The 56497-nt window shown below is 65.7% G+C and carries 51 protein-coding genes and 4 pseudogenes (1 of these 55 only partly in view); 30 read left to right on the top strand and 25 right to left on the bottom strand.

Annotation, left to right across the window (positions count from 1 at the left end):
• The first annotated feature begins 99 nt into the window (after window positions 1-99).
• The 3 genes from AAFL97_RS08720 (at window position 100) to AAFL97_RS08710 (ending at window position 3166) form a co-directional block, all read left to right on the top strand.
• Window positions 100-525 (top strand): c-type cytochrome, encoded by a 426-nt coding sequence (locus AAFL97_RS08720; protein WP_341644573.1) that lies wholly within the window; start codon window positions 100-102, stop codon window positions 523-525.
• Between the two features lie 34 nt (window positions 526-559).
• Complete coding sequence (locus tag AAFL97_RS08715) at window positions 560-1939, top strand: cbb3-type cytochrome c oxidase subunit I (RefSeq protein WP_341644572.1); 1380 nt, start codon at window positions 560-562, stop codon at window positions 1937-1939.
• A 174-nt stretch (window positions 1940-2113) separates the two neighbouring features.
• A complete protein-coding gene (locus AAFL97_RS08710; protein WP_341644571.1) occupies window positions 2114-3166 on the top strand; it encodes an NAD(P)-dependent alcohol dehydrogenase in 1053 nt (350 codons plus the stop codon).
• 237 nt (window positions 3167-3403) lie between these two features.
• Here the strand turns inward: AAFL97_RS08710 and AAFL97_RS08705 are convergent, their stop codons facing one another.
• From AAFL97_RS08705 to AAFL97_RS08695, 3 genes are read right to left on the bottom strand one after another with little or no spacing between them, the layout of a single operon-like run.
• A complete protein-coding gene (locus tag AAFL97_RS08705) occupies window positions 3404-4957 on the bottom strand; it encodes a PepSY-associated TM helix domain-containing protein (protein ID WP_341644570.1) in 1554 nt (517 codons plus the stop codon).
• Between the two features lie 3 nt (window positions 4958-4960).
• Window positions 4961-5278, bottom strand: a complete 318-nt coding sequence (locus AAFL97_RS08700; RefSeq protein ID WP_341644569.1) for a hypothetical protein — start codon at window positions 5276-5278, stop codon at window positions 4961-4963.
• Window positions 5275-5553 (bottom strand): hypothetical protein, encoded by a 279-nt coding sequence (locus AAFL97_RS08695; protein ID WP_341644568.1) that lies wholly within the window; start codon window positions 5551-5553, stop codon window positions 5275-5277. Before AAFL97_RS08695 ends, AAFL97_RS08700 begins: the two co-directional genes overlap by 4 nt.
• Window positions 5554-5800: 247 nt before the next feature.
• Here AAFL97_RS08695 and AAFL97_RS08690 point away from each other — a divergent pair, with 247 nt between their 5' ends.
• From AAFL97_RS08690 to AAFL97_RS08660, 7 genes and pseudogenes are all read left to right on the top strand, one after another.
• On the top strand, window positions 5801-6880 hold the full coding sequence (locus AAFL97_RS08690) for a type I glyceraldehyde-3-phosphate dehydrogenase (protein WP_341644567.1): 1080 nt from the start codon (window positions 5801-5803) through the stop codon (window positions 6878-6880).
• A 45-nt stretch (window positions 6881-6925) separates the two neighbouring features.
• A complete protein-coding gene (locus AAFL97_RS08685) occupies window positions 6926-7528 on the top strand; it encodes a cytochrome c oxidase subunit 3 family protein (protein WP_341644566.1) in 603 nt (200 codons plus the stop codon).
• A gap of 10 nt (window positions 7529-7538) precedes the next feature.
• Complete coding sequence (locus AAFL97_RS08680) at window positions 7539-7817, top strand: cytochrome C oxidase subunit IV family protein (protein WP_341644565.1); 279 nt, start codon at window positions 7539-7541, stop codon at window positions 7815-7817.
• Complete coding sequence (locus AAFL97_RS08675; protein WP_415246268.1) at window positions 7817-8629, top strand: CbbQ/NirQ/NorQ/GpvN family protein; 813 nt, start codon at window positions 7817-7819, stop codon at window positions 8627-8629. The genes AAFL97_RS08680 and AAFL97_RS08675 overlap by 1 nt, the downstream gene beginning before the upstream one ends.
• Before the next feature lie 11 nt (window positions 8630-8640).
• A complete protein-coding gene (locus tag AAFL97_RS08670; protein ID WP_341644564.1) occupies window positions 8641-9057 on the top strand; it encodes a hypothetical protein in 417 nt (138 codons plus the stop codon).
• A gap of 3 nt (window positions 9058-9060) precedes the next feature.
• A complete protein-coding gene (locus AAFL97_RS08665) occupies window positions 9061-10998 on the top strand; it encodes a nitric oxide reductase activation protein NorD (RefSeq protein WP_341644563.1) in 1938 nt (645 codons plus the stop codon).
• An 8-nt stretch (window positions 10999-11006) separates the two neighbouring features.
• Window positions 11007-11759: pseudogene (locus tag AAFL97_RS08660) on the top strand (Crp/Fnr family transcriptional regulator); the annotation flags it as partial.
• Window positions 11760-11903: 144 nt separating this feature from the next.
• Here AAFL97_RS08660 and AAFL97_RS08655 read toward each other — a convergent pair.
• The 10 genes and pseudogenes from AAFL97_RS08655 to AAFL97_RS08610 all read right to left on the bottom strand — a co-directional run bounded on the left by AAFL97_RS08655 (window position 11904) and on the right by AAFL97_RS08610 (window position 22496).
• Window positions 11904-12827, bottom strand: a complete 924-nt coding sequence (locus AAFL97_RS08655) for an NnrS family protein (protein ID WP_341647121.1) — start codon at window positions 12825-12827, stop codon at window positions 11904-11906.
• Window positions 12828-12912: 85 nt separating this feature from the next.
• A pseudogene (locus AAFL97_RS08650) lies at window positions 12913-13092 on the bottom strand (NnrS family protein); the annotation flags it as partial.
• A 33-nt stretch (window positions 13093-13125) separates the two neighbouring features.
• Entirely contained in the window at window positions 13126-14706 is a 1581-nt protein-coding gene (locus AAFL97_RS08645) for a cytochrome D1 domain-containing protein (RefSeq protein ID WP_341644562.1), read from the bottom strand.
• 77 nt (window positions 14707-14783) lie between these two features.
• Window positions 14784-15985 (bottom strand): annotated as a pseudogene (gene nirJ, locus AAFL97_RS08640) (heme d1 biosynthesis radical SAM protein NirJ).
• 107 nt (window positions 15986-16092) lie between these two features.
• Window positions 16093-17178, bottom strand: coding sequence for a tartrate dehydrogenase (locus AAFL97_RS08635; RefSeq protein WP_341644561.1), 1086 nt, complete (start codon window positions 17176-17178; stop codon window positions 16093-16095).
• Window positions 17179-17200: 22 nt separating this feature from the next.
• On the bottom strand, window positions 17201-18193 hold the full coding sequence (locus AAFL97_RS08630; RefSeq protein ID WP_341644560.1) for an asparaginase: 993 nt from the start codon (window positions 18191-18193) through the stop codon (window positions 17201-17203).
• An 8-nt stretch (window positions 18194-18201) separates the two neighbouring features.
• Complete coding sequence (locus AAFL97_RS08625; RefSeq protein WP_341644559.1) at window positions 18202-19476, bottom strand: TRAP transporter large permease; 1275 nt, start codon at window positions 19474-19476, stop codon at window positions 18202-18204.
• 13 nt (window positions 19477-19489) lie between these two features.
• Entirely contained in the window at window positions 19490-20002 is a 513-nt protein-coding gene (locus AAFL97_RS08620; protein WP_341644558.1) for a TRAP transporter small permease, read from the bottom strand.
• 26 nt (window positions 20003-20028) lie between these two features.
• Window positions 20029-21030 carry a DctP family TRAP transporter solute-binding subunit gene (locus AAFL97_RS08615; RefSeq protein ID WP_341644557.1) on the bottom strand — a complete coding sequence of 334 codons (1002 nt, stop codon included), beginning with the start codon at window positions 21028-21030 and terminating at the stop codon, window positions 20029-20031.
• Between the two features lie 71 nt (window positions 21031-21101).
• Window positions 21102-22496, bottom strand: a complete 1395-nt coding sequence (locus AAFL97_RS08610; protein ID WP_341644556.1) for an amidase — start codon at window positions 22494-22496, stop codon at window positions 21102-21104.
• An 88-nt stretch (window positions 22497-22584) separates the two neighbouring features.
• Between AAFL97_RS08610 and AAFL97_RS08605 the strand changes: the two genes are divergently transcribed.
• The 3 genes from AAFL97_RS08605 (at window position 22585) to dtd (ending at window position 25412) form a co-directional block, all read left to right on the top strand.
• Window positions 22585-23523, top strand: a complete 939-nt coding sequence (locus AAFL97_RS08605) for a LysR substrate-binding domain-containing protein (RefSeq protein WP_341644555.1) — start codon at window positions 22585-22587, stop codon at window positions 23521-23523.
• Window positions 23524-23598: 75 nt separating this feature from the next.
• Window positions 23599-24885 carry an O-acetylhomoserine aminocarboxypropyltransferase/cysteine synthase family protein gene (locus tag AAFL97_RS08600; protein WP_341644554.1) on the top strand — a complete coding sequence of 429 codons (1287 nt, stop codon included), beginning with the start codon at window positions 23599-23601 and terminating at the stop codon, window positions 24883-24885.
• Between the two features lie 77 nt (window positions 24886-24962).
• Window positions 24963-25412, top strand: a complete 450-nt coding sequence (dtd, locus tag AAFL97_RS08595) for a D-aminoacyl-tRNA deacylase (protein WP_341644553.1) — start codon at window positions 24963-24965, stop codon at window positions 25410-25412.
• Between the two features lie 72 nt (window positions 25413-25484).
• Here dtd and AAFL97_RS08590 read toward each other — a convergent pair whose 3' ends face one another.
• The 3 genes from AAFL97_RS08590 to AAFL97_RS08580 all read right to left on the bottom strand — a co-directional run bounded on the left by AAFL97_RS08590 (window position 25485) and on the right by AAFL97_RS08580 (window position 27153).
• Window positions 25485-26039 (bottom strand): helix-turn-helix domain-containing protein, encoded by a 555-nt coding sequence (locus AAFL97_RS08590; protein WP_341644552.1) that lies wholly within the window; start codon window positions 26037-26039, stop codon window positions 25485-25487.
• 143 nt (window positions 26040-26182) lie between these two features.
• Window positions 26183-26821: a LysR substrate-binding domain-containing protein gene (locus AAFL97_RS08585; RefSeq protein WP_341644551.1), complete on the bottom strand. Its 639-nt coding sequence runs from the start codon at window positions 26819-26821 to the stop codon at window positions 26183-26185.
• An 11-nt stretch (window positions 26822-26832) separates the two neighbouring features.
• Window positions 26833-27153, bottom strand: coding sequence for a LysR family transcriptional regulator (locus tag AAFL97_RS08580; RefSeq protein ID WP_341644550.1), 321 nt, complete (start codon window positions 27151-27153; stop codon window positions 26833-26835).
• A 13-nt stretch (window positions 27154-27166) separates the two neighbouring features.
• On the opposite strand from AAFL97_RS08580, the gene AAFL97_RS08575 reads away from it, so the two are divergent.
• From AAFL97_RS08575 to AAFL97_RS08545, 7 genes and pseudogenes are all read left to right on the top strand, one after another.
• Window positions 27167-27340 (top strand): hypothetical protein, encoded by a 174-nt coding sequence (locus AAFL97_RS08575; protein WP_341644549.1) that lies wholly within the window; start codon window positions 27167-27169, stop codon window positions 27338-27340.
• 801 nt (window positions 27341-28141) lie between these two features.
• On the top strand, window positions 28142-29275 hold the full coding sequence (locus AAFL97_RS08570) for an iron-containing alcohol dehydrogenase (protein ID WP_341644548.1): 1134 nt from the start codon (window positions 28142-28144) through the stop codon (window positions 29273-29275).
• A gap of 34 nt (window positions 29276-29309) precedes the next feature.
• Window positions 29310-30896, top strand: a complete 1587-nt coding sequence (locus AAFL97_RS08565; RefSeq protein ID WP_341644547.1) for an aldehyde dehydrogenase (NADP(+)) — start codon at window positions 29310-29312, stop codon at window positions 30894-30896.
• A gap of 51 nt (window positions 30897-30947) precedes the next feature.
• Window positions 30948-31439, top strand: a pseudogene (locus AAFL97_RS08560) (Bug family tripartite tricarboxylate transporter substrate binding protein); the annotation flags it as partial.
• A gap of 97 nt (window positions 31440-31536) precedes the next feature.
• Window positions 31537-31935 (top strand): tripartite tricarboxylate transporter substrate-binding protein, encoded by a 399-nt coding sequence (locus AAFL97_RS08555; protein ID WP_341644546.1) that lies wholly within the window; start codon window positions 31537-31539, stop codon window positions 31933-31935.
• Window positions 31936-31947: 12 nt separating this feature from the next.
• A complete protein-coding gene (locus AAFL97_RS08550; RefSeq protein WP_341644545.1) occupies window positions 31948-32433 on the top strand; it encodes a tripartite tricarboxylate transporter TctB family protein in 486 nt (161 codons plus the stop codon).
• A 5-nt stretch (window positions 32434-32438) separates the two neighbouring features.
• On the top strand, window positions 32439-33965 hold the full coding sequence (locus tag AAFL97_RS08545) for a tripartite tricarboxylate transporter permease (RefSeq protein WP_341644544.1): 1527 nt from the start codon (window positions 32439-32441) through the stop codon (window positions 33963-33965).
• A gap of 193 nt (window positions 33966-34158) precedes the next feature.
• Here the strand turns inward: AAFL97_RS08545 and AAFL97_RS08540 are convergent, their stop codons facing one another.
• The 7 genes from AAFL97_RS08540 to AAFL97_RS08510 form a co-directional block, all read right to left on the bottom strand.
• Window positions 34159-34620 carry an SH3 domain-containing protein gene (locus tag AAFL97_RS08540; RefSeq protein WP_341644543.1) on the bottom strand — a complete coding sequence of 154 codons (462 nt, stop codon included), beginning with the start codon at window positions 34618-34620 and terminating at the stop codon, window positions 34159-34161.
• A 437-nt stretch (window positions 34621-35057) separates the two neighbouring features.
• Window positions 35058-38102, bottom strand: a complete 3045-nt coding sequence (ydiJ, locus tag AAFL97_RS08535) for a D-2-hydroxyglutarate dehydrogenase YdiJ (RefSeq protein ID WP_341644542.1) — start codon at window positions 38100-38102, stop codon at window positions 35058-35060.
• 118 nt (window positions 38103-38220) lie between these two features.
• A complete protein-coding gene (locus AAFL97_RS08530) occupies window positions 38221-39492 on the bottom strand; it encodes a TRAP transporter large permease (RefSeq protein WP_341644541.1) in 1272 nt (423 codons plus the stop codon).
• A gap of 2 nt (window positions 39493-39494) precedes the next feature.
• A complete protein-coding gene (locus AAFL97_RS08525) occupies window positions 39495-40160 on the bottom strand; it encodes a TRAP transporter small permease (RefSeq protein WP_341644540.1) in 666 nt (221 codons plus the stop codon).
• Window positions 40099-41034, bottom strand: coding sequence for a TRAP transporter substrate-binding protein (locus tag AAFL97_RS08520; protein ID WP_341644539.1), 936 nt, complete (start codon window positions 41032-41034; stop codon window positions 40099-40101). The genes AAFL97_RS08525 and AAFL97_RS08520 overlap by 62 nt, the downstream gene beginning before the upstream one ends.
• Window positions 41035-41076: 42 nt before the next feature.
• The gene (locus AAFL97_RS08515; protein ID WP_341644538.1) at window positions 41077-41772 is read right to left on the bottom strand and encodes an amidohydrolase family protein; all 696 of its coding nucleotides are present in this window, start codon (window positions 41770-41772) and stop codon (window positions 41077-41079) included.
• A 222-nt stretch (window positions 41773-41994) separates the two neighbouring features.
• Entirely contained in the window at window positions 41995-42762 is a 768-nt protein-coding gene (locus AAFL97_RS08510; protein ID WP_341644537.1) for a FadR/GntR family transcriptional regulator, read from the bottom strand.
• Between the two features lie 307 nt (window positions 42763-43069).
• Here AAFL97_RS08510 and AAFL97_RS08505 point away from each other — a divergent pair, with 307 nt between their 5' ends.
• Complete coding sequence (locus tag AAFL97_RS08505; RefSeq protein ID WP_341644536.1) at window positions 43070-43453, top strand: DUF423 domain-containing protein; 384 nt, start codon at window positions 43070-43072, stop codon at window positions 43451-43453.
• 22 nt (window positions 43454-43475) lie between these two features.
• Here AAFL97_RS08505 and AAFL97_RS08500 read toward each other — a convergent pair whose 3' ends face one another.
• A complete protein-coding gene (locus AAFL97_RS08500) occupies window positions 43476-44195 on the bottom strand; it encodes a sterol desaturase family protein (RefSeq protein WP_341644535.1) in 720 nt (239 codons plus the stop codon).
• 200 nt (window positions 44196-44395) lie between these two features.
• On the opposite strand from AAFL97_RS08500, the gene AAFL97_RS08495 reads away from it, so the two are divergent.
• The 8 genes from AAFL97_RS08495 (at window position 44396) to AAFL97_RS08460 (ending at window position 51433) form a co-directional block, all read left to right on the top strand.
• Window positions 44396-44875, top strand: a complete 480-nt coding sequence (locus AAFL97_RS08495) for an SUF system Fe-S cluster assembly regulator (RefSeq protein ID WP_341644534.1) — start codon at window positions 44396-44398, stop codon at window positions 44873-44875.
• Window positions 44876-44893: 18 nt separating this feature from the next.
• Window positions 44894-46402 (top strand): Fe-S cluster assembly protein SufB, encoded by a 1509-nt coding sequence (gene sufB, locus AAFL97_RS08490; protein WP_341644533.1) that lies wholly within the window; start codon window positions 44894-44896, stop codon window positions 46400-46402.
• Window positions 46403-46422: 20 nt separating this feature from the next.
• Window positions 46423-47202: a Fe-S cluster assembly ATPase SufC gene (gene sufC, locus AAFL97_RS08485; RefSeq protein ID WP_341644532.1), complete on the top strand. Its 780-nt coding sequence runs from the start codon at window positions 46423-46425 to the stop codon at window positions 47200-47202.
• A gap of 3 nt (window positions 47203-47205) precedes the next feature.
• Window positions 47206-48528, top strand: coding sequence for a Fe-S cluster assembly protein SufD (sufD, locus tag AAFL97_RS08480; protein ID WP_341644531.1), 1323 nt, complete (start codon window positions 47206-47208; stop codon window positions 48526-48528).
• On the top strand, window positions 48525-49766 hold the full coding sequence (locus tag AAFL97_RS08475) for a cysteine desulfurase (RefSeq protein ID WP_341644530.1): 1242 nt from the start codon (window positions 48525-48527) through the stop codon (window positions 49764-49766). Before sufD ends, AAFL97_RS08475 begins: the two co-directional genes overlap by 4 nt.
• A 10-nt stretch (window positions 49767-49776) precedes the next feature.
• Window positions 49777-50229, top strand: coding sequence for a Fe-S cluster assembly sulfur transfer protein SufU (gene sufU / locus AAFL97_RS08470; protein WP_341644529.1), 453 nt, complete (start codon window positions 49777-49779; stop codon window positions 50227-50229).
• 11 nt (window positions 50230-50240) lie between these two features.
• Window positions 50241-50810, top strand: coding sequence for a putative Fe-S cluster assembly protein SufT (sufT, locus tag AAFL97_RS08465; protein ID WP_341644528.1), 570 nt, complete (start codon window positions 50241-50243; stop codon window positions 50808-50810).
• A gap of 110 nt (window positions 50811-50920) precedes the next feature.
• Window positions 50921-51433 (top strand): DUF3617 domain-containing protein, encoded by a 513-nt coding sequence (locus AAFL97_RS08460; protein WP_341644527.1) that lies wholly within the window; start codon window positions 50921-50923, stop codon window positions 51431-51433.
• Between the two features lie 22 nt (window positions 51434-51455).
• Here AAFL97_RS08460 and AAFL97_RS08455 read toward each other — a convergent pair whose 3' ends face one another.
• Window positions 51456-55241 carry a DUF748 domain-containing protein gene (locus AAFL97_RS08455; protein WP_341644526.1) on the bottom strand — a complete coding sequence of 1262 codons (3786 nt, stop codon included), beginning with the start codon at window positions 55239-55241 and terminating at the stop codon, window positions 51456-51458.
• A 118-nt stretch (window positions 55242-55359) separates the two neighbouring features.
• On the opposite strand from AAFL97_RS08455, the gene AAFL97_RS08450 reads away from it, so the two are divergent.
• Window positions 55360-56497, top strand: the 5' portion of a protein-coding gene (locus AAFL97_RS08450; protein WP_341644525.1) for an NAD(P)/FAD-dependent oxidoreductase. 101 nt of this gene lie beyond the right edge of the window; only the first 1138 of its 1239 coding nucleotides appear in the window; the start codon lies at window positions 55360-55362; its stop codon lies off the right edge, out of view.

Here is a 56497-nt window from a genome sequence, read left to right as displayed (position 1 = left end):
CTCCCTACCATTCGCTCACCATCGGCTCAGCCGTGGAACGTAGTCCCCCTTACCACTGACACCAATTCTGAAAACGAGACCAATGATGAGGAGTTCGCGATGAGCGGCATTTTCACAAAATCGATGGCGCGGAACATCTTCTATGGGGGGACGGTTTTCTTCTTCCTCCTGTTCCTGGCGCTGACCTTCGACACCGAGCGCGAGCTGCCATCGCGTGACAATTCCCACAACATCACCCCGGCGGTTGCCGCCGGCAAGCACATCTGGGAAACGCGAAACTGTATCGGATGCCACTCCCTGCTGGGCGAAGGCGCCTATTTCGCGCCTGAACTCGGCAACGTCTATGTCCGCCGTGGTCCGGATTTCATCAAGGCCTGGATGCAGGCAATGCCGACGATGGCGCCCGGCCGTCGTCAGATGCCCAATTTCAATCTGACCGACGAGGAGCTGGATCAACTCGTCGAGTTCCTGAAATACACCTCCGAGATCAACACCGCCAACTGGCCGCCGAACATCGAAGGTTGAGCCACAGAACCGCTGACGCAATAGGGGATCATCCATGCAATACAAATCACAAGCGGTCGCCATGCCCTACTTCATCGCGGCGATCGGTCTGTTCGTGGGGCAAATCATTTTCGGCCTGATCATGGGCATGCAGTACGTCGTCGGCGATTTCCTGTTCCCGGAAATCCCGTTCAACGTGGCCCGCATGGTCCATACCAACCTGCTGATCGTGTGGCTGCTGTTCGGCTTCATGGGCGCGGCCTACTACATGATTCCGGAAGAAGCGGAAACCGAGCTCTACAGCCCGAAACTGGCGCTGGCGATGTTCTGGATCTTCCTTGTCGCCGGGGCGGCCACCATCCTCGGCTATCTGCTGGTGCCCTACGCCACGCTGGCCGAGATGACGGGTAACGACATCCTGGCCACGATGGGGCGCGAGTTCCTCGAGCAGCCCTTGGTGACGAAGATCGGCATCGTCATCGTCGCCCTCGCCTTCCTGTTCAACATCACCATGACCTCGCTCAAGGGCCGCAAGACCGCCATCAGCATGGTGCTGCTGCTCGGCCTGTGGGGTCTGGCGATCTTCTTCCTGTTCTCCTTCTACAACCCGGTGAACCTCGTCCGTGACAAGTTCTACTGGTGGTGGGTGGTGCACCTTTGGGTGGAAGGCGTGTGGGAACTGATCCTCGGCGCGCTGCTGGCCTTCGTGCTGATCAAGGTCACCGGGGTCGACCGCGAAGTCATCGAGAAGTGGCTGTACGTGATCATCACGCTGGCCCTGGTCACCGGCATCATCGGTACCGGCCACCACTACTACTGGATCGGTGCGCCGGAATACTGGCAGTGGTGGGGTTCCATCTTCTCCGCGCTGGAGCCGCTGCCCTTCTTCGCCATGACCGTCTTCGCCTTCAACATGGTCAACCGCCGTCGCCGCGAGCACCCGAACCGCGCTGCCGTGCTGTGGGCCCTGGGCACCGGCGTGATGGCCTTTCTCGGCGCAGGCGTGTGGGGCTTCCTGCACACCCTGGCTCCGGTCAACTACTACACGCACGGTTCGCAGATCACTGCCGCCCACGGCCACATGGCCTTCTACGGTGCCTACGTGATGGTCGTGCTCACCATCATCAGCTACGCGATGCCGATCCTGCGCGGCCGTGCCGCCAACTCGAACAAGTCGCAGGTGCTGGAGATGTGGGCCTTCTGGCTGATGACGATCGCGATGGTCTTCATCACCCTGTTCCTGACCGCCGCCGGCATCCTGCAAGTGTGGCTGCAGCGCGTGTCCGATACGCCGATGTCCTTCATGGCCGCCCAGGACCAGGTCACCCTGTTCTACTGGATGCGTGAATGGGCGGGCGTGATGTTCTTCATCGGCCTGCTGGTGTACGTGATCAGCTTCTTCGTCAAGGGTGAGACCCAGCCGGCAAAGGCATGACGATGACCGGTGTCTCTCCGCAGTAACTCCTGGGCGACCAGGGAAGGGGTTGGGGCGGCTTTGGCCGCCCCTTTTTCGTCCACGATCCGGCGCCGCGGAGGCCCGGCCCTTGCCTGTCGCGCCACAGCCTGTAGGATCCCTGCTTTCCGAGCAATACAGCACAGGAGCCCGCACATGCAGACCCATGGCTATGCCGCCTACAGCAAGGACACGCCGCTGGCGCCCTACCGGTTCGAACGCCGTGCGCTGCGACCGAACGACGTCGCGATGGAGATCCTCTACTGTGGCGTGTGCCATTCCGACCTGCACACCGCGCGCAACGACTGGGGCAAGAGCTATTACCCGATCGTGCCCGGGCACGAGATCGTCGGCCGCGTCACCCGGGTCGGCGCCGAGGTCACCCGCTACAAGGCCGGCGACCACGTCGCCGTCGGCTGCCTGGTCGACAGCTGCATGGAATGCGATCTATGCCAGCGGGGCGAGGAACAGCTCTGCCGCAAGGGCTGCACCGGCACCTACGGCGGACACGACCGCATCACCCGGGAGCCGACGCAGGGCGGCTATTCCAAGCATCTGGTGGTGCGCGAAGAATTCTGCCTACGCGTGCCCGAAGGGCTGGATCTGGCCCGCGCGGCACCCTTGCTGTGCGCCGGCATCACCACCTGGTCGCCGCTGCGCACCTGGCAGGTCGGCCCCGGCAGCCGGGTGGCCGTGATCGGCCTGGGCGGCCTCGGCCACATGGCCGTCAAGCTGGCGGTCGGGCTCGGCGCAGACGTCACGGTGCTGAGCCGCAGCAAGGACAAGGAAGCCGACGCGCTGGCATTGGGCGCGCACCGCCTGCTGGTGTCGGCGGATACCGCAGCGATGCGCGCGGCCTCCAGCAGCTTCGACCTGATCATCGACACCGTGCCGGTCCGGCACAGCCTCAAGCCCTATCTGCCGCTGCTGGAAGTGGACGGCACGCTGGTGCTGGTCGGCCAGATCGGCCCGCTCGACGAACTCAGCACGGTGCCGCTGCTGTTCGGCCGCCGCCGCATCGCCGGCTCGCCGATCGGCGGCATCCGCGAAACCCAGGAACTGCTCGATTTCTGCGCCGAGAGGAACATCCTGCCCGACTGCGAGATGATCCGCATGGAGCAGATCAACGAGGCGTTCGAGCGCATGGAGAAGGCCGACGTGCGCTACCGCTTCGTGATCGACATGGCCACGCTGGCCACCGGCGACTGAGGTTCAGACCACCCGCCCCTGTGCGGGCCACCTGGCGCCGGCAGCCGCATTGCTCTGCCCCGCCGGGGGCCGGGATCACAGCCTGGAACCCCTGTCACGTCCAGCCCGCGGAGCAGGCCGCAGAGCGGCGGCGAAGCGCGGCAGTGGCCGTCCGCCTCGGGCCGTCACTTCGAGGCCGCCACCCCCCGAGGTGGAGCATCCGGCTCGACGGCAGCTTCTTGCTTCGCGGACCAGACGCTATCGGCATGGCCTTCCCGCATCCGCTTGCGGGTGTGATGTGCCAGCAGCAGGAACACCGGCACGGCTGCCAGGGCGGTGGCATCGACGGCAAAGCCCGTACCGGGATGGTTCCAGGTACCGCCGACTCCCCCAGATGCCCGCCAGGCTGCCGAGCGGAATCAGCAAAGTCGCCAGTGCTGCCAGCCGCAGCAATTCGTCGGCGCTGCGGGCAGCCCCCCGTACGAAAGCCCAGGCCACGGCGGCGAGGAAAACTGCGTAATAGATGCCCTCATGCCATGCAGCGATGCCATCAACCCGACCTGGCAGCCATTTGGTCGCCGCCAGCGTCGCCGAAATACCGATCACGCAGCCAAGGGACACGCCGACGGTAAGGCAGCCCAGCACCCGGGCCGAACGCTTTTGCCCGGGAACGACGCCGTCGCGCTGCTTCCTGCGGCGTGATTCGATCCACAGCAGGTTTCCGGTGTAGAACAGCATGGCACCGGCCAGCCCCATCGCCACGTAGAGCCAGCGCATCGCGTTGCCGCCGTAGCTGCCGAAATGCAGCATGAAGAAGGTATTGACGGTCGCATCCCATGGCTCCATGTGCCCGGGCAGATCATGCGGGTCCACTTCGCCGGTATAGGGATTCAGGTGCGTGCTCGCATAGGTTCGCCCACGGGTGCCGTAGCGGATGTCCAGGCCGGTGACGCTCGCCTCCAGCTGGCCATGGTCCTCCCGGAAGATGAAGCTGTAGACCTCGAAGCCCGGCAGTTGCGCCTCGACTCTGCGCAGCAGTTCGTCCGCCGGCAGCGGGTATTCGTGGGGGCCGGGCAAGGGCGCAGGCGCGTGCTGCCCCCAGGGCAGGCCATGGGGATACACCACTTTCTCCTGCACCGCATAAAAAGGCGTATGGAAGGCGAACACCACGCTGGTCAGCGCCATGACGAGGTGGAAGGGCAGGCTGACGATACCCAGCGCATTATGGACGTCCATCCACATGCGCTTGATGTTCTTGCCCAGGCGCAGGGCGAAGAAATCCTTGACCAGCGTCGGCAGCACGATGATCAGCCCGGAGACAAGCGCCACGGCATACAGCAATGCCACCGCGCCCATGATCGGGCGCGCCACCGCATCGGCAAACGGCAAACCGACCAGTTGATGGAGCGTGTCGACCAGTTGCGCCACCGGCGCCCTGGCCAGCTTCTCGACCTGCAGGCTGCCGTCGGCAGCGAAGCTCGCCCCATACTCGGTAAAGTCCCGACGGGTCTTGCCAGGTTCGCGCCATACCACTCTTGCAGGCATTTCGGCAGTCGGCTGGACAACGACGGCATGGACCTTCGCCGCCTGCGGATGCCTGGCGAGGACGGCCTCCCGCAATTCGTCCGCGCGCTCGATCGGTGGCGGCGGCGCCAGCGCCGATGGCGGTGTCGCCCAGCGTTCGAGCGGCTTCTCGAACATCGTGATGGCGCCGGCGTAGAAGGCGATGAACAGCATCAGCCCGCTGACGATGCCGACCCAGATGTGCACGATCCCTAGCATCACCTTGATGACGTCGTTGCGGATTTTCATTGCTCAACCCATGCCCAGCCGCAGCGCGCCCAGCAGGCCGAAAGCAGCCAGGTTCGCCGCACCCAGCCACAGCCATGCACGCAGGCTGTCGCGAAACAGGAATACGAAGGACAGCACACCCGCCCAGATCGGCGCGATCAGCCACATGTTGAATTGCGTCTTGCCGCCCCCGCCCTCGATGCCTCCCGGGCCGAGCCAGGCAAACAGGCCGGAAAGCGCCACCGCCAGGCCGAAACCGAGCAGCACGCCGGCGCAGCTCTTGCCGAACCAGTGGCGGCTGTCGAGCCGCCGCACATTCCCCGTTACCGCCTTCCCGCTCACGACGGCCTCCGCTGCCGTGCCCGCCATGCGCCAACGAACGGCGCCACCGTCCATACCAGCATCGCCAGCACCATCCAGCTCGCCACCGCGGCCATCGCCCCCATCATCGACAGCAGCAGCGCCAGGGACAGCAACAGGCAACCACTGCCGAGCCAGGCGAGAGCGCGGGGAGAAGACCGGCGCACCGACCACGACTGCTGCGGCGATGCCAGGTAGAGCAGCCATGCCCCCGCCACACCGGACAGCGCCGCAAGCAGGACCATCCATTCATTCATCGTACTGATCTCATTCAAGAAATGGCTGCGGCGGTGCCGGCAGTCACGCTCGGGCTCCCGCCGGCATCACTGCCGTAGCAAACAGCAGGTTTGATAAAAATGGTTCTCATTATAAGAACAGATTGGAGCGCTCGAACGACCTGCCTGGAAGCCCTGTTCCCCCGATCCGAATCTGCGCAAATTCCGGCATGAGGCCATCACCCATTAGAATTCCGCTTCTCCCAGGATCCACCCACCGGAAACCATCGTGTCACACTCCCAGCCCCACGCTTCACCTCGCCCGCAGCGCATCGCCATCAACGGCTACGGCCGCATCGGGCGCTGTTACCTGCGTGCGCTGCACGAGGCCGGGCTGGCGCAGCAGTTCCGGGTGGTGGCGATCAACGAGCCGGCGGACCTGGCGAGCATCGCCTACCTGACCCGCTTCGATTCCACCCACGGCCGCTTTCCCGGCCGCGTCGAGACGCGCGACGGCCAGTTGCTGATCGACGGCCAGGCCATCGCGGTCTCGCATGCGAGCACGCCCGAAGCGGTCGACTGGACGGCCCGGGGCATCGACCTGGTGGTCGAATGCTCAGGACAATACGGCAGCCGCGCCGAGCTCGAACGCTTCCTGCATGCGGGCTGCCCGCGCCTGCTGCTGTCGCAGCCGGGCAACAGCGCCGAGGACGTCGACGCCACCGTCGTGCACGGCATCAACGACGACAGCCTGCGAGCCGATGCCCGGCTGGTGTCGAACGCGTCATGCACCACCAATGCTGCGGTGCCGGTACTGGCACTGCTGCATCGCGAATGCGGCCTCGAGAACGTGCTGCTGACCACGCTGCATTCGGCGATGAACGACCAGCCGCTGATCGACGGCTACCACCACGCCGACCTGCGCCGCACGCGTTCGGCGATGCAGTCCATCATCCCGGTGTCGACCGGCCTGGCGCGCGGCGTCGAGCGCCTGCTGCCCGAACTCGCCGGCAAAGTGCAGGCCAAGGCCATCCGCGTGCCGACGCACAACGTCTCGGCCATCGACATGGTGCTGCAGCTCGCCGGCGACACCGACGCAACGCAGATCAACCACCTGCTGCGCGCGGCCGCCGAAGGCGCGTGGCACGGACTGCTGGCCTGGTCGGACGACCCCCACGCCTCGATCGACTTCAACCACGACCCGCATTCGGCGATCGTCGACGGCGGCCAGACCCGCATGATCGGGCCGCGGCTGCTCAACCTGGTGGTATGGTTCGACAATGAATGGGGCTTTGCCAACCGCATGGCGGACGTGACGCGGTATTGGCTGGGCAGCGCGGCCGAACTCCGCGCGGAAAGGCTCAGTTAACCACGATCAAGTTAATTCCATGCCCCGCTGCCTAGACTTCGGCGCATGGAACAGGACACTCTACCCGCTGCTGCAACGCCGTCGGACGCCACCGAACCCCGGCTCGCGGGCGATCTGGCGATCTGGTTCTTCATCCTCGCCGAGTTGCTGGCCTTCGGCGTGTTCTTCGCCGCCTACGCCTTCACCCGTGCCAACAACATCGAACTGTTCGACGCCGAGCAGGCCGCGCTGAACCGCAACGCCGGCGCGCTCAACACCGTGCTGCTGCTCACCGCCAGCTATTTCGTCGTGCGCGCGGTGCAGGCCGCCGAGCACAGCCTGTCGCAGCCCTGCGCACGCTGGCTGCTGGCCGCGATCGCCTGCGGCGCCGGCTTCCTGGTGGTCAAGATGTTCGAGTACGCAGCTGCCTTCGAGCACAACATCAGCCTGTCGAGCAGCCCCTTCCACATGTTCTACCTGTCGCTGACCTTCTTCCACTTCATGCACGTGATCCTCGGCATGGTGATCCTGGTCGCGATGTGGAACGGCGCGCGCCAGGGCCGCTACCGGCCGGGCGAGATGAACGGCATCGAGACCGGCGCCGCCTACTGGCACATGGTGGATCTGGTGTGGCTGATCCTGTTCCCGCTGGTCTATGTCATCCACTGAGGAGGTGAACATGAGCTCCGACGTACATGGCACGCCGCGGCGCGCCACCCTGCTGTGGGCGACGCTGATCGTCGCCACTCTGCTGACCTGGGGCATGGGCGCGCTGGGCGCCACCGGCACCGGCGCGATCGCCGTGCTGGCTGCGATCTCGTTCTGGAAAGGCGCGGTGATCATCCTCGACTTCATGGCCCTGCGCCATGCGCCGGCATTGTGGCGCATGCTGGCGCTGGGCTGGATGGTCCTCGTCTGGGCGCTCATCGCCATCGCATACATCAAAGGAATGCCGTAATGAACATGGACAACCGCGCCGAGACGCAACAGCTCGACATCCCCTACTACCAGGCTGCCGGCGACGAAGTCGCGGTGTTCGAGCACGCCTGGAAGAACCGCCTGCCGCTGCTGATCAAGGGCCCCACCGGCTGCGGCAAGACCCGCTTCGTCGCCCACATGGCCGCCCGCCTGGGGCTGCCGCTGCATACCGTGGCCTGCCACGACGACCTCACCGCCGCCGACCTCGTCGGCCGCCACCTGATCGGCGACGGCAAGACCGTATGGTGCGACGGCCCGCTGACCCGCGCGGTGCGCGAAGGCGGCATCTGCTACCTGGACGAAGTGGTCGAGGCACGCAAGGACACCACGGTGGTGCTGCACCCGCTGGCCGACGACCGCCGCATCCTGCCGATCGACCGCACCGGCGAACTACTCGAGGCGCCGCCCAGCTTCATGCTGGTGGTGTCCTACAACCCCGGCTACCAGAACCTGCTGAAGGGCATGAAACCCTCGACCCGCCAGCGCTTCGTCAGCCTGCGCTTCGACTTCCCGCGCGCCGAGCAGGAAGAAGCGATCCTGATCGGTGAGACCGCCTGCCCGCCCGACCTCGCCCGCCGCCTGGTGGCGATCGCCGGCGCGCTGCGTGCGCTGAAGGACCGCGACCTCGAGGAAGCCGCCAGCACCCGCCTGCTGATCTATGCCGCACTGCTGATCAAGGACGGCATGGACCCGGTCGCCGCCTGCCGCGTCGGCATCGTCGAGAGCCTGACCGACGACCGCGAAGTCGCCGAGGCGCTGATGGAAGTCGTGTCGGCCACTTTCGGCCGCTGACCCGAACGGCCATGTCGACCGAACGCCCCGATCCGCTTCGCCACGCCGTACCCGGCCCGCATCTCGCCATCGCCGCCGAGGCGCTGTTCCTGATCAACCTGATGCTGGCGCCGGGCCTGGCCTTCCTCGCATTGATGTTCCTGTGGGCCAAGTACCACAAGCATCCCGATCCGCTGGTGCGCAACCACCTGCGCCAGACCGGCTGGACCTGCATCTGGGGCGGCACGCTGCTGGTGAGCCTGAGCGTCGCCATCTTCGTCCTCGGCGGCTTCGACAACCCCTGGTCGTGGGTGATCGGCGTGCTCTACTTCACCTTCGTCCATTCCGGGCTGATCCTGCTCGGCGTGCTCGGCCTGTCGCGCGCGGTCAATGGCAAGCCCTGGCGCTACCCGATCTTCGGGCCGCGCGAAGCGGATCTGGAGCGCTGAACCATGGAAGAAACCGTCGGCAAGCTCTGGCACCGCTTCATCACCCGCGCCGCGGGCGGGCATTTTCCGCAGGCCGCGGTCAGGCTGAAGGAAATCGAACGCATGACCGGCGTGTTCTTCCGCGCCCTCGGCGGCGACCCCGGCCTGCGCGTCGCCGCCGCCACCGCCGACGTGCACGGCGCGCGCCGCAGCCTGCTGTCGCGCATTGCCGGCAGCGACGAACGCACGGCCCGTGCGCGCATGGACGCCGTCACGCTGCGCCTGCCGATGGAGCTCGACGCCCTGCCCGAGCGCAGCCTGAACCGCGACCTCTACCTGTGGCTGGCCGCGCTTGCCGCTGCCAGCGGCGCGCCGGCCGGGGCCGAGGACGAAGCCGCACTGGCCGAGGCCCAGACCCGGCTTGCACCACTGCCCGAAGGCGCCAGCGCCGACGCGGCGACGCTCGAACTGCGCCTGAACCAACTCGCCACGCTGCGCGCGCTGCTGCGCTGGCCCGGTCTGCAGCCGCGCTACGAGCGCCTGGTCGCCGCAGTCATCCAGCAGCGCATCGAGCCCGCCCGCCTGCCGCCGGTCGAAGCCGAACGCGAGAACCTGATCCGCCAGGCACTGCAACAGCCCGGCAGCGTCGCCGCCCTGCCGCCCTTGCCACCCAAAGGCATGCCGAACCAGCCGGTGCTGCTGTGGCTGGGCGATCTGATGCCGGGCGAGGCCGCCACCGCCCGCGGCGGACGCGGCGCCGAAGCCAGCGCCAACGCGCAGAACAAGCGCGACGAGCGCGAAACCGAACGCCAGGCCCATCGCGTCGAACGCGTCGACCAGCCGCAGGAAAAGCACGGCCTGCTGATGATCTTCCGCGCCGAGAGCCTGCTGTCGGTGGCCGAATTCCTCAAGGTCAAGCGCAGCACCGACGACGACCCCGACGACAACGCCGCCGACGCCGCCGCCAACCTCGAACAGCTCGCGCTGTCGCGCGACGAGGAGCGCGTCGCCTCCAAGGTGCGCTTCGACCTCGACCTGCCTTCCGCCGCCGAGGACGACGTCGTGCTCGGCGACGGCATCCCGCTGCCGGAATGGGACTACCGCAAGGGCCTGCTGCGCGAGGACCACGTCCGCCTGCAGGAATTCACCGCCTCGCCACACGACCCGCGCGCCGCGCCGACGCCGCTGCCGCCCCACCTGCACCGCACTGCGCACCACCTGCACCGCCAGTTTGCCGCGCTGCAGCCCGGCCGGCGCTGGCTCAAGGGCCGCATCGACGGCAGCGAGCTCGACCTCGACGCGGTGGTGCGCGCCGCCACCGACCGCGCCATCGGCCAGCATCCGTCCGACCAGCTCTACCTGTCGCTGGAAAAGCGCGAACGCGACCTCGCCTGCCTGGCGCTGGCCGACCTGTCGCTGTCCACCGATGCCTGGATTTCGTCGGAGGCGCGCGTCATCGACGTCATCCGCGATTCGCTGCTGCTGTTCGGCGAAGCGCTGTCGGCCACCGGCGACCGCTTCGCGCTGTGCGGCTTCTCCTCGGTCAAGCGCAGCAACGTCCGCTTCCACCACCTGAAGACTTTCTCGCAGCGCTTCGACGACGCCGCGCGCGGCCGCATCATGGCGATCAAGCCGGGCTACTACACCCGCCTGGGCGCGGCGATCCGCCACGCCACCAGCGTGCTCGAAAAGCAGGCTGCTGCGCGGCGCGTGCTGCTGATCCTGTCCGACGGCAAGCCCAACGACCTCGATCTCTACGACGGCCGCTACGGCATCGAGGACACTCGCGTCGCCGTCATCGAGGCGCGCGGCCGCGGCATCGTGCCCTTCTGCGTCACCATCGACCGCGAGGGCGCCAGCTACCTGCCGCACCTGTTCGGCCCCGGCGGCTACGCAGTGATCCGCCAGCCCGACGAATTGCCCGCCCGGCTGCCGCTGTTCTACGCCCAACTGACCCGTTGATCGACGCCATGAACCATTTCGACACCCCATGCCAGGAAGCCATGCGCGAAGCCGACCCGGCCGCCGGGGCCGTTCCGCTGGCACCCGAAGTCGAGCGCCTGTGCCGCCTGCTTCGCCACGCCTCGCTGTTCCAGGGCCTGGGCTGCAGCGAGATCGCCCGCTTCGCCCGCGGCGTGCGCGAAATCAAGGCGACCAAGGGCGAGATCCTGTTCCATCGCGGCGATACCTGCACCGGCTTCCACCTGATCCTGTCCGGCCAGATCAAGCTTGCCTTCACTTCGTCCGAAGGCAACGAGAAAGTGGTCGACATCCTGCGCCCCGGGCAGAGCTTCGGCGAAGCGGTGATGTTCATGGACAAACCCTACGTCGTGATGGCGCAGGCGCTGACCGACAGCGCCCTGCTGCACATCGGCAAGCAGGTGTTGTTCGAGGAGATGGGCAACGACCCGGATTTCTGCCACAAGATCATCGCCGGCCTCTCCCAGCGCCTGCATCGCCTGATGGGCGACGTCGAAAGCTACTCGCTGCGCTCCGGCCGCGAGCGCATCATCGGCTACCTGCTGCGCGAGGAGGAACTGAGCGGCGAATGCAACGAAAGCGGCCGCGTCTCGATCCGCCTGCCCACCAGCAAGGGCACCATCGCCTCGCGGCTCAACCTGACGCAGGAACACTTCTCCCGCATCCTGCACGAACTGACCAGTTCCGGCCTGATCGAGGTCGAAGGCCGCACCATCCACATCCCGGACATCGAGCGGCTGCGCAGCGCCTGGATTGAAGAAAAATCCGGCCCAGCTTCCAGCCAGAAAGCAAGGCCCGGGGCACACAGCAAAAAACCAGCCGATGCGGCTGGTTTTTTTGCTGTATCGAAGACTGAACTACGTCACTGGCCTCCTGCGGCACTCCCCCTACCCCGCCTTGCCATCCACCCTCGCCTTCAGCAGGAAAGGCGTGTAGCGCCACAGGTAGAGCGCGAAGCCGATCGCCCACAGCGTGGCGGCGGCGTGGATGCCACCAGTGGCGGCAACGGGAACGGCGGCCACGGTCAGCACGCGGGCCAGCGCCGCCAGTTGCACCACCACGTAGGCGGCGGTCTCGATCGGGCCGGCCACCAGCATGCGGCCGGTGTGGCCGAGCGCGGTGCGGGTGATCATGCCGATGATCAGTCCGCCGGTGGCGCCGATCGCCAGTGCGTGGATGCCGGCGGTGCGCGGCAGCAGGCCGAGCTGGGCCAGGCCGATCAGGGCCAGGCCGATCGGAATCCACAGGTAGGACAGGTGCAGGATCCACAGCAGCGGCACCTTGCGCGTCGCCCACGGATTCCAGCCGCCGACACGCAGCAGTTGCAGCACCCCGGCGGCGAAGGACAGCACGGCAGCCCAGGCACCCGCCCCGACCGCCCACAGCAGCAGCGCGATACCGGTGGAGACCGCCGCCGCCCAGTCGAGGCGCACGTCGCGCCACTGCTTGATGCCGCGGATCACGTTGAAGGTAAACATCGGGATCACGCGTCCGCCGATGATGGTCTCCAGTACCACGATCAGGCCCAGCGCGAGATGCATCGCCGCCAGCGGATCGGCGCCGATGACGCCCAGCACCGCGAGATGGAACACAAGGTTGGCCAGCGACAGCAGGCCCGGCAGCACACCGACGAAGTAGTTGCGCTTGCTCTTGGCGCGCGTCAGCACGCGCAGCAGCAGCGCAGCGGCCACCGGCAGGAAAGCGAGATCGATCACCGCCACCCATACGCCACTGCCGAAGGCCATCGCCAGCCGGCCGGCCAGCCATAGCGCGGCGAGTGCGGCGAGCTGGCCGCCGGCCGGCGTGTCCAGTCCGGTCCAGTTGCGCGCGGCGGTGGAACAGGAAACCGATGATGACCGCCGCGGCGAAGCCGAAGATCATCTCGTGCGCGTGCCACCACATGCCGGGAATCGGCGTCTGCAGCGCACCCGAGAAGACGACCACCCAGATCGGCACGGCAATCGCGGCGAAGGCCGCGGCCAGCAGGTAGAAGGGACGGAAGCCGAGCGCCCACAGCGAGAAGGTGTCGGGCGGGATGCGTTTGGTGCTCGGTTCTTCGAGGGGGATCAGGGCCATGGTCTTACTCTTCGTCAGGGATTGCGGGGGCACTCAATGGCTGGTGCCCTCTTCGCGTGTGATCTTGTTCCACACATTGTATTTGCCCACCGGCTTTCTCATCGGCAGGCGCTTCACTTCCTCGAGGGTCTGGGCGTCATAGACGATGACCGCGCCCTCGTCTTCCCACAGGCTGGCCAGCGCGTAGCGGCCGTCGCGGGTGAATTCGATGTGTGCCAGGGTCTTTCCCGGCTCGCCGGTGATTTCCTTGACCACTTCCAGCGTCTGCTTGTCGATGACCTGCAGGATGTGCTTGGCCTGCTGGCTCATCATCGAATCGACGAAAGCATAACGGCTGTTGGCGTGGCTGCGCAGGAAGAAGCCGGGGCCGCGGGTGGGGATACGCTTGATGACCTCCCAGCTCTTCATGTCGATCACCGTCACTTCGCCAGCCTTCAGGTTGGTGCTCGCCATCACCGTGCGCGGCTTGCCGTCGGCACCTGTCCACTCCCAGGTGATGCCCGAACCCAGGTGCGGCATGCCGTCCAGCGGCAGGTCGGCGATCTTGCGGCGGATGTCGAGGTTGACCACCTGGCCGACGCCTTCGCGCGAGGCGCCCATCAGTTCGGCGTAGTCCTGGGTGAAGAAGAAGTCGTCCAGCACTTCCTGCAGGATGGTGCGGCGCGGGTTCAGGTAGCCGGGGATGAAGCTGCCCTCCTTCTGCGCGTAGTCGTGGATGAAGCCGGTGGGGATGTCTTCGACCGCCTTGGTGTAGCTGATCTCCCACACTTCCGGCACGTCCTTCAGCGCGGCGATGAAGGACTGGCGCGGCGTGGCGTCATACACCGCCGACACGCGCGAGCTGTGCTTGCCGTCGCGGTCGGTGGCGGCGATGGTCTTGACCAGGTTCAGGTCGCCGTCGAGCAGTACCAGGGTATTGGGCAGGTAGTTGGCCACCGCGACGTGCTGGCCGTCCGGCGATGCGGCGACGTTGCGGGTGTTGATGCCCGCCCTCACCTCGGCCACCACCTTCAGGTTCCACAGGTCGTACTTGGTGATCCAGCCGTCGCGCGAGCCGAAGAACACGTAGCGCCCGTCGGCGGCGAACTTCGGGCCGCCGTGCAGCGCGAAGCGCGACTGGAAGCGGTGGATGGGTTCGAGCTTGTCGCCGTCGAGCACGCTGACGTGGTGGTCGCCGCCTTCGACGACGAGGAAGACGTTCATCGGATCGGCATCGAACACCGGCGTGTCGGACAGCGTGGCCGGATCGACATGCCGGATGTAGGACGCGCGGATGTCTTCGTCGGTCCACCGCGGCGGCGGCGCGACCGGGCTGTAGATCCAGTCGACCAGCGCGGCGATCTCGTCCTTGTTCAACTGCTCGGCGAAGCCCAGCATCTGCGTCGCGGTGCGCCCCTCGGCGACGATCTTCAGCGCCTCGGGCTTGCGCAGGCGGGACAGGTTGTCCGGCAGCAGCGCCGGCCCCATGCCGCCGAGGCGGTCAGGCGCATGGCAGGCGGCGCAGTGCTGGGCGTACAGCGCGGAAACGTCGGGACGGGCCGTGTCGGCTGCGTTGCCGCTGCCGGCCGCCAGCATCGCGGCACCGAACAGGATCACGCCCAGCGACGTCTTCATCGCCGGACTGCCCCAGGACGAAAACACTCCGTCAAAGGACAGCGCCGCAACATTGCTGCGAGCGCAGGAATTCTTTCTCATGCCGGCACCTTCGCGATACGCGTCCAGGGTGTGGTGACGACGCGCTCGCCGCCGCCGGCGAAGCCGATCTCGTCGTCGTCCAGATAACAGCCCGGATCTTCCGCCCACGGATTGCCGGTGATCTGCGAGGCGCGCGCACGCGCGAGCTGCCGTTGCAGATGTCCAGGTAGCGGCAGCCGCCGCAGCGGCCTTCGAGCAGACGCGGGTGCTGCTTCAGCCCGGCCAGCAGTGGATTGTCCGGATCGTTCCAGATCTCGCCGAAGGCGCGCTTGCGCACGTCGCCCAGCGGCACGTGCCACCACATCGTGTCCGGATGCACGATGCCGAGGTTGTCGATGTTGGCCACGTTCACGCCGCTGGCGTTGCCGCCCCACTGGCGCAGCTTGGCCTCGATGTGGGCGGCGCGCTCGGGGAAGCGGCGCTGCACCCACTGCAGCAGGAAAGGCCCGTCGGCATCGTTGTTGCCGGTGACGAAGTCCTTCTCGATGCCGCGCCGGTGCAGGTCCAGGCAGGTCTCGAACAGCAGCTCCATCGCCTCGCGCGTGGTACGGTGGCGGGCATCGCCGGCACGGTTCTTGTTGCCGCGGCCGGCGTAGTTGAGGTGGGAAAAATAGAACTTGTCGATGCCCTCGTCCTCGACCAGCTTCAGCAGCGCACGCAAGTCGTGGGCATTGCCTTCGGTCATGGTGTAGCGCACACCGACCTTGATGCCGCGCTCCAGGCACAGCCGGATGCCGGCCATCGAGGCCTCGAAAGCGCCCTGCTTGCGGCGGAAATGGTCGTGCGTGGCACCGATGCCGTCCAGGCTGACGCCGACGTAGTCGAAGCCGATGTCGTCGATCGCATCGATGTTCGAAGCGTCGATCAGCGTGCCGTTGGACGACAGCGCGGTGTAGAAGCCCATGCCCTTGGCGCGGCGGGCGATGTCGAAGATGTCCGGCCGCAGCAGCGGCTCGCCGCCCGACAGGATCAGCACCGGCACCCGCGCGACCTTCAGGTCGTCCATGACCTTGAACACTTCGGCCGTGTTCAGCTCGCCGGGAAAGTCCTTGTCCGCCGAGATCGAGTAACAGTGCTCACAGGTCAGGTTGCAGCGCCGGATCAGGTTCCAGATGACCACCGGGCCGGGCGGATTGCGGCGCGGGCCGACCGGCGTGGGTTGATCGAGTTCGCGGATGAAGTTGGCGATGCGGAACATGAGGGCTCTCCTGTGTGGAGCCCATTAGAGCCGAGCGCCCGGCGGGGGAAAATGATGCGGGTCAAGGGATGGCCGGAAACGGGCTGCCGCCGCATCCGGCCTCGCGCTCAGGCGCGCCCGAGCAGATCCGCGACCGCCTTGCCCATCACGGTCGTATCCGCATCGCCGCCCAGGTCCGGCGTGCGCGGGCCGTGCTCCAGCACCTGCTCGATCGCACGCAGCAGTTCCTGCGCCGCTGCCGCGCAGGCGGGCTGGCGCTCGCCGAGGAATTCGAGCATCAGCGCCGCCGACCAGATCATGCCCACCGGGTTGGCGATGTTGCGGCCGTAGATGTCCGGCGCGGAACCATGCACCGGCTCGAACAGCGAGGGGAAACGGCGCTCCGGGTTCAGGTTGGCCGACGGTGCGATGCCGATGGTGCCGGTGCAGGCCGGCCCGAGGTCCGACAGGATGTCGCCGAACAGGTTGGACGCCACCACCACGTCGAAGCGCTCCGGCGACAGCACGAAGCGCGCCGACAGGATGTCGATGTGGTACTTGTCCCAGCGCACCTCGGGATGGCCGGCGGCAACCGCTTCGAGGCGCTCGTCCCAGTACGGCATGCTGATCGCGATGCCGTTGGACTTGGTCGCCGAGGTCAGGTGCTTGCGCTCGCGCCGGGCGGCGAGCTGGAATGCGTATTCGAGCACGCGATCGACGCCGTGGCGCGAGAAGACCGATTCCTGGATGACGATCTCGCGCTCGGTGCCGCCGTAGATGCGGCCGCCGAGGTCGGTGTATTCGCCTTCGGTGTTCTCGCGCACGACCAGGAAGTCGATGTCGCCCGGCTTCTTGCCGGCCAGCGGGCACGGCACGCCGGGCATCAGCCGCACCGGGCGGAGATTGATGTACTGGTCGAACTCGCGGCGGAACTTCAGCAGCGAACCCCACAGCGAAATGTGGTCCGGCACGACCTCGGGCCAGCCGACGGCGCCGAACAGGATCGCGTCGAAGCCCTTCAGGCGCTCGAACCAGTCCGGCGGCAGCATGTCGCCATGCTGCTGGTAGTACTCGGCGCAAGCCCAGTCGAAATGCTCGAACACCAGTTCGAGGCCGTGCCGCTGCTGCAGCGCCTCCAGCGCGCGCATCGCTTCGGGCATGACTTCCTTGCCGATTCCATCCCCCGGAATCACGGCGATCTTGAGTGCGGACATTTTTTGTTCCTTGTCGAGAGAGTCAGCAGCGCTCCCGCTGCCAGATGAATGCTTGCCGCAAGGCCTCGGGCTCACGCATGCCCGCCGCCAGGGCGACCGCCAGCCGGATGCGGGCCTTGCGTGCCGACAGGTGGGCCACGGCGATCGCGCCCGCCTGTTCGAGTTCGTGCAGCGAACCCGCGAACTGGTAGCTCTGGTGAGTAGCGCCGTGAAGCGTGCTGCTGCACACCAGCACCACCAGCCCGTCGGCGATGGCTTCGCGCAGCACCGGCATCCAGTCCGGCGGCACGTGGCCGCGGCCCACGCCATCGACCACCAGGCCGGCCGGAGCGCTGGCGAGCACGGCCGCCAGCATCTCACGCGAGGCGCCGCCATAGGCCGGCACGATATCCACCCTGGGCAGCGCCGCTTCGTGGCTCAGGCGCGGCTGGCGCGCCGGATGTTGCAGCAGCGCGACGCGGCCGTTGTCGATGAAGCCCAGGCAGCCCAGGCCGGGCGCATCGAAGCCGTCGAGCCGGAAACTGCTCACCTTGCGCACGAAGCCGGCGCCGTAGAGCGATTCGTTGAAGGCGACGAGCACTCCCAGGCCGCGGCAGGCATCGGCGGCGGCGGCTTCGATCGCGCGCCGGAGGTTGATGTAGGCATCGCTGCCCAGCGCATGCGGCACGCGCTGGGCGCCGGTCACCACCACCGGCACCCGGCTCGTGTCGAGCACGCATTCCAGGTAGTAGGCGGTGTCTTCCAGCGTGTCCGTGCCGTGGGTGACGACGATGCCGTCGGCCTTCCCCGCAGCCATCAGCGCGGCGCACTCACGCGCGATCAGGATCCAGTCGCCGGCATCGACCGCATTGCTCGGCTTCTGCAGCACCGAATGCACTTCGAGGCGGATCCCGCCGTCCAGCGCCAGCGCCTGCACCAGCGCCTCGCCGGGCAGCGCACCGGAAACGTCGCGTCCGTCCTTGCCCGGCGCGCTGGCGATGGTGCCGCCGGTCGATAGCAGATGGATGGTTTTCATCGCCGTCCTCAATACAGGGTGTTGGGCAGCAGCATGCTGATCGCCGGAATGTAGGTCACCAGCAGCAGCGCGACGACCATCAGAAGGATGGTGGGCAGCGCCGCGCGGAAGATCTCGTACAGCGTCATCCTGGCAATGCCCATGGCGACGAACAGGTTCAGGCCCACCGGCGGCGTCAGCATGCCGACCGAAAGGTTCACCAGGGTGATGATGCCGAAATACACCGCGTCGACGCCCACCTGCGCGGCGATCGGCTGCATCAGCGGCGCCAGGATGATGATCGCCGACGCGCTGTCGAGGAAGCAGCCGGCGACCAGCATGATGACGTTGAACAGCAGCATGATCAGCAGCGGCGAGTCGGTGCTCGACAGGACCTGGGTCGCGATCTGGGTCGGCGTGCCGGTCGAGGCCAGGATCCACGAGAACGCCGATGCGCCGGCGGTGATCAGCAGCAGCGTGCCCGACAGCAGGCCGGTGTTGCGCAGAATCTCGAGCAGGCTGCGCAGGCCGATGTTGCGATAGATCACCGCACCGACGAACCAGCCGTACAGGCATGCGCTCGCCGCCGACTCGGTCGGCGTGAATACGCCGCTGTAGATGCCGCCGAGCAGGATCACCGGCAGGCCCAGGCCCCAGGCCGCGCGCCCGAAGCCATGGACGATCTGGCGCAGCGTCGGGAAAGGGTCGCGCGGGTATTTGCGCAGGATCGAATACCAGGTGGTATAGCCGATCAGCAGGCTGCCGATCAGCAGCGCGGGCAGCAGGCCGCCGGCGAACAGCTTGCCCACCGACGTGCCGGTGACCGAACCGTAGATGATCAGAGCGATGCTCGGCGGCACGATCGGGCCGAGCGTACCGGCGGTGGCGATGAGGCCGATGGCGAAGTACTTGTCGTAGCCCGCCTTGACCATCGCCGGGTACATGATCGTGCCGATGGCGATCACCGTCGCCGGGCTGGAACCCGAGATCGAGCCGAAGAACAGGCAGGCCAGCACCGTGGCTGCCGCCAGCCCGCCGGGCAGCCAGCCGATCAGCACCTTGGCCAGTTCGATCAGGCGGTCCGACAGGCCGCCGATGCGCATCAGCTCGGCGGCGAGGATGAAGAAAGGGATGGACATCAGGGAGAAATTGTTCATCCCCGAGAACATCCGCATCGGCACCACCAGCGGGTCGATGCCGCCGGAGATGCCCAGCACCGCGGTGACGGCAAAAGCGAGGGCGGCGAAGATCGGCAGCCCGAACAGCAGCAGGCTGAAGAAGATCGGAACCAGGGCGGAAATCATGATTCGGCGCTCCTCAGGTCGTCGGGCTGATCGAAGTCAGCAACGGCTGGTAGTCCCGCCCGCTCCACAGCGTCCGCAGGATCAGCAGATAGCGCAGGGTCATGAACACGCCGGCGATCGGAATCGACAGATAGACGTAGGCCACCGGAATCTGCATGGCCGGCGACAACTGCCCCATGTTCAGGGTGTTGATGAACAGCCGCCCGCCATAGTGGATCAGCGAAACGGCGAACAGCAGGCCGAGTACCGCGGCCACGTACTTCAGTACCCGCGTGAGCCGGGGCCCGGCAAAGGCGTAGAGCATCTCCACCGCAATGTGGGCGGCATACCTCACTCCCATGCTGGCGGCGAGAAAGCTCATCGTGATCAGCGAATACAGGATGAGCTCCTCCGACCAGTAAAGGGAGTTGTTGAAGACATACCGCGCCGCGACCTGGACGATGGCGACGACGGTGGCGACCAGCATCAGGACCACCATCATCACGTTCTCGACCCAGTCGATGCATTTGTTGAGCGCTTCTAGCATTGCCGTCCCCTGTCACGATTCCGGGATCAGTTGCCGGCCGAGGCCTTGACGGCCTTCTGCAGCAGGGCCGGCGTCACCCGGCCTTCGAACTGCTTGTAGATCGGCTGCGACTTCTCGATGAAGGCGGCGCGCCCTTCCGGCGTCAGCTCGCGGATCTCGATCTTGTCCTTGATCTCGGCGATGATCCGCGCCTCGTCTTCGTCGGTGAGCTGGCGCCCATGGTCGCGGCCGGCGTCGAAGGCGTCGCGCATGACCTGCTTGAGGTCGTCGGGCAGCGAATTCCAGGCCGCCTTGTTCATCACCGCGGCATAGGTGTGGTAGGCGTGCCCGGTCAGCGTCATGTACTTCTGCACTTCGTGGAAGCGCATCGAGTAGATGTTGGCCAAGGGGTTTTCCTGGCCTTCGACGACGCCCTGCTGCAGGCCGTTGTAGACCTCGGTGAAGGCCATCGCGGTCGGGTTGGCGCCGAAGGCGCGGTAGGTGGCGAGGATCGCCGGCGCCTGCAGGGTACGCATCTTGATGTTCTTCAGGTCGTCCGGGCCGGTGATCGGACGGACGTTGTTGGTCATGTGGCGAAAACCCGCGCCCCAGAAATTCACCCCGTACAGGTTGCTCTTGTCGAGCGTGTCGAGCAGTTCGCGCCCGACCTCGCCGTCCAGCACGCGCTTCATCGCCGCGCTGTCGGGCAGCAGGAAGGGCAGGTCGAACAGGTACATCTTCGGCTCGAAGTTGGCCAGGTTGCCGGTCGGCGGAATCGCGATGTGCACCAGCCCCATCTGGGTCTGCTCGATGATCTCGACGTCGCCGCCCAGTTGCGCCGCCGGGCGGATGTTGATCGCGATCCGCCCCTTGGAATTGCGTTCGACCTCTTCCTTGAACTTCACCGCCGCCTTGGCGTTCGGCGTGCTTTCGACCAGCACGTGGGCGAAGGTGAAATTGAAATCCGCGGCATGCGCCGCACCGGCGAACAGCGCGCCGACGACGGATGCGGCAACGATCTTTTTCCAGCTCTTGTTGTTGGCAAACATGCGAGTCTCCTCCTTGGTAACACACAGCAAAAAAACGACGGAATGCGGCAGGGCCGCTCAGGCAGGGCCGCTCAGGCAAGGGCCGGTGCGCGGCCGAGAATGTCCGGCCCGCGGCCGATCAGCGCCTCGACCGCCAGGCCGATGCCGATCAGGCGCGCTTCGGCCATCGGCGCCCCCATCAGTTGCAGGCCGACCGGCATCCGCCGGGCATCGAAGCCCACCGGCAGGGTCAGCGCGCACCAGCCGAACAGATTGCCGATCACGGTATTGCGCAAGGCCATCATGTTGGCCCGGGCATAGGCGGCGCCGTCGGCGATGTCGTCCAGCAGGGGCGGCGTGACGGCGACGGTGGGCGCCAGCAGCGCATCGACGTCGGCGAACACCGCCGTCGCCCGCGACGCGCAGTCCCGCAGCACCTGCTTGCGGCGCAGGTACTCGACCGAGGACACCTGCTCCGCCGCGGCGACGCGCGCACGCACGACCGGGTCGAGGCGCTCGATCCGCTCCGGGAATTCCATGTTCATGAACGCGGCGAGTTCGGACGCCGCCAGGCCGCCCTGGCGGAAGATGTCGTACACCTCGTCGCAGTGCGGCACCCGCAGCCGGACGACGTGCGCTCCGGCGCGCGCCAGCTGGTCGATGGCGGCGGAAACGCTTTCGCCGATGCCCGGGTCGAGCGACTCCCAGAAGAAATTGTCGGCCACGCCCAGACGCAGCCCGGCCAGCGAGGGCATGGCGCAGACAGGCCGGCTTTCACCGCACGGAGTGTCGATGGCGGCAAAGGCGAAAGCCATGTCCTCCACGCTGCGGGTCAGCAGGCCGGCGGTGTCCAGCGAGGGCGACAGCGGCACGATGCCGGCCAGCGGCCAGCGGCCATGCGTGGTCTTGAGTCCGACCTGGCCGGTCATCGACGCCGGCACCCGCACCGATCCGGCGGTGTCGGTGCCGAGCGCGACGAGCGCACTGCCCTGCGCCAGCGAAACCCCGGCGCCCGAGCTGGAGCCGCCCGGCGTCCGCTGCCCGTCGGTACTCCAGGGGTTGAACGGCGTTCCCCAGTGCGCATTGACGCCGAGCCCGCCGAAGGCGAATTCGACGGTATGCGTCTTGCCCATCACGATGCCGAACTGGCGCAGCACCGCACCCGCAACCGGGCCGGCCGCCTCCCAGGCGGCGGGCAGCGCCTGGTCGGTACCGGCGAACACCGGCATGCCCGGCACGCCGTAGAGATCCTTGACCGACACCGGCAAGCCCATCAGCGGGCCGAAGTCCATCCCGCTGTCGAACAGCCCGTCCACCGACTGGGCGAGCAGACGTGCGGCATCGCCGTTCCAGCTCTTCCAGGCATTCAGCAGCGGCTCGCTGCGCTCATGGGCGGCACGGCAGCAATCGACGATTTCGACCGCGCTGAACTTGCGGCTGCGCAGCCCGCGGGCCAGTTCGGCAAGCGAGAGACCGGTTGCGTTCAAGCTCTTTCCCCTTCCTTGGCTTCATTCGATGGATCGATAAGTTCAATTCATCGTACGATCCGGGAAAGGACCGAACAAGCAGCCGGAATTGAAATCAGTTTTTACGAATCAGAACAACAAATTCTCCATCGAAGACCTGCAGGTGTTCTGCGAAGTGGTGCGGACACTGAATTTCTCGCAGGCGGCACAGCGCCTCGGCAGTTCGCCGGCCTACATCACCAAGCGCATCCAGACGCTGGAAACCCAGCTCGAATGCAAGCTCTTCCACCGTTCGACGCGCCATGTGTCGCTGACCGAACAAGGCGAGCAGGTGTATGAGCTGGGGCGGCGGATTCTTGACAGCGTCATCGAGCTGCACGAGGAACTCGGCGTCAAGCGCAACGAACCGCGCGGCGTGCTGCGGGTATCCACCAGCTTCGGCTTCGGCCGCCGGGTGGTCGGCGAGAGCCTGGCCGAGTTCTCGCGCAAGTACCCCGAAATCCAGGTCCGGCTCGACGTGCTGGATCACCTGCTCGACCTCGCGCAGAACAAGATCGACCTCGACATCCGGATCGGCGACGTCATCTCGCCGCACTACATCGCCAGGCGCCTGGCACGCAACCACCGGGTGCTCTGCGCCTCGCCCTCGTACGTCGAAGAGCATGGCGCGCCGGCCGACCTGCGCGCACTGACGCAGCAAAACTGCCTGATCATCAAGGAGCGCGACCACCCGGTCGGCTTGTGGAAGCTGACGCGGCGCGGCCACAGCTACAACGTCAAGGTGCGCGGCTCGCTGGTCACCAACAACGGCGAAATCGCCGTCGCCTGGGCGCTGCGCGGGCACGGCATCACGCTGCGTTCGATCTGGGACGTGGGCAGCCATCTGCAAACCGGCGCGCTGGTGACGGTACTGCCGGAATACACCCAGGAAGCCAACATCTGGGCCGTCTATCCGGAGCGCCTGAGTTCATCGGCCAAGATCAAGCTCTGCGTCAAGCACATGGAAGAATATTTCCAGCGCTGGGAACAGGAGCAGACGGCCTCCTAGCCAGACTGCCTCCGCCATCCACGCCGCCCTCGCTATACTCTCGCCACACATCCACCCACAGGGGAGACCCGTCGCATGAAGCTCGAAACCATCGCCGTGCATGGCGGCTATTCGCCGGAACCCACGACCAAGGCCGTCGCGGTGCCGATCTACCAGACCACGTCCTACGCCTTCGACGACACCCAGCACGGCGCCGACCTGTTCGACCTCAAGGTGGCGGGCAACATCTACACCCGCATCACCAACCCGACCAACGCGGTGCTCGAGCAGCGTGTGGCCGAGCTGGAAGGCGGCATCGGCGCGCTGGCGGTGGCGTCGGGCATGTCGGCGATCACCTATGCGATCCAGACCATCGCCGAGGCCGGCGACAACATCGTCTCGGCGACAGCGCTGTACGGCGGCACCTACAACCTGTTCGCCCACACCCTGCCCCAATTCGGCATCGAAGTGCGCTTCGCCGACTCCGGCGACCCCGACAGCTTTGCCGGGCTGATCGACGAGCGCACCAAGGCGATCTACTGCGAATCGGTCGGCAATCCGCTGGGCAACATCACCGACATCGGCCGCCTGGCCGAGATCGCGCACAAGGCCGGCGTGCCGCTGATCGTGGACAACACCGTGCCCTCGCCCTACCTGTGCCGCCCCTTCGAGCACGGCGCCGACATTGTCGTGCACGCGCTGACCAAGTACCTGGGCGGCCACGGCAACTCGCTCGGCGGCGTGATCGTCGATTCCGGCAAGTTCCCGTGGGCCGAGCACAAGGCGCGCTTCCGCCGCCTGAACGAGCCGGAAGTGTCCTACCACGGCGTGGTCTATACCGAGGCGCTCGGCCCGGCGGCCTTCATCGGCCGGGCGCGGACGGTGCCGCTGCGCAACACCGGCGCGGCGCTGTCGCCGTTCAACACCTTCCTGATCCTGCAGGGCATCGAGACCCTGGCGCTGCGCATGGACCGCATCTGCGACAACGCCGTGAAGGTGGCGCAGTACCTGAAGGGCCACGCCAAGGTGGAATGGGTGAACTACGCCGGCCTGCCCGACCACCCCGACCACGGCCTGGTGCAGAAGTACATGGGCGGCCGCGCCTCGGGCATCCTGTCCTTCGGCGTCAAAGGGGACGGAAACAGGGGCGGCATCGAAGGCGGCACCCGCTTCCAGGACGCGCTGAAGCTGTTCACCCGCCTGGTCAACATCGGCGACGCCAAGTCGCTCGCCTGCCACCCGGCCTCGACCACCCACCGCCAGCTGTCGCCGGAAGAACTGGCCAAGGCCGGCGTGACCACCGACATGGTGCGGCTGTCGATCGGCATCGAGCACATCGACGACCTGATCGACGACCTGGAACAGGCGCTCGCCGCCGTCTGACCGAAAGCGCCGCCACCCCGGCGGCGCATCCACGCCCGGCGCCCTTCTGGGCGCCGGCCTGAAGGCTCCCGAAAAAAATGCTCGCAGTCCTGCAGCGCGTCTCCGAAGCGCGCGTCGTCGTCGATGGCGACACCATCGGCGAAATCGGCCCCGGCCTGCTCGCGCTGGTCTGCGCCGAGCGCGGCGACACACCGGCCGAAGCCGACAAGCTGCTCACCAGAATCCTGAAGCTGCGCATCTTCGCCGACGAGGCCGGCAGGATGAACCGCTCGCTGCAGGACGTCGGCGGCGGCCTGCTGGTGGTCAGCCAGTTCACGCTGGCGGCGGACACCGGCGGCGGCAACCGCCCGAGTTTCAGCAAGGCCGCCGACCCGCGCACCGGCGAAGCGCTGTACGAGCACTTCGTCGCCAGCGCGCGCGCCGCACATCCGGTGGTGCAGACCGGACGCTTCGCCGCAGACATGAAAGTCCGGCTGGTCAACGACGGGCCGGTGACGATTCCGCTGCGGATTCCGCCGCCCGGCTGATCATTTGCAAGCAAATACGGCCTCGATTGGTCGAGGCGACCCACATTGCCGCAGGTGCGGCGCCCGGCATCATCACGGCTCGATACGCGAGCACACCCACAAGACCTTGGCGTTATCCGGGCCGCCGGAGACGATGGCACGGCACATGGTGCTGTCGAAATAGCAGGAATCACCTTCAGACAATCGCAGCGGCGCATAGCAGTCCGTATGCTCCACGGCTGTACCGCTCATCACGTAGATGAACTCCTCGCCGTCATGGCTCAGAAACTCCGAAAAATCGGACGTCTCGTGCGCCTTGATCGTGGTCACCAGCGGGATGAAGCGCTTGGCCATGAGATCGCTGTGCAGCACCTCGTATTCGTACTGCCGGGTCCGGTGGAACGCCCCCTGGTCGCGATAGGTGACGCTGCGCCGCGCATGCACCGCCGGCCGCTCCGGCCCGCGGAACAACTCGCCGACTTCCACATCCAGGCCTAAAGCCAGCGCAGCGATCTTCTCGTAGGTAGGCGACAGCTGTCCGTTCTCGATCTTCGACAGGGTCGATACCGAAATCCCAGTGCGCTTGCTGAGTTGCTGCAAAGTCACCCTCGCTGTTGCGCACAGAGCACGCAGTTTGTTGCCCAGCACGCTGCATGAACGGGTTCAGAAACAAGAACTACTCTCACCTAGCGGAGCTTGCATCAAAAAAACAGTGCTGCCATCGGCGCGGGACGGCTGCAACTCTCGACTCGACCCACGGATACGTCATGTTCCGTTTAGGTCATGACATTTCAGTTTCCCCTCTTTATGGATTCGATGTGGGCGGCAGCATCGGCACATAAATTCCCGACAAGTGTCACTTCCTTCATGAACAGGCAGGTTGCCGGCGAGAGGGTCGTGCCCTTGCGCGTCACCAGTTCGTAAGGCTCACTACGTGAATACAAGTGGATTGGCAGCATCGATACCATGCCGGAATCGCAGAACGGTTGTGCCGCGTCGACCGACATCAGTGCCACCGATCTGCAATCATGCCGGAGCATGGAAATGCTGGTGAAAGCAGAAGCAGTCTCGATCGGATAAAGGGGGAACTGCAGGTTCGCTTCATGGAACTCACGTTCCAGCAAAAGCCGCATCGGCATGTTGGCCGGATAGACGATCCATGAAATGTCCGCCAGGTCGGCCAGCGTCACCTGCTCACGCTGGACCAGGGGGTTCCCCGGATGACAGATGACAGCCAATTGCTCCTCGTGAATGTTCAGGCTGTCGTAAAGATATGGGCGCTGATTCACCCGGGAACGGCAAATGGCCGCATCGAGCCGCCCCCTGTCGAGCAGGCTGAGCAGACGCGCACTGGTATCTTCGACGATTTCAATAGAAATGGCCGGCTGCTGGCTTCGGACCCGCGAAAGGGCAGTCGATATCAGGGGCACCGCCCCCATGATCAACCCAACCGAGAGCCGCCCCCCTTTCCTTGCTGCATGCTCTCCAGTTCCTCATGGAAATGTGCGAGATCGGAGTAGATCAAACGCGCATACCTCACCGCACAGAGTCCCATGTCGGTGATTTCGAGCCCTTTGTAAGTGCGCTGGAACAACTGCACGCCCAGCAGGGCTTCAATCTCGTTCAAAGCCTTGGTGGCTCCCGGTTGGGTAAGCGCCACGGCTTCTGCAGCTTTCTGCACCGTGCCATGCTCATGTAGCGCGATCAGCAGGCGCAGATGCCGCATGCGCAAGCGAGAAACAAGTAAAGTCAGTGAGGACATGATTTCCTGTCATATGGCCGTCAGCGATTGTCACCTGGATAGATTAACAGTAATTTCAGGTAAATCAAAAACCGGCCAATTTACGGATGCCGGAGTGCCTGGGATCACGATTTACGGTATTGATCACCACTGGAACAATCAAGCACCCGGCATCAAACTTGAATATATCCAAAAAATACAGCAATAAGTCGTCACTCGACGGCAAGAGACAATGGTTCCCATGGCCGCACCCCGAGAATTGATTCCCGAATATTCATAAGAAATGACGATCAGCCTGAGAACAAGCACTCGATAATCGTCAGGATTAACGGCCACAGTATCTTCAGGCATTCCCGCCAAGCATTCAAGACACGATTCCATTCGGCCAGGCGAAAACCATGAGATCCGGCATTCCCACTGCGCATCGATGTCATTGGACTGAACAGCCCGACTGAAAGGCAGCCGTGCCGCACAGCAGCGCCGCCGCCCCTTGGGTATGAATTTTTGTTATGCACCCATCAGCCGTTGTCATTACTGCAACCCGAATCACGTTGATATAGTTTTGGCGAAGCAAGGCCCATGGAGGCCGACGCCTGAAGACAACTATTAAAGCAAACGAGACACATGGCACCGATTGGCCACGAAAGCCGGATCGAAGCCATGACCTGGAACCATTTCTCCGCCCGTCACCGGCACACATATGGCTGTATTGCAATGGATGGCCTGATCAGATGCAGCCTCTGCCGATGAACAGCCACTTCACGCAACTGGCTCAGGCCGTGGCCATTCAGAAAATCGCCCGAGAATTCATTTCGCCTGAATTCAGGCACTGCAGGATGCCATTCGGAGGAATGGCATCAGACAGGTGGTGAATCCCTTGCCTGCTTCGTCAGGCCAGGAAATGACTTGCCGACGCCATGGAATTTCGCACGACGAAGCCCCGATCCATGCAAGCGGCAGAAGCGTCTGCAAATCGAAATATTTTTGAAAATTGGAGGATGCGAAACATATGGCACTCATCAACTATGTGACCCAGGTGCAGTTCGGTTACGGCAGCGTCGAATTGTTGCAGGGCGAATGCGCCCGCCTGAACATTCAGCGCCCGCTGATCGTGACGGACGAGGGTATTCGCAAGGCGGGCCTGCTGGACCGCATTCAGGCGGTGCTTTCTCGACCTGCAGCCGTATTCGATCAGACCCCGCCGAATCCCAATGAAGGTGCCGTTCGTGCCGCCGTGGCGCTGTACCAGGAACACGAATGTGACGGCGTGATAGCGCTGGGCGGCGGCTCGTCCCTCGACCTCGCCAAGGGGGTCGCCGTTTGTGCCACGCACCCCGGCCCCTTGCAGCAGTTCGCGGTAATCGAAGGAGGATTGACGAAAATCACGTCGGCCACCGCACCGGTCATCGCCATCCCCACCACCGCCGGCACCGGCAGCGAAGTTGGGCGTGGCGCGATTCTCATCCTTAACGACGGCCGCAAGGTCGGCGTGATTTCCCCCTACGTCGTCCCGAAGGTTGCCATTTGCGACCCCGAGCTCACCCTGGGGCTGCCCGCGCAGCTTACCGCCGCCACCGGCATGGACGCCATTGCGCACTGCATGGAAACCTTCATGGCATCGGCCTTCAATCCGCCGGCGGACGGCATCGCACTCGACGGGCTGCGGCGCGCTTGGGCGCATATCGAGACCGCCACCCGTGAGCCCGCCAACCGCGATGCGCGACTCAACATGATGAGCGCTTCCATGCAGGGCGCGCTGGCATTTCAGAAAGGCCTCGGCTGCGTACACAGCCTGAGCCATTCGCTGGGCGGCCTGAATCCTTCGCTGCACCACGGCACCCTGAACGCCATTCTGTTGCCGGCCGTGATCCGCTTCAATGCCGCCGCAGACACCATGAAACAGGAAAACAAGCTCGCACGCATGGCCCAGGCCATGGCCTTGCCTGCTGAAGCGGACGTTGCCGAAGCGGTGCACGATCTGACGGCACGCCTGGGATTGCCGACTCGCCTCGGCGAACTGGGCATCACGGCCGAAATGTTCGAGCGCATCACGACCGGTGCCTTGGCCGATCACAGCCACAAGACCAATCCGCTCGACGCCAGCCCCGAAGACTACCGCCGCATTCTCGAGCAGTCGATGTAAGCCGTATCCACCCCGACGACATGGAGACATCTGCATGAGCATCACTCTGACCGGCCAGCAGTTCATCGGTGGCCAACGCAGCGGCCTGGGCCGTGCCGAACTGGCGAGTCTGGCCGCAGTCGACGGTGCCGCACACCCTGTACCCTACTTCCAGGCCACGCTCGAGGAAGTCACACAGGCGGTGGAGGCAGCCTCGGCCGCATATCCGGCCTTCCGCCAGTCGGCACCTGCAGCTCGGGCCACTTTCCTTGAAGCCGTTGCCGACGAAATCGACGGCTTGGGCGAGGATTTCATCGCTGACGTGGTACGCGAGACTGCGCTGCCTGCCGCGCGCATCAGCGGCGAACGCGCACGCACGAGCGGACAGCTGCGGCTGTTTGCCGGCATCCTGAGGCGCGGCGATTTCCTTGGCGCCCGAATCGATCGCGCACTACCAGACCGTACGCCGCTACCGCGCCCGGATCTGCGCCAGGTGCGGATCGGCCTGGGCCCGGTCGCCGTGTTCGGGGCGAGCAACTTTCCGCTCGCTTTCTCCGTCGCGGGCGGCGATACGGCGTCGGCCCTCGCCGCAGGGTGTCCGGTCGTGGTCAAGGCCCATTCCAGCCACATGGCCACTGCCGAGTGGGTGGGACAGGCCATCGAACGCGCCGTACTCAAGACCGGCATGCCGGCCGGTGTCTTCAACATGGTCTATGGCAACCGCGTGGGCCAGGACCTGGTATTGGCGCCCGGCATCAAGGCCGTTGGCTTCACCGGCTCACTGGCTGGCGGACGTGCCTTGTGCGACCTGGCCGCTGCCCGTCCGGAGCCCATCCCGGTATTTGCCGAAATGTCGAGCATCAACCCGGTCTGGCTGATGCCTGAGGCACTGCGCACACGCGGCGATCGCATTGCAACCGACCTCGCAGCCTCCGTCACGCTGGGCTGCGGGCAGTTCTGCACCAATCCGGGCCTGGTACTGGCCGTGGATTCCGCCGAAACCGAGAACTTCATCGACAGGCTCGGCGAGGCACTCTCCGCGTCGCCCGAGCAGGCCATGCTCAACCGCCAGATTCTCGAACATTACCGGCAAGGCGTGGCCCGGCTGGCGGCGCTGCCGGGCGTCGCCCGGCTGGCTGGCGGCGAAGCGGAGCCGGGCAAGGCCCGCGCACACCTGTTCCGTGCAGCTCCCGATCTGCTGTTCGATACCGCCCGTCCGCTGGAAAACGAGGTCTTTGGCCCCGCCACCGTCGTGATCACCGTGCCGGATACCGAAACCCTGGCGCGCTTCTTTGCCGCCATGCAGGGGCAGCTGACCATGACGCTGCAGGCAGAAGCTTCCGACCTGGAATCCCATGCAGGCCTGCTCGCACAGCTGGAGCACCGCGCCGGGAGACTGCTGCTCAACGGCTATCCCACCGGTGTCGAAGTCTGCGATGCGATGGTCCACGGCGGCCCCTACCCCGCCACTTCGGACTCGCGCGGCACCTCGGTCGGCACACTCGCCATCGACCGCTTCCTGCGCCCGGTCTGCTTCCAGAACTACCCGGACGCGTACCTGCCTCCTGCGCTCAGGGACGCCAACCCGCTGGGCATCGTGCGCCTGGTCGACGGCCAGCCGACCCGCGATGCGCTGAACTGACGCCAATACCGCCACCCCCAGATCATCGTCAATACACAAAAGGAGACAGAGATGATGCCGAACAAGACCTTTCGCAAGCACATCGTTGCCATTGCGCTTGCATTTCCCCTCGGTTCGATGGCGCTCGGCGCACATGCCGATTATCCGGAGCGCCCGATTCAGCTGATCGTGCCCTGGGCTGCTGGCGGCGGCAGCGATGCCATTGCCCGCACCATTGCAATCGCCCTCGAACAGGAACTGGGCCAGCCGATCAACGTGGTCAACCGGGCCGGGGGCGGCAGCGTGGTCGGCCACACCGTGCTGGCCAATGCCAAGCCGGACGGCTACACCATCGGCATGATGACCGGCGAGGTCAACATGATGCATTGGCAGGGGCTGACCAAGCTGACCTACAAGGACTACACCCCCATCGCGCAGATCAACTACGACTACGCCGGCGTGCAGGTCAGTGCCGACTCGCCGTACAAGAACGTCGGCGAATTGATCGAAGCGATTCGCAGCAAACCTGCAGGCACCCTGAAGGCCTCGGGCGTGGGCCAAGGCGGCATCTGGCACGTGGCCTTCGGCGGCTTGCTGGTAGGACCAGGGGCTCGATCCCAAGGCGGTGCGCTGGATCCCGAGCGAAGGGGCCGCCCCGGCCATGACCGACCTGGTGGCCGGCGGCATCGACATTGCCCCCACTTCGGTGCCCGAAGCCCGTTCCATGATCGACGCCGGACGAGTCAAATCGCTGGCCCTCATGGCGCCCGAACGCAATCCCGTCTTCGCCGACGTGCCGACGCTCAAGGAAGAAATCGGCTCCAGCTACACGCTGGGTGAATGGCGTGCCATCGGCGGCCCCAAGGGAATGGATCCGGCCATCGTCGCCAGGCTCGAAGCGGCGCTGGAGAAAGCCTACCAGAGCAGCATCTACCAGGATTTCATGAAGAAACAGGGGTTCGGCGCCGTATGGCGCAATACCGCCGACTTCACCGAGTTCCTGGAAAAAACCGACGCAATCATGGGCGATACGGTGGATAAGTTGGGACTGAAGCGTTGAGGACCAACGATCATGTACAACTTCTTCGCACAGAAGCTCAGTGAGTTGCTGGCGGGGGTGCTGGTTTCGGCCCTGGGCATCTACGTTCTCGTGGAAGCCCGGGGTTTTCCCACCTTGCCTGGCAACGACTACGGAGCCGACCTGTTTCCCCGGCTGATCGGCTATGGCATGGCAGCCGGCGGAGCCTGGCTGGCACTGGCCAGCGTCCGGCCCGTCCTGCGGCATGCCTCGCAACGCTCCACCGAGCCATTCACGCAACAGCTGGAGTGGTTCTGCCGGCTGCTCCTGCCTGTGCTTCTGGTCATCGGCTACCTGCTGCTGGCCGATACGCTGGGCGCCATTCCCACCCTGGTTCTGATTGTCGCAATGCTGATGCTGATCAGTGGCGTGCGGCCGCTGCTTGCCGTGCCGATCGCATTGCTGACTGCGGCCTTGATCTGGCTCTCCTTCGTCCACATGCTCAAGGTCCCGCTGCCGCTGGGCCTGATGAACGGGTGACAAGCATGGATCCTATCCTGAATGGCATGTCGCTGGTCTTCAATGCCCAGACCCTTATTGTAATTATCGCGTCGGCCGCTTTTGGCATGTTCGTCGGAGCCATCCCCGGCTTGACAGCTACCATGGCAGTCTCCCTGCTGGTGCCCGTCACCTATTTCATGGAGCCCATTCCCGCCATCGCTGCCATGGTCACGACTGCTGCCGTGACCATTTTCGCCGGCGACATTCCCGGAGCCTACCTGCGCATCCCCGGAACACCATCCTCGGCAGCCTACGTCGAAGAGGCATACGCGTTTTCTCAACATGGTAAAGCCAGTGAGTGCCTGGGCATCGCTCTGGTCTGTTCGGTAATCGGTGGTATCGCTGGCACCTTGGTGTTGATCTTTGTTGCCCCTTATCTGGCCGAGGTTGCACTCAAGTTCAGTTCATTCGAATACTTCTGGCTTGCCGTGCTGGGCTTGAGCTGTGCAATCTTCATTTCACCTGGTTCACGACTGAAGGGGCTCTTGTCACTATGTATCGGCCTATTCCTCGCCACCATCGGACTGAACACGATCACCGGCTCACCCCGCTTCACCTTCGACGTACCCGACCTGATGGCGGGCGTGAACTTCATTCCCGTCATGATCGGGATGTTCGCCATTGCCGAGGTCATGAAGTTCACTGCCACGCCCGGTTCCAACCTCAAGGTGACCGTGCGCGACTCCGGCAAGGTCTTCGGCGAAGTCAGGCCGGCACTGCGCACGTACTGGAAATCCGTCCTGCGCGGCAGCAGCACCGGCAGCCTGATCGGCGTGTTGCCCGGTGCCGGTGCGGACATTGCGGCCTGGATGTCCTACGCCATCAGCCGCAAATGTTCCCGCACACCGGAGAAATTCGGTACGGGCCACATCGAAGGTATCGTCGAGGCGGGTTCGTCCAATAACGCCGCCGTCAGCGGCTCATGGGTCCCAGCACTGGTATTCGGCATTCCAGGTGACTCGATCACGGCAGTGGTCATCGGCGTGCTTTACATGAAAGGCATGAACCCCGGTCCGGCGATTTTCCTCGGTGGCGGAGAAATGATCTACGCCCTGTTCACCGTGTTCATCGTCGCCAATCTGATCATGTTGCCGGTCGGCTACCTGGCGATTCGCGCCGGCAAGGGGTTCGTTGCCACCCCCGCACGCATCGTCATGCCGGTGGTGCTGGCCTTCTGCGTCGTGGGCGCCTATTCGATCAACAACTCCTCGGTCGATATCGTGCTGATGCTGATTGCCGGTGTTTGCGCCTATGGGCTCGGGAGGGCCGGCTTTCCCATCGCCCCCATCATCCTGGGCCTGGTGCTGGGCGGCCTGCTCGAAAAGAGCTTCATGACCTCGATGATGCGCAGCGATGGCAACCTGCTCGAATTCTTCTCGCGGCCGATCAGTGCGGGCTTGGGAATACTGGTGCTGCTCGTGTGGCTGCTGCCCGTCCTGCTCAAATCATGGCAACTGGTTCGGCGCCCTGCGAAACCGATGATCGATGCAGGCAAGGGGGCGGAAGGCTGACCGGCCTGCAACCCGGCCCGGGCGGAGACTGCACCGGCTGCATGGCGCAATCCCGGGCAGCAGACCGCTACATTCCCCGCCCGGGCCGTGGGCACACACGGTCTGCGCTGCCTGCTGCCTCGATGACGGCCCATGCGGTGATGTGCTCCGGCGACCTGTATCCGACGGCGTGCGGCGACCGGCCGGGCGACGCTCACCAGCCCCAGAGCAGTTGGCGCGACACCCAGCCCTCGCCCAGCGACTCGTGCCTCACCTTGACCCACTGCCTCTGCTTCTGCAGGGTGCGCAGCGTTTCGCCGTACGCCATCGAGCCCTTGACGCGATACTTCGTACCCGGGCCGCTGCGCAGGTTGGCCTTGCTGGCCTTGACGACGTGATGCGGTGTAGCAGCCGTCAGCGAACGCGACACCCAGCCGCTGTCGCCCTCGAAATCCTTGACCTTGAGCCAGTCGGCCTGGCGGGAGACGACCTGCAGCGGATAGCCCCGGCTCAGTTGCCAGATCACGGGATGCCGGGTGCCGGGGCCTTCGCGCATGTTGAGCATCTGCGACTTGACACTGACCATCGATTGCGCAAAAGCGCTGCCAGTCGACAGCAGCAAGGCCAGTGCCACCGTGGCGACGCGGGGAATGATGGGCAGGATTTTCTCTGGCATGGGACGGTGCTCTCCTTCTCGCACGTTGAACGGACAGCCTATGGGAGCACAACCGGGATCAACGGTTCCCCGCACATGGCACGGACGTCAGGGCGCGTCCTGTGAGCACACCCACAAGACCTTGGCGTCATCCGGGCCGCCGGAGACGATGACATGGCTCATGGTGCTGTCGAAGCAGCAGGGGCCGCCTTCAGTCAACCACGGCAGCGCATGACAGTTGCACCATCACCGCTCCGCACGGCACGTGGATGAACGCCTCGCCGTCATGACACGGCGGCCCCGGGAAATCCGAGGTCTCGCGCGCCTCGATCGCGGTCACCGGCGGGATGGAGCACTGACCCCGGAAGGCCGCTGCGCAGGATCCAAGGCGATTGACGCATCGGCTCGCACAGGCATGGGCCACTTGGCCAAGCAGCTTCAGCCATGCCCTGAACTCGTCACCTGGCTCGAACGTGGTCCAGCAAAGCCTGCAACGGATGCCTCAGCTGCCGCTCCGCCAGGCGCTTGACCTGGCTGCGGCATGAATAGCCGGTGGCCAGCGCTTCGCCGCCATGCTCCGCAGCTTCGACATGAGCAGCCCAGGATTGGGCATAGATCTTCCTGGAAGTCTCGAAATTGCGTGCCTCGTGGCCATAGGTGCCGGACATGCCGCAACAGCCGGTGGCCTGCACCTCCAGGCGCAGCCCGCGGCGTTCGAAGACCTGCAGCCACTGCCTGGCGCTGTCCGGCGCATTGGTCTTCTCGGTGCAGTGCGGCAACAATCTGAACGCAGGCGCTTTGCCGCCGGTCGTGGCCGGCGGCAGCACCTCGAGCAGCCATTCCTGCGGCAGCGCGACGCGGGGCACTTCACCGATGCCGGGCACCTTGAGATATTCCTGCCGATAGGTCAGCGTCATCGCCGGATCCAGCCCGACCAGCGGAATGCCGGACTGCGCCAGCCGCGCCAGCTGCGAGGCATTGCGGATCGCCGCCCTGGCAAAGGCGTCCATGAAGCCCTGCACGTGCAGCGGCTTGCCGTTCGGGTTGAGCGGCGCCAGCCATACCCGGTGTCCGAGACGTGCCGCCAGTTCGATCAGCGTCGCAAGCTGCTCGGTATCGAAGTAGCGGGTGAAGGTGTCCTGCACGATGACGACGCTGCGCGCGCGCTCCGCCTCGCTCAGTTCGGCCAGCGCCTGTTCGCTTGCCGGCCGCACCTGCCACTGCCGCAGCGTGGCCGCCAAGTCGTGGCGGCTCAGCAGCGGGCTATCGACCATGCCGGCATGCTGCGCCAGCAAGTTGCGCACCCAAGAAGCGCGCATCAGGCCGTTGTACAGGACCGGCAGCCGGGCCAGCCACGGCATGGTGAATTCCAGCGAACCGATCAGGTAGTCGCGCAGCGGCCGCAGGTAGCGGCGGTGGTAGAGCTCGAGGAAACGCGAGCGGAACTCCGGCACGTTGACCTTGACCGGGCACTGCCCGGCACAGGACTTGCACGCCAGGCAGCCGGCCATCGCCTCGTAGACCTCGTGCGAAAAATCCGCCTCGCCGCGTCGTGCCGCGCGGCTGTTGCGCCAGCGGCTGGCCAGGCTGGACAGGAATGGCTGCGGCTCGCGCGCCACGTCGAGCACGTTCACACCGGCCCGGCCTTGCAGCCTCAGCCATTCGCGCATCAGCGACGCGCGCCCCTTGGGCGAATGCACCCGCTCGCGGGTGGCTTTCCACGACGGGCACATGGCGTCGTCGGGGTCGAAGTTGTAGCAGGCGCCGTTGCCGTTGCAGTGCATCGCCGTGCCGTAGCTCTGCCATACCCGTTCGTCGATCTGGCGGTCGAGTTCGCCGCGGGTGCTCACTTCGTCGATCTTCAGCAACAGGGTCTTGCTGTCGGGCGGCGTCGCGATCTTGCCCGGATTGAACTGGTTGTACGGATCGAAGGCGGCCTTCAACTGCTGCAGCGAGGGATAAAGCTCGCCGAAAAAAGCAGGGGCATATTCCGAGCGCACCCCCTTGCCGTGCTCACCCCACAACAGGCCGCCATAGCGCTGCGTCAGCGCTGCGACTCCGTCGGTGATCGGCCGCACCAGCGCAGCATCCCGCGGGTCCTTCATATCCAGTGCCGGACGCACGTGCAGCACGCCCGCATCGACGTGGCCGAACATGCCGTACTGCAGGCCATGGCTGTCCAGCAATGCACGAAACTCGGCAATGAAGTCGGCCAGGTTCTCGGGCGGCACCGCGGTGTCTTCGACGAAAGGCTGCGGCCTGGCTTCGCCTTCGACGTTGCCCAGCAGGCCGACGGCACGCTTGCGCATCGCATAGACACGCTTGACTGCGTCATTGCCGACCGCCAGGGTATGGCCCAGACGCTCGACGCTGGTGTCGGCCTGCAGGTGCTCGGTGAAGGCGCGGACGCGGGCATCGACTTCTTCGGCGTCGTCGCCGCTGAACTCGACCAGGTTGATGCCGAGCGTCGGCCGCTGCGCATCCTGCGGGAAGTACTCGGCGACGCTGTTCCAGACGAAGTCCTGCATCGCCAGCAGCAGCACCCTGGAGTCGACCGTCTCGATCGACAGCGGCTGCAGCGCCATCAGCGCGCGGGCATCGCGCAGCGCATCCATGAAGCCGGCGTAGCGCACGTTGACCAGCACCGCATACTTCGGGATCGGCAGCACGTTGAGCCTGGCTTCGACGACGAAACCGAGCGAACCTTCGGCGCCGCACAGTACGCTGTTGAGGTTGAAGCGCCCGTCCGCTTCGCGCAGATGGGCCAGGTCGTAGCCGGTCAGGCAGCGGTTGAGCCGGGGGAACTTGGCTTCGATGAGTTCGGCCTTGTCCTCGCTGATGCGCCGTGCCGTGCGATAGACCTGGCCGGCGCGGCCCGGCAGCTCGCACATGCGGTCGAGCGCCTCCTCATCCAGCGGCACGCTCTGCAGCCGCTCGCCGCCGAGCAGCACGAAATCCAGCGCCAGCACGTGGTCGCGGGTCTTGCCATAGACGCAACTGCCCTGCCCACTGGCATCGGTGTTGATCATGCCGCCGATGGTCGCCCGGTTCGAGGTGGACAGCTCGGGCGCGAAGAACAGCCCGTGCGGCTTCAGCGCGGCATTGAGCTGGTCCTTGACCACGCCCGCCTCCACCCGCACCCAGTGCTCGTCGGCGTTGATCTCGAGGATGCGGTTCATATGGCGGGACAGGTCCATCACCACGCCATGCGTCAGCGACTGGCCGTTGGTACCGGTGCCGCCGCCGCGCGGCATCAGCACCACCTTGCGGTACTCGGGCCGGGCCAGCAGCCTGGCCACCAGCGCGGTATCGCCGGCATGGGCCGGATACACCACGGCCTGGGGCAGGCGCTGGTAGATGGAGTTGTCGGTGGCCAGCACGGTGCGGCTGGCGTAATCCGTACGGACTTCCCCGTCGAATCCCGCCGCTTCCAGCGCGGCGAGAAAATCGCGGCATTCGGCAGGCAGGTCAGGAGCCGTATTTGGCAGAGCGGCGATGGACATGGATGAGCATGAAATGAAAAGCGGGAGTCTCGATCGCTGTCGGGCGGGCAGCACGGCGAAATCATGAATCTCATGCATGATCTCGCTGCAGCGTCCCGCGCAGGCAGGTGTTCGGTGGCTAATCGATCAGTGCCAGCGAAAAGCCAGGTACATAGGTCACGATCATCAGGACCACCAGCATCATGATCACGAATGGAAGGATGGCGCGCGCCACCGGCCACAGCTTCAAGCCGCTGAGTGCAATGCCGACGAACAGGCAATATCCCACTGGCGGTGACGCCATGCCGATTGCGACGTTGGTCACGATGATGGAGCCGAAGTGGATGGGGTCGACGCCGAACTGATTGGCAATCGCTATCAGCATGGGGCCGAAGATCACCATGATCGCCACCTCGTCCATGACTGCTGCCAGCAGGAAGAAACTCAGGTTCAGCGCTGCCAGCATCAGCCAGTGGTTCTGGATGTTGTCTCCCAGCCATTGGGCCAGGTTCATGGCAATCTGTTCCTGTGCCACCAGAAAGCCGAAACCCGTGGATACCGCGACGATCGCCATGATCATGGCGCTGACCGACATGGCTCTGGCAATGATGCCCGGCAGGTTTTTCAGGTTGAGGGAACGATAGATGAAAAAACCCACGAACAAGGCGTGAACGCAGGCTACGACAGCGGCTTCCGTCGGTGTGAAGGCGCCAGCGTAGATTCCGCCCAGCACGATGACCGGCCCCAACAAAGCCCAGATACCCTCACGCAAGGCCTGCAGGATTTCCTTGGGCGAAGCCCGCTGTTGGCGCGGACGCCCGGTACGGATGGCATTCCAGGTCACCATGCCCATCAGGCCGACAGCCATCAGCAAGCCTGGCATCACACCCGAGAGGAAGAGCTTGGAGATGGACTGCTCGGCGATCACGCCCCAGATCACGAATGCGATGGAAGGCGGAATCAGCGGAGCCAGCACGCCGGACGCCACCGTCAGGGCCGTGGCATAGGCTTTGCTGTAGCCGCGCTCGACCATGGCGGGAATCATGATGACGCCGATGGCCGCCACGGTTGCCGGTGCCGAGCCGCTGATGGCCGCGAAGATCAGCGCGGCCACCACGGTAACGTGTCCCAGATCGCCGGGCAGGTGGCGAACGAACACGTCCGCCACGCGGACCAGGCGCCTGGAAAGGCCGCTGGCGGACATCAGTTCGCCCGCCAGCATGAAGAAAGGGATGGCCAGCAGGCTGAAGCTCTGCGTCCCCGCCAACATGGTCTGCGGCAACAGCATCGGCTCGATGCCACTGACCAGGATCACCAACAGCACGCAAATGCCGATGGCAAAGGCAAAAGGCAGGCCCAGCAGCGCCAGGATCCCGAAGCCTGCGGTCAGAATGAGAGAAGTGCTGCTCATGGTCAGGCCGCCTCATCCTGGGTTTGCACCTTCGCCTGCACAGGCCCCAGCACCAGCGACTCCAGCGCGAACAGGAAGGTGAATATCCCGCAGACAGGTGCGGCGGCATAAAGATAGGCCATCGGGAACGCAATGGCTGCCGACGTGGTGCCGAACGCGTCCACCGTGTAGTTGTATCCCGACCATGCGAGAAACAGGCCGAACAGCGCAATCATCAATGCGCATGCCCGCTCCACCAGGCTACGCAGAGCTTGCGGAAAATGATCGACAAGCACATCCATGCGCACGTGGATCAGTTCCCGCACGCCAAGCGCCATTGCCAACAGCATCGACCAGGTAAAACAGGCCAGCGCAAACTCTTCGCTCCATGACAGGGCTTGCTCCATCACAAAGCGCATGAACACCTGCAGTGCGAGGACCAGCAGCATGGCAATGGCAAGCCCCACGACGATTGCCCTGATGGCGGAGGCAATTCCACCTGCCAGCGCCCGACAGACGATGGCGGCAGATCTTTCCTGATGAGTTTGGCCGGCCATGGCTGTCACTTGATCCAGAGAGCTCAGCACGCTGTTCAAGAGCTCGCCCAGCTTGCTCTTGCTGACATCGTCATACACCGGCTTGACGGATTCGCGGAATTTGGCCACGTCGGAAATTTCGTTGACCTGCATGCCTTTGCGCTTCCAGATCCTCCAGAATTTCCTGGCTGTCGGCTGCTGTTTGCTTTCGTTGTGCCGCTACTGCCTCCTTGGCGGCGCCGAGCACTGCCTCGCGCTGTTCCGGCTTGAGTTTGTCCAGCGAACGCTTGCTGATCACGAAACCGAGCACCGAGTAGGTGTGATTCGTCAGCGACAGGTATTTCGTCACCTCGTCGTATTTGTTGGCCTGAGTGACCGCCAGCGGAATCTCCAAACCGTCGATCGTGCCCTGTTGGACGGCGGTGAACGTTTCGCCCCAGGCCATCGGCACGGCGGAGCCGCCGAGCGCATTGAACATGTTGATGTAAATGGGGTTCTGCATGACGCGGAACTTGATCCCGTTGACATCGTTGGGTTCGACGATCGGACGTTTGTTGTTGACCATGCTGCGGAAGCCGCCTTCCATGTAGCCCAAGGTGACGATGCCTTTTGCCTGCAGCCGCTTGGCAAGCTCGGCGCCGTATTCGCCATCGAGCACGCGGTGCGCCTGTGCTTCGTTGCCGAACAGGAATGGCATGTCGTTCAACTGGAAGGCGGGCTCGAGCTGGGCGATGACCGCATTGGTGATGATGCCGCCATCCACCGTGCCGAAACGCATGCCCTCCAACATCTGGCGTTCATCGCCCAATTGGCGGTTGGGAAACAGCTGCACGCTCAGTTCGCCATTGCTCAGACGCTCTGCGGCTTCCTTGAAAGCTCGGGCGCCGACCGCATAGGGATCACGCTCGCCGTCGGACGTGGTCCAACCGATTTTCAGCGTGGTCGCCGCCTGTGCAACCCCAAAACCGGCCATGCCGACGACGGCAGCGACAGATACCGCAGTTGCGGACAGATAACGCTTCATCATTATTGTGTCTCCTCTACGAAATATGAAACCGGCAGCCATCCGTCAGATGGGGGAACTGTCGGCCCAGTACAGGCGCCGCGGATTCTCCGCCAGCACCTTTATCCATTGATCGGGGGAAAGCCAGCCGGCCAACGCATCGAGAATGTCGGTGTCGTCGGCCATGGGTGCCGCAATCGACGGATGAGGCCAATCCGACCCCCACACCAGGCGGGATTCGTTTGCCTGCAACAGCGCTTCCGCCAGTGGAGCGACATCGGTGTAATTCTTCCGCTGCTCCGATATGCGGTAGGCGCCGGACAGCTTCACCCAGGCGCGCCCTTCCCGCACCAGGGACAACAGGTTCTGGAAGCCCTTGCTCTCCAGGGCGCTCTCTGCCGGCAAGTGGCCGAAATGATCGACGACGACAGGCAGGCCGAGATCAGCAATCCTGCCGACGATGTCCGGGTCGGCACCGACATCGACCAGTAGTTGCAGGTGCCAGCCATGCTCCCTGACCCTGTCCGCAATCGCGCGCATCCGGGACAGGCTGGTTCCGCCGGAAAACAGGGCATTGCAGCGCGTGCCTCGCGCGCCCAACGCATGCCAGCGAGCGATGTCTTCCTCCGGCGTGTCGTCATAGACGACAGCCACGCCGCGCATCCATCCTGCACAGGCCGCCAAGGTGTCTTCGAACGTGGCGTGATCCTTGCCGTATCGCTCCCGGGTGCACCAGGATCGCGCGCTCCGCGCCAACCACATTCAGCATCCTGCGGTATTCGGCCAGAGGCGCGGGCGTCGGCGTATAGCTTCGAACCTCGCCGAGGGGATAGCGCTGCACGTCCTCGAACACGTGGAAGTGACAATCGCATGCACCCGCCGGCAGAGCCCGTCGGGGCGGACGTGTCGCGGGCAGGAAAGACAGATAGTTTTCAGCGGACATTTAGGATGGCGGATATGGACGATGTGTCTGTTTTTCTTGTCTCAGGCCGACGGGTCCGTGCCTGAGAACCGGAGCTCCAGCCGCCTTGCCGCACCTTCCAGGTGCAAGCGCATGGCCTGTCCCGCCTCGATGGGATTGCGCTCGAGGATGGCCCGGTATATGGCTTCGTGTTCTCTTTGGGCCTGCTCCGGGCGCCCCGGCGTGCGGCTGCTGTTGGCCCGTGCGGTACTGACGGCCTTGGATAAGGTGCCGTGCAGGAAATTGGCCAACTGCCACAAGGCCTGATTCCGGGTGGCGCCGGCAATGGCCAGATGGAACTGCACGTCGTCGTGGGTGCCGTCCTGGTTGGTCTGCAATGCTTGAGCCATCGCATCCAGATGCCTTTCCAGCAGCTCCAGATCGCTGCCGGTGCGCCGGCTCGCCGCAAGTTCCGCGCAGGATCGTTCCACGTGCAGACGCATTTCGAAGGTGTCCGCCAGCATGTTGCGCGTTGCAGGGTCGTCCAGCTCCAGCCGCAGGCTGTGCATCGCCGTGTGTGACCGGACATAGACCCCGGAACCTTGACGCGGCTCGATATAGCCATCGTGCTTCAGGCGCGACAGCGCCTCTCGCACCATGGGCGGACTGACGTTGAAATCTTCCGCCAGCTGCTTTGTGGACGGCAGCTTGGTTCCCGGCGGGTACATACCGGTACGGACACGTTCGACCAGGATCGATGTGATCTCGTCCGATAGACGACGCGGCGTCTTCAGTGCGTTGTTGCTGGGCGGCGAAGAAGGAAGCATTTGCTGACTCTCCATGATCATCATGTTATCTGATAACTTTATAAATAGAGTATTTGGGTAATCCCTAACGGATTGAAGCAAGAACCACGGGCTGTTTTCGACCCTCCCAAGGAGCAGATCAGAGAATCTGCACATCGCAAGCTCGACGGGACGCCCACAGGAAATGTTGCCTGGAGTTCTCGACGAGCTTACTGCGGATGTCCTCATCAGCATTGAATGTTCTCATCCGCGAGCTTATAACCCGGAACATCCGAAACTCCAGCCAGCCAGGACTCCAGGCTGCCTGCATCCACTGCCGTCCTTCTCCTCTCCGATCCGATCCGATAGCCCCATGCACAACGATCTCTCCCGCTTCCCTCTCATCGCCGGTAGCCTGCTTGCTGCGCTCGGCGTCGCTTTCGGTGCTTTCGGCGCACATGGCCTGCGCAGCCTGCTCGACGCCAATGCCCTTGGCTGGTGGCAGACGGCGGTGGAGTACCAGATGTGGCATGCGATCAGCCTGATCGCGCTGGGAGCGGCCCGGCTGCCGCGCAGCCTGCTGCCTGCCCTGCTGTTGACCGCGGGTACGGTGATTTTCGCCGGTACGCTGTACCTGATGGCGCTGGGCGGGCCGCGCTGGCTGGGAGCGGTGACACCGATCGGCGGCAGCCTGATGATCCTGGGCTGGGTAGTACTCGCCTGGCAGGCGCTGCGCACGGGCAAGCAGCGGTCCTGAATCCGCCCCCGAACTTCCGTCCTCAGCGCCCCCGCGCCGATGGCGGGCAGGTTCCGAAGCAGCGGTCCCAGAAATCCGTCAGCGTGCCGAAAGCCAGGCTTTCGTCCTTGAAGTGATGCCAGGCGTGGTGCTCGCGCAGATACGGCAGCCATTGCCCGCTCAGTTCATGCCCATGCAGCCGCTGATGCACGCTTTCCTGCAGCACGTCGCCGAGCAGCAGGCCGGCCGAGAAAGGCGCCGCCAGGCTGTCCGGCCCCAGCACGAGCAAAGGCAGGCCAAGCAAGGCCAGCACCAGCCCGAGACTGAATACGACGGGAACCCGCAGCGGTTCCAGCGGCCTGTCATGGTGCTGCAGATGCCACGCAGTGAACGGCTCGACGCCGTGCATGAAGAAGCGGTGCAGCAGGTATTCGACCAGCGTCCACGCCGCCAGCCCGGCAAGCAGCGCCAGCATCAAAGCCCCCGCTCCGGCCGCCTGCGGCCACGTCAGCCAAGCGACGCCCAGACCGAGCGCCGGCAGCGCCAACGAGGCGGGAAAAGGCAGCGCGACACGAATCCACCACGGCTCAGCCATCGCTCTCCCCTCCGGCAGCAGCTCCCAGGCGTAGAGCACGCCCGATTCGTTGAAGCCCGTGCCGGTCTCGGTGTCATGCCACCAGGCAAGGCCGCGGCCATCGCGGCCATCGAAGCGCCAGGCGCGGATTTCGCCGCTGCACAGGCGCACCGGATAGATCCGACCCACTTCCAGCTCCATATCGCCTCCTCCTGCGTGCTCCTCTTCGCATCATAGGCCCGGCGGCGCATCCACGCGCCATTCCGGCGGCAGTTCCCGTGCATGCTTCGACCGCCATCGCTGGCCGTGGTGCCGTCTTGCAAATACAGTACTAATTTAGTACAGTTTACACACGCTAGACAGCAAGGCCACCCCGGAGGCCCTTCATCATGCTACGGATCAGCAAACTCACCGACTACGGAACCCTGATCGCGACCCACATGGCGGTGACGCCGACGCAGGTCGTCAGCGCCACCGAGCTGGCCGACGCCCTCGGCCTCGGCCTGGCCACCGTCAGCAAGGTCCTGAAGGCGCTGGGGCGGCACGGGCTGGTGGTCAGCCAGCGCGGCACGCACGGCGGCTACCTGCTGGCGCGGCCGCCCGAACAGATCAGCATCGCCGACATCGTCGATGCGCTGGAGGACCAGCCTTTCGGGCTGACCGAATGCAGTTCCGGCAGCGGTACCTGCACGCTGGAAACGGGCTGTCGCATCCGCGACGGCTGGCTGCGCATCAACACCGTGGTCCGCGAGGCCCTGCAGGGCGTGAGCATCGCCGAGATGACGCCACCCCCCAGGTTTGCCGACACCTCTTCCCCAGCCGCCCAGCACGTGCTCGGCCCCAGCCGCCTGGTACGCCACCCGGGCTGAACGACAGGAGAAACCGAGATGAACGCCCCAACCCCAGTTACTACCTCCCCTGCCACCGCCTCCCCGACGGCAGCTTCCCCCAGCACCCGCGGCGACGCCCTCGGCGCCTTCCTGGAACAGGACTACACCGCGGGCTTCGAAACCCGGCTCGAAACCGACACCATTCCCAAGGGTTTGTCCGAGGACATCGTGCGCACGATCTCGGCGCGCAAGGACGAGCCGGACTGGCTGCTCGACTGGCGCCTGGAAGCCTATCGGCGCTGGCTGACGATGAGACCGCCGACCTGGGCCGCGGTGAGCTTCCCGCCGGTCGATTTCCAGGACATCGTCTATTACTCGGCGCCGAAGTCGAAGAAGGACGGGCCGAAGAGCCTGGACGAAGTCGATCCCGAACTGCTGCGCACCTTCGAGAAGCTCGGCGTGCCGCTGCACGAGCGCGCACGGCTGGCGGGCGTGGCGGTGGATGCAGTGTTCGACTCGGTATCGGTCGCCACCACTTTCCAGAAGGAACTGGGCGAGCACGGCATCGTCTTCTGCTCCTTCTCCGAGGCGGTGAAGACGCATCCCGATCTGGTGCGGCAATACCTCGGCAGCGTGGTGCCGCCGGGCGACAACTTCTATGCCGCGCTCAATTCGGCGGTGTTCTCGGACGGCTCCTTCGTCTTCATCCCCAAGGGCGTCAAGTGCCCGATGGAGCTGTCCACCTACTTCCGCATCAATGCGCGCGACACCGGCCAGTTCGAGCGCACGCTGATCATCGCCGAGGAAGGCGCTTCGGTCAGCTATCTCGAAGGCTGTACCGCGCCGATGCGCGACGAGAACCAGCTTCATGCCGCGGTGGTGGAGCTGATCGCGCTCGACGACGCCAAGATCAAGTACTCCACCGTGCAGAACTGGTACCCCGGCGACAAGGACGGCAAGGGCGGCATCTACAACTTCGTCACCAAGCGCGGCGACTGCCGCGGTGCGCGCTCGCACATTTCCTGGACGCAGGTCGAGACCGGCTCGGCGATCACCTGGAAATACCCGAGCGTGATCCTGCGCGGCGACGACTCGGTGGGCGACTTCCATTCGGTGGCGCTGACCAACAACCTGCAGCAGGCCGACACCGGTACCAAGATGATCCATATGGGCCGCAACACCCGCAGCACCATCCTCTCGAAAGGCATCTCGGCCGGCCGCGGCAGCAACACTTTCCGCGGCCTGGTGCGGGTCACGCCACGGGCCGAAGGCGCGCGCAACTACACCCAGTGCGATTCGCTGCTGATCGGCGACCGCTGCGCGGCGCACACCTTCCCGACCATCGAGGCGCGCAACCCGAGCGCCCGCATCGAGCACGAGGCCACCACTTCGCGCATCGGCGAAGACCAGCTGTTCTACGCGATGCAGCGCGGCATCAGCGCCGAGGATGCGGTATCGATGATCGTCAATGGCTTCTGCCGCGAAGTGTTCAAGGAACTGCCGATGGAGTTCGCGGTGGAAGCGCAGAAATTGCTGGGCGTGAGCCTCGAAGGCAGCGTCGGCTGAGTGAAACAGGGAGAAATGACATGCTGAAGATCGACAATCTGCACGCCGCGGTGGACGGCAAGGCCATCCTGAACGGCCTGGACCTCGAAGTGAAGGACGGCGAGGTGCACGCCATCATGGGCCCCAACGGTTCGGGCAAGAGCACGCTGGCCCAGGTGCTGGCCGGGCGCGACACTTTCGAGGTCACCGCCGGCAGCGTCGATTGGGACGGTACCGACCTGCTCGCGCTGCCCGCCGAGGAGCGCGCCCGCGCCGGACTGTTCCTCGCCTTCCAGTACCCGGTCGAGATCCCCGGCGTCTCCAACGCCTATTTCCTGAAGGCGGCGGTCAACGCCGTGCGCCGCCATCGCGGCCTGGCCGAATACGATGCGATGGACTTCCTCTCAAGGGTCAAGGCCGAGATGAAGGCCGTCGGCATGCGCGAGGAATTCCTCTACCGCTCGGTGAACGAAGGCTTTTCCGGCGGCGAGAAGAAGCGCAACGAAGTGCTGCAGATGGCGTTGCTCGAGCCGAAGCTGGCGGTGCTGGACGAAACCGACTCGGGCCTGGACATCGACGCGCTGAAAGTGGTCGCCGAAGGCGTCAACCGCCTGCGTTCGCCCGAACGCTCGATGATCGTCATCACCCACTACCAGCGCCTGCTCGACTACATCGTGCCCGACCGGGTGCATGTGCTGTCGAAAGGCCGCATCGTGCGCTCCGGCGGACGCGAGCTGGCGCTGGAGCTGGAGCAGCACGGCTACGGCTGGATCGAAAGCGGTGCCGGCGCCGCGCAGGCCGCGGGCGCGGCGGGAGGCTGAGCCATGAATAGCATCGACACCTGGGTCGCACGCCAGCGCGAACGCGCCGCCACGCTGCCGGGCGCCGCGCTGCCCTGGCTGACGAGCCGCCGCCGCGACGCGATCGACAGCTTCGCCTCTGCCGGCTGGCCGACCAGCCGGCTCGAAGCCTGGCGCCACACTTCGCTCGCCTTCCTCGACCAGCAGCCGCTGGCTGCGCCGGAGGACGCCCCGCACCCCGCCACCACGCTGGCCGCGCTGCGCGCCGATTTCGACGATGGCGGCCACTGGCTGGTGTTCGTCGACGGGCATTTCGAGCCGGCGCTGTCGGTGAGGCCGCCGCTGCCGGCGGGTATCACGGTCAGCGCCCTGTCCGAGGCCCTGGCCCGCCGGCCCGAGGCGGTCGAAGCCGCCTTCGGCAGCGCCGCAGGGGATGACGCCGCCGTGGCCAGTCCGTACGCGCTCAACCTGGCGCTGTGCAGCGACGGCACCTTCGTCCATCTGGCACCCGGCACGGCGCTGGAGCAGCCGCTGCACCTGGTCTTCATCGGCGCCACCGGCGCGGCCGACAGCCACCTGCGCAACCTGATCGTGGCCGAAGCCAATGCCGAGGCCAGCATCGTCGAACATCACCTCGGCGGCGGCAGCACGCTGGCCACCGTGGTCACCCGCGTACAGGCGGCGCAGGATGCGCGCATCAGCCACGTCAAGCTGCAGCAGCAGGACGAACAGAGCATCCACCTCGCCAGCATCGAGGCCGAGCAGGCGCGCGGTTCGCATTTCGCCACCCACTCGCTGTCCTTCGGCGCCAGGCTGGCGCGCAACGACATCCGCACCCGCTTCGACGGCGAAGGCTGCGAGACGCTGTTCAACGGCCTGTACCACGTCGATGGCCGGCGCCATGTCGACCACCACACGCTGATCGACCATGCCCGACCGCTCGGCACCAGCCGCGAGCACTATCGCGGCCTGGTCGACGGCAACGCCCGCGGCGTGTTCGCCGGCCGCATCATCGTCGCCCAGGACGCCCAGCGCACCGACGCGGTGCAGCGCTGCGACAACCTGCTGCTGTCGAAGATGGCCGAAGCCGACGCCCGCCCCGAGCTGGAGATCTACGCCGACGACGTCAAATGCGCGCACGGCGCCACCGTGGGCCAGATCGACGACAGCGCGCTGTTCTATCTGCGCACCCGCGGCGTGGACGAAACCCATGCGCGCCAGTTGCTGACCTACGCCTTCGCCGCCGAAGTGATCGAGCGCATCGCCCAGGACGCCTTGCGCCGCCACGCCCGCGCCACCCTGCTGAGCCGCCTGCCGGGCGGCGCCCTGCTGGAGGAACTGCTGTGAATTCCCCTGCCGACATCCACACGGCGCAGCTCGACGTCGCTGCCGATTTCCCGATCCTCGCCCGCAAGGTGCATGGCCGCCGGCTCGCCTATCTGGACAACGGCGCGACGACGCAGAAGCCGCTGGCCGTGATCGAGGCCGAACGGCGCTTCTATCTGGAATCCAACGCCAACATCCACCGCGGCGTGCATTGGCTGTCGCAGCATGCGACCGAGCTGTACGACGACGCGCGGATCACGGTGCAGCGCTTCATCAATGCCGCGAGCGCCGACGAGATCGTGTTCACCCGCGGCACCACCGAGGCCATCAACCTGGTCGCGCAGAGCTGGGGCCGCGCCGAACTGCGCGCCGGCGACCAGATCCTGATCACAGCGATGGAGCACCACTCCAACATCGTGCCCTGGCAACTGCTGTGCGAGCAGACCGGCGCGGTGCTCAAGGTCGCACCGGTCAGCGATGCCGGCGAGCTCGACCTCGACGCCTTCGACGCCCTGCTGGGCTCGGACACCCAGCTCGTCGCCATCACCCACGTGTCGAACGCGTTGGGCAGCATCAACCCGGTGGCCGAGCTCACGACGCGTGCCCATGCCGCCGGTGCGCTGGTGCTGGTCGACGGCGCCCAGGCCGTGGCCCACCAGGCGGTGGATGTGCAGGCCATCGGCTGCGATTTCTACGCCTTCTCCGGCCACAAGCTGTACGGCCCGACCGGCATCGGCGTGCTCTACGCACGCAAGCCCATCCTGCAGGCGATGCCGCCCTGGCAAGGCGGCGGCGACATGATCCGCACCGTGTCCTTCGAGCGCAGCACCTGGGCCGACGCCCCGCAGCGCTTCGAGGCCGGCACGCCGAACATCGCCGGCGCCATCGGCCTGGCCGCCGCGATCGACTACGTGCAGGGCATCGGCCTGGCGCGCATCGCCGCGCACGAGCACGCCCTGCTCGACTACGCCACGGCGACGATCGGCACGCTGCCCGGCATCCGGCTGGTGGGCACGGCCAGGGACAAGGCCGGCATCCTGTCCTTCCTGGTCGATGGCATCCACCCGCACGACCTCGGCACCATCCTGGATGCCGAAGGCGTCGCGATCCGCGCCGGCCACCATTGCGCGATGCCGCTGATGAACCGCTTCGGCATTCCCGGCACCGCGCGCGCCTCGCTGGCGATGTACAACACACAAGCCGATGTCGACGCCCTGGCCGCCGCCATCGGCAAGGCCCAGAAACTGTTCGGAACCTGAAGGACGCCCCATGAACGACAGCGCCCCCGACCTGCGCGAGCTGTACCAGGAGGTCATCTTCGACCACAACCGCCAGCCGCGTAACTTCCACGCCATGGCCGACGCCGACCATCAGGCCGACGGCCACAACCCGCTGTGCGGCGACCAGCTCACGGTTTATCTGCGCCTCGAGGACGGCCTGGTCAAGGACGTCAGCTTCGTCGGCCACGGCTGCGCGATTTCCACCGCCTCGGCCTCGCTGATGACGGAGGCGGTCAAAGGCAAGCCGGTAGCCGAAGTCGAAGCCCTGTTCCACGACTTCCACGCCCTGCTCACCGACGTGCCGCCCGACCGCGACTTCGGCAAGCTGGCGGTGCTGTCCGGCGTGCGCGAGTTTCCGGCGCGGGTGAAGTGCGCCACGCTGGCCTGGCACACCCTGCACAACGCGATCGTCGGCGCCCAGGAACCGGCCCGCACCGAATGACGGAGACGACCATGGGTGAACGCTATGCCGAAACCGAATCCCGCGTGCTGGCGCGCGACTGCGACGCCGTCAGCGTGCCCTGGGGCCAGGCCGAGACACTGCCCGAAGGCGCTTATGCGCTGGTGACGCAGCGCCTGGGCGGTTCGATCACGGTGATGTGCGGCGGCAATCTGTACCGCATCGCCGAACGCGACGCCGATGCGCTGGGGCTGGAACCCCAGCTGCCGCCGCCGATGCCCGCACATGCCGAAGGCGAAGCCGATGCCGCCTCGGTCGAGCAGAACGCCTGGAAAGTGCTGGGCACCTGCTACGACCCCGAGATTCCGATCGACATCGTCAATCTCGGCCTGGTCTATGGCTGCACCGCCGAGCCGCTGCCCGACGGTGGCTTCCGCCTGGAAGTGCGCATGACGCTGACCGCGCCCGGCTGCGGCATGGGCACGCTGATCGCCGACGAGGCGCGCGAAAAGCTGCTCGAGATCCCCGGCGTCAAGGAAGCGACGGTCGAACTCGCCTGGGACCCGCCGTGGAGCCGGGAGATGATGAGCGAAGCGGCACGGCTGGAAATGGGGCTGTTCTGAACCTGGCGAAAACCGAGCCGGTATTGTCCTTGCTCAATTTCCACACCACGGCGCACGGTTAATCTGCGGCCAATCCGATACCCACACCCAAGCCATCGCTGGAAATGAACATGCGCACTCTCGTTCCGCTGCTGCTTGCCGCCGCCGCAACGTTCCAAACCGCTCACGCCGATCCGACGCCCGCCCCGAGCGTCATCGACGCACCGCAACGGATGCATGGCCTGTGGCTGATCAACCATGGGCCGGCGGGCGAGGCGGCGAAAACCGAGAGCTTCCACATCTGCATCGCCAAGGAAGGCCGGGACGACGTGCTGGCCACGCCGGCGAACGCCGGGGCCGACTGCCGGGAGCAGACATGGTCGAAGGAAGGGCCGTACTTCCGCTACCGTGCGCAGTGCGATACGCAAGACGGCACGGCGACTATCGAAGGCAAGTTCTCCGGCGACTTCCAGTACAACTTCCAGGGCGAACTCAGCACGACCCGGGCAGACGGCGCTGCGGCGGCCCGCAGCGAGATCGACGGCCGCCGGCTCGGACCCTGCCGCAGCGACCAGGCAGTGGGCAAGTTCCTGATCAAGGGCCAGAACGGTGTCGGCAACCTGAACCTCGCGCCCGCGCGCTGAACGCCTGCCCGGCGGATGCAGCTCAGCGCAGCGAGAACTGCACCTGCCCGTTCTCGCCGGCCGCCTCGACCTTGGGTTCGAGCACGAAGATGCGCTCGCCGGGCACGCCGCCCTCGCCCGCCAGCCAGTCGCGTACCGCTTGCGCGCGCTGCTGCGCCAGGGCACGCAGTTCGTTGTCGCCGACCGGGGTGTTGGCCAGGATCAGCGCTTCCATCTCGGGCACCGGCACGTCCTTGGCCATGCCGATGAAATTCCTCGGCTTGTCGAAGTCACCTTCGCGGTAGGCCTTCTTCAGCAGCTCCGGATATTCCTCCGCGCCCACTTCGATGTCGTCGAGCGAAGGCGCCGCTTCGCCCTTGTCGACCAGCGCCTTGAGCTTCTGCGCCTTGACCGCGCGCTGCAGCGCCGCCTGCTTGAGGCCGTCGGTATCCACTGCCGGATCCGCGCGGCCGGTGATGTCGAGCCGTAGCGCAGGCCGGTCGAGCAAGGCGGTCGCCAGCGTGCCCAGCTTTTCGTGCTCCGCCTCGCCCGGCTCGACCGCGCCCGGCGCCAGCTCCAGGTAGGACAGTTCCTCACCCCCGCCCAGCACCGAGCCGAGCAGCGCGAACGGCGAGGTGATGGCCTTGCCGATCAGGTTGACCAGCACTTTAATCACCAGCCCGAACACGCTGAACTCGGGGTCGTCCAGCGTGCCGCTGACCGGCAGGTGCAGGTCGATTTCGCCGCGGCTGTTCTGCAGCAGCGACACCGCGAGCTGTACCGGCAGATTCATCGCGTCGGGGCTGTCGACCTTGTCGCCGAAGGTGAGCTGGTCGAGGAAGATCTGGTTGGTGGCGGTGAGCTTGCGCTCCTCGATCCTGTAGTTCAGTTCGGCCGACAGCTTGCCCTTGGCGATGCCGTAGCCGACGTACTTGCCGGCGTAGCTCGACAGCCCGGTCAGCTCGAAATCCTTGACCGAGGCGAGGATGTCGAGATGGGCGTCGTGGCGGAAGGGGTTCAGTTCGCCGGCGACTTCGACCGGCGCGGCCTTGTCCACCCTGCCCTTCAGATCCAGCTTGGCGAGCGTGTCGGGATCGGTCGACAGGCCGGTCAGTTCGCCCGCCATGTCGGTCAGGTTGACGTCGTAGTGCGGCTGGATGAAGCGATCGCTGAAGGCGATGTTGCCGCGCTTGATCTCGATGCGGTCGATGCGGATCGGCGGCGGCGGTTCGGCCGGCGCCGGCGGCAGCTCGACGCTGCGCTGGCCTTCGACCTGGCGCGGGCCGGTATTGGCGAGTGCCGGGTCGATGAAGGGATCGAGCGCCGAAGGCGGCGTCGGGGGCGGCTGTGCGGCAGCCGCGGCCTCGCCGCCGCCGGCCTGCTCGCCCTGGATTTCGCGCAGGTTCAAGCGGCCCTGTTCGTCGAGGATCAGGCGAGTCTGGAAATCGTCGAGCGCGATGCGCTGCACCGCCAGCGAGAAAGGCTCGGAAGTGGCATTGATGCCACCGATGCGCAGCGTCCGCCAGCGCACGAAATCGGTGGCATTGAGCCGGTCGACCGAAGCGAAGTTGCCGACGCTGAGGTCGCCGCGAAAATTGGCACGCAGATCGCCCCGCCGGCCGGTGTCGAGCCTGAGCCGCCCCTGGGTGTTGAGCGCGCCGCGGGAAATGGAGATCTTGGTCTGCTCGAGCACGTAGGGCTGGACCGGCAGCAGGTCGAGGCTGCGCGCGTCGATGCGGAGATCCGCCTTCAACGGCTCCAGCCCGAGGCTGCCGGTGACGCCGAGCCGGCCATTGCGGTTGATGCGCGAGTCGAGCTTGAGCTGGCTGAGCGCATCCTTGGCGGTCGAAAAACCGTCCACTTCCAGGCCGATGTTGTCGACCGCCAGAACCACCGGCTTGTTCACCGTGCGGTCCTCGACCCGTATCGACGCGGCCTGCAGCGCGAACTTGTCGACGGCGACGACCCACGGCGCTTCGGCGGCCGGCTTGCCGCCCTTGGCCTTGGCGCCTTTTTGCGCTGCGGGTTTGCTGCCGGATTTCGCCGCCGGGCCGGTGATGCCGAGCAGGTCGATGTCGCCGTTCTTGAGGCGCACCGCCGACACGCTCGCGCCCTTGATGCCGAGCGTGGCGAGCTTGACGCTCTGCGCGTCGAGGTCGAGCACCGCCTCCGTGGCGTCCAGTTCGGGCACTTTCAGCGCGGCGTCCTTGGCGCCTTTCAGCGCCAGGGCGAAATCGCGCACGACCAGCGTGTCGGCCTTGAGGTCGATGCGGGGTTCGCCCTTGTCGTCCAGCGCGAGCTTGTAGCGCAGCGCGCCGCTGAGCGTGCCGCTGCGCAGTTCGCCGCCGGGCAGGGCTTCGGCGAGGTAAGGCGCATAGCGCGGCGCCTGGATCGACTCGAAGTTCAGCAGGCCGTCGAACTCGAAGGGTTCGAGGCGCAGGCGGTCTTCATGCACCAGCTTCTCGCCGGCATCGCTGACGTAGTCGAGCCGGATCTCGGCCGGCATGTCGGAATCGGTGGCGAGATCGCGCAGGTCGAGGTTGATCGCCTCGATCCGCGTCTTGAAGGGCTGCTTCAGGCTGCGATCCTCGAAGCGCACGACGCCATCGCGGATGCGCGCGTGCGCAAGCAGGAAGTCGGGCTTCTCGGCCGCAGCGGCCCCGGGTGCGGCATCCGCCGCGGGCTCTCCGGCCGCCTTCGCTTCCTCCTTCTTCCCCTTCTGCTGCTTGTTGCCGTTCGGTTTCGCCTCGGCCGCCTGCTCCGCCGTCGCCGGCAGCAGCTTCATCAGGTTGATGCCGCCGTCCTCCAGCCTTACCAGGTCGATCTCGGGCTGGGCCAGCCGCAGGCGGGTGAAATGCCAGCGCTTGATCAGCGGCTGCACGTCGGCGAACTCGAGCTCGAACTCGGGGATGTTCGCGACCGTCGTGCCGTCCTTGTCCAGCAGCTGGAAAGCTTCGAGCTTCAGCGGCCCGCTCAGTGCAAGTTCGGGCGTGCCTTCGGGCGCCTGCCTGAACGACAGTTCGATGTTGCTGCTGAGCTGGGCGGACGGCAGGCTGAATGCCGGATCGAAAGGTGCATAGACCAGCCAGGGCGTGAGGTCGAACTTGTCCAGCACGACGTCGAGGATGGTGTCGTGCGAATCCGCGAACGGCTTGAGCCGCGCCTTCATCAGCAGCGGGTTGCCGTCGAGCGTGGCCGACAGGCTGGGTTCGACGAAGACGTCGACCTTCACCGGCAGGTTCGAGATGAAGGGCAGGCCCACTTCCAGGTCCGCCACTTCGTGCACCAATCCGCGCGGCTTGTCGTCCACGCGGACGTGGCCGCCGCTGATGCGGATGTTGCCGATCGAGAACAGCGCGCCGGACTCGTCGTCGGCCGGCTCTTCCTTGTCGGCGAGCATCGCTTCGATACGCTCGGCGACGTCGCTCCAGCTATGGCGCCCGCCCTCGTCGATGCCGATTTCCAGCCGCGGCCCGCGCAGCGCCACTTCGTGCAGCACCACGCCGCGCTGGATCAGCGACTGGACCGGTTCGGCATTGACCCGCAGCGCATCGAAGGCGAGCGCCTCGCTGCCGGCATCGGCGGAGAGAATCTTCAGCCCGCGCACTTCGGCCGTGGCGGTGAAGGGATTGAGCGCGACACCTTCGATCGACACCGGCCGGCCCAGCGTCTCGCCCAGGATTTTCACGGCGTAGTGCCTGGCGACCGGCGGCACGGCAAAGAAGCCGATTGCGCCGATCACGATCACCACACCCGCGGTCCACAACGCCGGGCGAAGCAGGCTCCGTTTGCGGAGCGGTGCGTTCGGGCCGGTGGTGGTATCAGTCATAAAAAACTCCAGCAAGCTGACATTCTCGATCTGTTCGTCGCGCCCTCCGGCCGGCGTGGTTTGCCGCCCGGTGGCGCAGCGCGTATTCTGCGCCGCTTTCGTCATCGCAGGTACCCACGTGGCGCACTCAGCCCCCTCCGGCCGGCGGCCGGCCGACCGCAGCTACGACGTGATCGTCATCGGCGCCGGTGCCGCCGGCATGATGTGCGCGGCCACCGCCGGCCAGCGCGGCCGCCGTGTGCTGCTCGTCGATCACGCCGAAAAGCTGGCCGAGAAGATCCGCATTTCCGGCGGTGGGCGCTGCAACTTCACCAACCGCCGGGTCGGCGCGGAAAACTATCTCTGCCGCAATCCGCATTTCGTGCGCTCCGCGCTGTCGCGCTACACGGCGGCGGATTTTATCGGTCTTGTGCAGCGCCACGGCATCGATTTCCACGAAAGGGATTGGGGCCAACTGTTCTGCGACGATTCCGCCCAGCAGATCATCGACATGCTGCGCAGCGAATGCGAGGACGGCGGCGTCGATTGGGCGATGCCCGCCAAGGTGCTGGAAGTGGCCCGCGGCGACAGCGATGCCGAACGCTACCTGGTGGACACCAGCATCGGCCGCTTCGCCGCCCACAGCCTGGTCGTGGCCAGCGGCGGGCTGTCGATCCCGAAGATCGGCGCCAGCCCGCTGGGCTACAGGCTGGCCGAGCAGTTCGGCCTGCCGGTGATCGCGCCGCTGCCGGCGCTGGTGCCGCTGACGCTGCCGCCCGAGACCCTGTCGCGGCTCGCGCCGCTGGCCGGCATCTCGCTCGAAGTCGAAGCCCGCTGCCGCGGCCCGGTGTTCCGCGAAGCCGCGCTGATCACGCACCGCGGCCTGTCCGGGCCGGCCATCCTGCAGGTGTCGAACTACTGGCAGGCCCAGGCCTACGGCGACGACGAGCGCGAGCCGGTCGCGCTCGACCTGCTGCCGGGCCTCGATACCGAGCACTGGCTGCTCGAACACGCCGGCGAACGCACCCTGCTCGCGAATCTGCTGGCCGAGCGCCTGCCGCGCCGCTTCGCCCATGCCTGGTGCGAACTGCACGGCTGGACGAAGCCGATGAACGGCTTCCGCCATGCCGAGCTGCGCGCCATCGCCGCCACGCTGTCGGGCTGGAAGCTGGCGCCGTCGGGCACGCAGGGCTATGCCAAGGCCGAAGTCACGCTCGGCGGCGTGGATACCCACGCCCTGTCCTCGCGCACGATGGAGGCGCGCGCCTGCCCCGGCC

Source organism: Thauera sp. SDU_THAU2, assembly GCF_038260575.1.
Lineage (GTDB): Bacteria > Pseudomonadota > Gammaproteobacteria > Burkholderiales > Rhodocyclaceae > Thauera.
The sequence above is the reverse complement of the archived record's forward strand: the minus strand, read 5'-3'. Positions and strand labels throughout refer to the sequence as shown.

What these genes read in the sequence shown, in the direction of transcription:
- AAFL97_RS08720 (WP_341644573.1), top strand. Translation starts at nt 100, where the DNA reads ATGAGCGGCATTTTCACAAAATCGATGGCGCGGAACATCTTCTATGGG.
- AAFL97_RS08715 (WP_341644572.1), top strand. Translation starts at nt 560, where the DNA reads ATGCAATACAAATCACAAGCGGTCGCCATGCCCTACTTCATCGCGGCG.
- AAFL97_RS08710 (WP_341644571.1), top strand. Translation starts at nt 2,114, where the DNA reads ATGCAGACCCATGGCTATGCCGCCTACAGCAAGGACACGCCGCTGGCG.
- AAFL97_RS08705 (WP_341644570.1), bottom strand. Translation starts at nt 4,957, where the DNA reads ATGAAAATCCGCAACGACGTCATCAAGGTGATGCTAGGGATCGTGCAC.
- AAFL97_RS08695 (WP_341644568.1), bottom strand. Translation starts at nt 5,553, where the DNA reads ATGAATGAATGGATGGTCCTGCTTGCGGCGCTGTCCGGTGTGGCGGGG.
- AAFL97_RS08685 (WP_341644566.1), top strand. Translation starts at nt 6,926, where the DNA reads ATGGAACAGGACACTCTACCCGCTGCTGCAACGCCGTCGGACGCCACC.
- AAFL97_RS08680 (WP_341644565.1), top strand. Translation starts at nt 7,539, where the DNA reads ATGAGCTCCGACGTACATGGCACGCCGCGGCGCGCCACCCTGCTGTGG.
- AAFL97_RS08675 (WP_415246268.1), top strand. Translation starts at nt 7,817, where the DNA reads ATGAACATGGACAACCGCGCCGAGACGCAACAGCTCGACATCCCCTAC.
- AAFL97_RS08670 (WP_341644564.1), top strand. Translation starts at nt 8,641, where the DNA reads ATGTCGACCGAACGCCCCGATCCGCTTCGCCACGCCGTACCCGGCCCG.
- AAFL97_RS08665 (WP_341644563.1), top strand. Translation starts at nt 9,061, where the DNA reads ATGGAAGAAACCGTCGGCAAGCTCTGGCACCGCTTCATCACCCGCGCC.
- AAFL97_RS08645 (WP_341644562.1), bottom strand. Translation starts at nt 14,706, where the DNA reads ATGAAGACGTCGCTGGGCGTGATCCTGTTCGGTGCCGCGATGCTGGCG.
- AAFL97_RS08635 (WP_341644561.1), bottom strand. Translation starts at nt 17,178, where the DNA reads ATGTCCGCACTCAAGATCGCCGTGATTCCGGGGGATGGAATCGGCAAG.
- AAFL97_RS08630 (WP_341644560.1), bottom strand. Translation starts at nt 18,193, where the DNA reads ATGAAAACCATCCATCTGCTATCGACCGGCGGCACCATCGCCAGCGCG.
- AAFL97_RS08625 (WP_341644559.1), bottom strand. Translation starts at nt 19,476, where the DNA reads ATGATTTCCGCCCTGGTTCCGATCTTCTTCAGCCTGCTGCTGTTCGGG.
- AAFL97_RS08620 (WP_341644558.1), bottom strand. Translation starts at nt 20,002, where the DNA reads ATGCTAGAAGCGCTCAACAAATGCATCGACTGGGTCGAGAACGTGATG.
- AAFL97_RS08615 (WP_341644557.1), bottom strand. Translation starts at nt 21,030, where the DNA reads ATGTTTGCCAACAACAAGAGCTGGAAAAAGATCGTTGCCGCATCCGTC.
- AAFL97_RS08600 (WP_341644554.1), top strand. Translation starts at nt 23,599, where the DNA reads ATGAAGCTCGAAACCATCGCCGTGCATGGCGGCTATTCGCCGGAACCC.
- dtd (WP_341644553.1), top strand. Translation starts at nt 24,963, where the DNA reads ATGCTCGCAGTCCTGCAGCGCGTCTCCGAAGCGCGCGTCGTCGTCGAT.
- AAFL97_RS08580 (WP_341644550.1), bottom strand. Translation starts at nt 27,153, where the DNA reads ATGTCCTCACTGACTTTACTTGTTTCTCGCTTGCGCATGCGGCATCTG.
- AAFL97_RS08575 (WP_341644549.1), top strand. Translation starts at nt 27,167, where the DNA reads ATGGCCGTCAGCGATTGTCACCTGGATAGATTAACAGTAATTTCAGGT.
- AAFL97_RS08570 (WP_341644548.1), top strand. Translation starts at nt 28,142, where the DNA reads ATGGCACTCATCAACTATGTGACCCAGGTGCAGTTCGGTTACGGCAGC.
- AAFL97_RS08565 (WP_341644547.1), top strand. Translation starts at nt 29,310, where the DNA reads ATGAGCATCACTCTGACCGGCCAGCAGTTCATCGGTGGCCAACGCAGC.
- AAFL97_RS08555 (WP_341644546.1), top strand. Translation starts at nt 31,537, where the DNA reads ATGACCGACCTGGTGGCCGGCGGCATCGACATTGCCCCCACTTCGGTG.
- AAFL97_RS08550 (WP_341644545.1), top strand. Translation starts at nt 31,948, where the DNA reads ATGTACAACTTCTTCGCACAGAAGCTCAGTGAGTTGCTGGCGGGGGTG.
- AAFL97_RS08545 (WP_341644544.1), top strand. Translation starts at nt 32,439, where the DNA reads ATGGATCCTATCCTGAATGGCATGTCGCTGGTCTTCAATGCCCAGACC.
- AAFL97_RS08540 (WP_341644543.1), bottom strand. Translation starts at nt 34,620, where the DNA reads ATGCCAGAGAAAATCCTGCCCATCATTCCCCGCGTCGCCACGGTGGCA.
- ydiJ (WP_341644542.1), bottom strand. Translation starts at nt 38,102, where the DNA reads ATGTCCATCGCCGCTCTGCCAAATACGGCTCCTGACCTGCCTGCCGAA.
- AAFL97_RS08530 (WP_341644541.1), bottom strand. Translation starts at nt 39,492, where the DNA reads ATGAGCAGCACTTCTCTCATTCTGACCGCAGGCTTCGGGATCCTGGCG.
- AAFL97_RS08525 (WP_341644540.1), bottom strand. Translation starts at nt 40,160, where the DNA reads ATGCAGGTCAACGAAATTTCCGACGTGGCCAAATTCCGCGAATCCGTC.
- AAFL97_RS08520 (WP_341644539.1), bottom strand. Translation starts at nt 41,034, where the DNA reads ATGATGAAGCGTTATCTGTCCGCAACTGCGGTATCTGTCGCTGCCGTC.
- AAFL97_RS08515 (WP_341644538.1), bottom strand. Translation starts at nt 41,772, where the DNA reads ATGTGGTTGGCGCGGAGCGCGCGATCCTGGTGCACCCGGGAGCGATAC.
- AAFL97_RS08510 (WP_341644537.1), bottom strand. Translation starts at nt 42,762, where the DNA reads ATGATGATCATGGAGAGTCAGCAAATGCTTCCTTCTTCGCCGCCCAGC.
- AAFL97_RS08505 (WP_341644536.1), top strand. Translation starts at nt 43,070, where the DNA reads ATGCACAACGATCTCTCCCGCTTCCCTCTCATCGCCGGTAGCCTGCTT.
- AAFL97_RS08495 (WP_341644534.1), top strand. Translation starts at nt 44,396, where the DNA reads ATGCTACGGATCAGCAAACTCACCGACTACGGAACCCTGATCGCGACC.
- sufB (WP_341644533.1), top strand. Translation starts at nt 44,894, where the DNA reads ATGAACGCCCCAACCCCAGTTACTACCTCCCCTGCCACCGCCTCCCCG.
- sufC (WP_341644532.1), top strand. Translation starts at nt 46,423, where the DNA reads ATGCTGAAGATCGACAATCTGCACGCCGCGGTGGACGGCAAGGCCATC.
- sufD (WP_341644531.1), top strand. Translation starts at nt 47,206, where the DNA reads ATGAATAGCATCGACACCTGGGTCGCACGCCAGCGCGAACGCGCCGCC.
- sufU (WP_341644529.1), top strand. Translation starts at nt 49,777, where the DNA reads ATGAACGACAGCGCCCCCGACCTGCGCGAGCTGTACCAGGAGGTCATC.
- sufT (WP_341644528.1), top strand. Translation starts at nt 50,241, where the DNA reads ATGGGTGAACGCTATGCCGAAACCGAATCCCGCGTGCTGGCGCGCGAC.
- AAFL97_RS08460 (WP_341644527.1), top strand. Translation starts at nt 50,921, where the DNA reads ATGCGCACTCTCGTTCCGCTGCTGCTTGCCGCCGCCGCAACGTTCCAA.
- AAFL97_RS08455 (WP_341644526.1), bottom strand. Translation starts at nt 55,241, where the DNA reads ATGACTGATACCACCACCGGCCCGAACGCACCGCTCCGCAAACGGAGC.